This is a genomic window from Streptomyces sp. NRRL B-3229, from assembly GCF_000719505.1.
GTDB lineage: Bacteria > Actinomycetota > Actinomycetes > Streptomycetales > Streptomycetaceae > Streptomyces > Streptomyces griseorubiginosus.
Map to the genome: position 1 here is coordinate 280,815 of NZ_JOGP01000005.1, position 56,266 is coordinate 337,080.

At 71.7% G+C, this 56,266-nt stretch carries 52 protein-coding genes (2 of these 52 only partly in view); 28 read left to right on the top strand and 24 right to left on the bottom strand.

Translation table 11 applies throughout. From position 1 onward, the window contains the following. Window positions 1-552: the end of a cytochrome P450 family protein gene (locus tag IF54_RS0109850; protein WP_030316637.1), read on the top strand. Its footprint begins 621 nt before the window's first position; the window shows 552 of its 1,173 coding nt (coding positions 622-1,173); its start codon lies off the left edge, out of view; the stop codon is at window positions 550-552. Here IF54_RS0109850 and IF54_RS0109855 read toward each other — a convergent pair. Together IF54_RS0109855 and IF54_RS0109860 are read right to left on the bottom strand one after the other, a co-directional pair. Next, window positions 532-1,806: an SWF or SNF family helicase gene (locus tag IF54_RS0109855; protein ID WP_030316642.1), complete on the bottom strand. Its 1,275-nt coding sequence runs from the start codon at window positions 1,804-1,806 to the stop codon at window positions 532-534. The two genes, IF54_RS0109850 and IF54_RS0109855, sit on opposite strands and share 21 nt — an antisense overlap. Next, window positions 1,803-4,640, bottom strand: coding sequence for a DEAD/DEAH box helicase (locus IF54_RS0109860; RefSeq protein ID WP_420790358.1), 2,838 nt, complete (start codon window positions 4,638-4,640; stop codon window positions 1,803-1,805). The genes IF54_RS0109855 and IF54_RS0109860 overlap by 4 nt, the downstream gene beginning before the upstream one ends. A gap of 350 nt (window positions 4,641-4,990) precedes the next feature. Here IF54_RS0109860 and IF54_RS0109865 point away from each other — a divergent pair, with 350 nt between their 5' ends. Next, window positions 4,991-6,049 carry a fatty acid desaturase family protein gene (locus IF54_RS0109865; RefSeq protein WP_030316646.1) on the top strand — a complete coding sequence of 353 codons (1,059 nt, stop codon included), beginning with the start codon at window positions 4,991-4,993 and terminating at the stop codon, window positions 6,047-6,049. A 120-nt stretch (window positions 6,050-6,169) separates the two neighbouring features. Beyond that, window positions 6,170-6,352 (top strand): hypothetical protein, encoded by a 183-nt coding sequence (locus tag IF54_RS0109870; RefSeq protein ID WP_030316648.1) that lies wholly within the window; start codon window positions 6,170-6,172, stop codon window positions 6,350-6,352. A 53-nt stretch (window positions 6,353-6,405) separates the two neighbouring features. On the opposite strand, the gene IF54_RS0109875 is transcribed toward IF54_RS0109870, so the two are convergent. Together IF54_RS0109875 and IF54_RS0109880 are read right to left on the bottom strand one after the other, a co-directional pair. Continuing rightward, the gene (locus IF54_RS0109875) at window positions 6,406-7,398 is read right to left on the bottom strand and encodes a hypothetical protein (RefSeq protein WP_030316650.1); all 993 of its coding nucleotides are present in this window, start codon (window positions 7,396-7,398) and stop codon (window positions 6,406-6,408) included. A 135-nt stretch (window positions 7,399-7,533) separates the two neighbouring features. Continuing rightward, window positions 7,534-7,830, bottom strand: coding sequence for a hypothetical protein (locus IF54_RS0109880; RefSeq protein ID WP_030316652.1), 297 nt, complete (start codon window positions 7,828-7,830; stop codon window positions 7,534-7,536). 252 nt (window positions 7,831-8,082) lie between these two features. Between IF54_RS0109880 and IF54_RS0109885 the strand changes: the two genes are divergently transcribed. Next, the gene (locus tag IF54_RS0109885) at window positions 8,083-9,441 is read left to right on the top strand and encodes an NAD(P)/FAD-dependent oxidoreductase (RefSeq protein WP_030316654.1); all 1,359 of its coding nucleotides are present in this window, start codon (window positions 8,083-8,085) and stop codon (window positions 9,439-9,441) included. 52 nt (window positions 9,442-9,493) lie between these two features. Here IF54_RS0109885 and IF54_RS0109890 read toward each other — a convergent pair whose 3' ends face one another. Both IF54_RS0109890 and IF54_RS0109895 read right to left on the bottom strand, forming a co-directional pair. Beyond that, window positions 9,494-9,979: a VOC family protein gene (locus tag IF54_RS0109890; protein WP_030316656.1), complete on the bottom strand. Its 486-nt coding sequence runs from the start codon at window positions 9,977-9,979 to the stop codon at window positions 9,494-9,496. A 78-nt stretch (window positions 9,980-10,057) separates the two neighbouring features. Beyond that, entirely contained in the window at window positions 10,058-10,615 is a 558-nt protein-coding gene (locus IF54_RS0109895) for a PadR family transcriptional regulator (protein ID WP_030316660.1), read from the bottom strand. 107 nt (window positions 10,616-10,722) lie between these two features. On the opposite strand from IF54_RS0109895, the gene IF54_RS0109900 reads away from it, so the two are divergent. Beyond that, window positions 10,723-11,478 carry an alpha/beta fold hydrolase gene (locus IF54_RS0109900; RefSeq protein WP_030316661.1) on the top strand — a complete coding sequence of 252 codons (756 nt, stop codon included), beginning with the start codon at window positions 10,723-10,725 and terminating at the stop codon, window positions 11,476-11,478. A 46-nt stretch (window positions 11,479-11,524) separates the two neighbouring features. Here the strand turns inward: IF54_RS0109900 and IF54_RS0109905 are convergent, their stop codons facing one another. Next, window positions 11,525-12,124: a class I SAM-dependent methyltransferase gene (locus tag IF54_RS0109905; RefSeq protein ID WP_030316662.1), complete on the bottom strand. Its 600-nt coding sequence runs from the start codon at window positions 12,122-12,124 to the stop codon at window positions 11,525-11,527. Between the two features lie 152 nt (window positions 12,125-12,276). On the opposite strand from IF54_RS0109905, the gene IF54_RS0109910 reads away from it, so the two are divergent. The 5 genes from IF54_RS0109910 to IF54_RS0109930 all read left to right on the top strand — a co-directional run bounded on the left by IF54_RS0109910 (window position 12,277) and on the right by IF54_RS0109930 (window position 17,366). Continuing rightward, window positions 12,277-13,050, top strand: a complete 774-nt coding sequence (locus IF54_RS0109910; RefSeq protein WP_030316663.1) for an MHYT domain-containing protein — start codon at window positions 12,277-12,279, stop codon at window positions 13,048-13,050. 83 nt (window positions 13,051-13,133) lie between these two features. Further along, window positions 13,134-15,728 carry a nitrate- and nitrite sensing domain-containing protein gene (locus tag IF54_RS0109915; protein WP_030316665.1) on the top strand — a complete coding sequence of 865 codons (2,595 nt, stop codon included), beginning with the start codon at window positions 13,134-13,136 and terminating at the stop codon, window positions 15,726-15,728. Beyond that, window positions 15,725-16,195, top strand: coding sequence for a roadblock/LC7 domain-containing protein (locus IF54_RS0109920; protein WP_020137223.1), 471 nt, complete (start codon window positions 15,725-15,727; stop codon window positions 16,193-16,195). Before IF54_RS0109915 ends, IF54_RS0109920 begins: the two co-directional genes overlap by 4 nt. Before the next feature lie 22 nt (window positions 16,196-16,217). After that, entirely contained in the window at window positions 16,218-16,631 is a 414-nt protein-coding gene (locus IF54_RS0109925; protein ID WP_030316668.1) for a DUF742 domain-containing protein, read from the top strand. Between the two features lie 129 nt (window positions 16,632-16,760). Beyond that, window positions 16,761-17,366 carry a GTP-binding protein gene (locus tag IF54_RS0109930; RefSeq protein ID WP_020137221.1) on the top strand — a complete coding sequence of 202 codons (606 nt, stop codon included), beginning with the start codon at window positions 16,761-16,763 and terminating at the stop codon, window positions 17,364-17,366. Between the two features lie 13 nt (window positions 17,367-17,379). Here the strand turns inward: IF54_RS0109930 and IF54_RS0109935 are convergent, their stop codons facing one another. Further along, a complete protein-coding gene (locus IF54_RS0109935; protein WP_030316670.1) occupies window positions 17,380-17,808 on the bottom strand; it encodes a PPOX class F420-dependent oxidoreductase in 429 nt (142 codons plus the stop codon). A gap of 93 nt (window positions 17,809-17,901) precedes the next feature. Between IF54_RS0109935 and IF54_RS0109940 the strand changes: the two genes are divergently transcribed. Together IF54_RS0109940 and IF54_RS0109945 are read left to right on the top strand one after the other, a co-directional pair. Next, the gene (locus tag IF54_RS0109940; protein ID WP_030316671.1) at window positions 17,902-18,315 is read left to right on the top strand and encodes a roadblock/LC7 domain-containing protein; all 414 of its coding nucleotides are present in this window, start codon (window positions 17,902-17,904) and stop codon (window positions 18,313-18,315) included. Window positions 18,316-18,438: 123 nt separating this feature from the next. Continuing rightward, window positions 18,439-19,326, top strand: coding sequence for a DUF6397 family protein (locus IF54_RS0109945; protein ID WP_030316673.1), 888 nt, complete (start codon window positions 18,439-18,441; stop codon window positions 19,324-19,326). A 9-nt stretch (window positions 19,327-19,335) separates the two neighbouring features. Here IF54_RS0109945 and IF54_RS0109950 read toward each other — a convergent pair whose 3' ends face one another. After that, the gene (locus IF54_RS0109950) at window positions 19,336-20,202 is read right to left on the bottom strand and encodes an acyl-CoA thioesterase (protein WP_030316676.1); all 867 of its coding nucleotides are present in this window, start codon (window positions 20,200-20,202) and stop codon (window positions 19,336-19,338) included. Between the two features lie 73 nt (window positions 20,203-20,275). Then, window positions 20,276-22,789 carry a DEAD/DEAH box helicase gene (locus tag IF54_RS0109955; protein ID WP_030316678.1) on the bottom strand — a complete coding sequence of 838 codons (2,514 nt, stop codon included), beginning with the start codon at window positions 22,787-22,789 and terminating at the stop codon, window positions 20,276-20,278. A 145-nt stretch (window positions 22,790-22,934) separates the two neighbouring features. Here IF54_RS0109955 and IF54_RS0109960 point away from each other — a divergent pair, with 145 nt between their 5' ends. Further along, complete coding sequence (locus IF54_RS0109960; RefSeq protein ID WP_028809566.1) at window positions 22,935-23,729, top strand: metal-dependent hydrolase; 795 nt, start codon at window positions 22,935-22,937, stop codon at window positions 23,727-23,729. Between the two features lie 62 nt (window positions 23,730-23,791). Here the strand turns inward: IF54_RS0109960 and IF54_RS0109965 are convergent, their stop codons facing one another. The 4 genes from IF54_RS0109965 to IF54_RS0109980 all read right to left on the bottom strand — a co-directional run bounded on the left by IF54_RS0109965 (window position 23,792) and on the right by IF54_RS0109980 (window position 28,583). After that, window positions 23,792-24,052, bottom strand: a complete 261-nt coding sequence (locus IF54_RS0109965) for a type B 50S ribosomal protein L31 (RefSeq protein ID WP_030316680.1) — start codon at window positions 24,050-24,052, stop codon at window positions 23,792-23,794. 57 nt (window positions 24,053-24,109) lie between these two features. Then, window positions 24,110-24,580 (bottom strand): DUF5709 domain-containing protein, encoded by a 471-nt coding sequence (locus IF54_RS0109970; protein ID WP_030316682.1) that lies wholly within the window; start codon window positions 24,578-24,580, stop codon window positions 24,110-24,112. 368 nt (window positions 24,581-24,948) lie between these two features. After that, window positions 24,949-26,730 carry an ABC transporter ATP-binding protein gene (locus IF54_RS0109975; protein WP_030316685.1) on the bottom strand — a complete coding sequence of 594 codons (1,782 nt, stop codon included), beginning with the start codon at window positions 26,728-26,730 and terminating at the stop codon, window positions 24,949-24,951. Then, a complete protein-coding gene (locus IF54_RS0109980; protein ID WP_030316687.1) occupies window positions 26,727-28,583 on the bottom strand; it encodes an ABC transporter transmembrane domain-containing protein in 1,857 nt (618 codons plus the stop codon). Before IF54_RS0109980 ends, IF54_RS0109975 begins: the two co-directional genes overlap by 4 nt. Before the next feature lie 211 nt (window positions 28,584-28,794). Here IF54_RS0109980 and IF54_RS0109985 point away from each other — a divergent pair, with 211 nt between their 5' ends. From IF54_RS0109985 to IF54_RS0109995, 3 genes are all read left to right on the top strand, one after another. Beyond that, window positions 28,795-29,547, top strand: a complete 753-nt coding sequence (locus tag IF54_RS0109985; protein ID WP_030316689.1) for a hypothetical protein — start codon at window positions 28,795-28,797, stop codon at window positions 29,545-29,547. A 56-nt stretch (window positions 29,548-29,603) separates the two neighbouring features. After that, entirely contained in the window at window positions 29,604-31,256 is a 1,653-nt protein-coding gene (locus IF54_RS0109990; RefSeq protein ID WP_078851920.1) for a peptide-N4-asparagine amidase, read from the top strand. A 169-nt stretch (window positions 31,257-31,425) separates the two neighbouring features. Next, window positions 31,426-32,850 (top strand): cation:dicarboxylate symporter family transporter, encoded by a 1,425-nt coding sequence (locus tag IF54_RS0109995; RefSeq protein ID WP_051735375.1) that lies wholly within the window; start codon window positions 31,426-31,428, stop codon window positions 32,848-32,850. A gap of 66 nt (window positions 32,851-32,916) precedes the next feature. Here the strand turns inward: IF54_RS0109995 and IF54_RS0110000 are convergent, their stop codons facing one another. Next, the gene (locus tag IF54_RS0110000; RefSeq protein WP_030316695.1) at window positions 32,917-33,354 is read right to left on the bottom strand and encodes a MarR family winged helix-turn-helix transcriptional regulator; all 438 of its coding nucleotides are present in this window, start codon (window positions 33,352-33,354) and stop codon (window positions 32,917-32,919) included. A 94-nt stretch (window positions 33,355-33,448) separates the two neighbouring features. On the opposite strand from IF54_RS0110000, the gene IF54_RS0110005 reads away from it, so the two are divergent. After that, window positions 33,449-35,260, top strand: a complete 1,812-nt coding sequence (locus IF54_RS0110005) for an ABC transporter ATP-binding protein (RefSeq protein WP_030316698.1) — start codon at window positions 33,449-33,451, stop codon at window positions 35,258-35,260. Between the two features lie 43 nt (window positions 35,261-35,303). Beyond that, a complete protein-coding gene (gene mltG / locus IF54_RS0110010) occupies window positions 35,304-36,155 on the top strand; it encodes an endolytic transglycosylase MltG (RefSeq protein WP_030316701.1) in 852 nt (283 codons plus the stop codon). Between the two features lie 79 nt (window positions 36,156-36,234). On the opposite strand, the gene IF54_RS0110015 is transcribed toward mltG, so the two are convergent. The 6 genes from IF54_RS0110015 to IF54_RS44160 form a co-directional block, all read right to left on the bottom strand. Continuing rightward, window positions 36,235-37,311 carry an NAD(P)-binding domain-containing protein gene (locus IF54_RS0110015; RefSeq protein WP_030316702.1) on the bottom strand — a complete coding sequence of 359 codons (1,077 nt, stop codon included), beginning with the start codon at window positions 37,309-37,311 and terminating at the stop codon, window positions 36,235-36,237. Between the two features lie 82 nt (window positions 37,312-37,393). Beyond that, window positions 37,394-38,536 carry an LLM class flavin-dependent oxidoreductase gene (locus IF54_RS0110020; protein ID WP_030316705.1) on the bottom strand — a complete coding sequence of 381 codons (1,143 nt, stop codon included), beginning with the start codon at window positions 38,534-38,536 and terminating at the stop codon, window positions 37,394-37,396. A gap of 1 nt (window position 38,537) precedes the next feature. Continuing rightward, window positions 38,538-39,563: an ABC transporter substrate-binding protein gene (locus IF54_RS0110025; protein WP_030316707.1), complete on the bottom strand. Its 1,026-nt coding sequence runs from the start codon at window positions 39,561-39,563 to the stop codon at window positions 38,538-38,540. 42 nt (window positions 39,564-39,605) lie between these two features. Continuing rightward, window positions 39,606-40,289 carry an ABC transporter ATP-binding protein gene (locus IF54_RS0110030; RefSeq protein WP_078851925.1) on the bottom strand — a complete coding sequence of 228 codons (684 nt, stop codon included), beginning with the start codon at window positions 40,287-40,289 and terminating at the stop codon, window positions 39,606-39,608. A gap of 248 nt (window positions 40,290-40,537) precedes the next feature. Further along, the gene (locus IF54_RS0110035) at window positions 40,538-41,446 is read right to left on the bottom strand and encodes an ABC transporter permease (RefSeq protein ID WP_030316711.1); all 909 of its coding nucleotides are present in this window, start codon (window positions 41,444-41,446) and stop codon (window positions 40,538-40,540) included. A 168-nt stretch (window positions 41,447-41,614) separates the two neighbouring features. Further along, window positions 41,615-41,698: a putative leader peptide gene (locus tag IF54_RS44160; RefSeq protein WP_313884353.1), complete on the bottom strand. Its 84-nt coding sequence runs from the start codon at window positions 41,696-41,698 to the stop codon at window positions 41,615-41,617. Window positions 41,699-41,820: 122 nt separating this feature from the next. Between IF54_RS44160 and IF54_RS0110040 the strand changes: the two genes are divergently transcribed. Further along, entirely contained in the window at window positions 41,821-42,243 is a 423-nt protein-coding gene (locus tag IF54_RS0110040; protein WP_030316714.1) for a secondary thiamine-phosphate synthase enzyme YjbQ, read from the top strand. A gap of 138 nt (window positions 42,244-42,381) precedes the next feature. Beyond that, on the top strand, window positions 42,382-45,315 hold the full coding sequence (locus IF54_RS0110045; RefSeq protein ID WP_030316716.1) for an AfsR/SARP family transcriptional regulator: 2,934 nt from the start codon (window positions 42,382-42,384) through the stop codon (window positions 45,313-45,315). A 26-nt stretch (window positions 45,316-45,341) separates the two neighbouring features. On the opposite strand, the gene IF54_RS0110050 is transcribed toward IF54_RS0110045, so the two are convergent. From IF54_RS0110050 to IF54_RS0110060, 3 genes are all read right to left on the bottom strand, one after another. Further along, on the bottom strand, window positions 45,342-45,932 hold the full coding sequence (locus IF54_RS0110050) for a sigma-70 family RNA polymerase sigma factor (protein WP_030316806.1): 591 nt from the start codon (window positions 45,930-45,932) through the stop codon (window positions 45,342-45,344). A 177-nt stretch (window positions 45,933-46,109) separates the two neighbouring features. Further along, a complete protein-coding gene (locus IF54_RS40460) occupies window positions 46,110-47,087 on the bottom strand; it encodes a hypothetical protein (RefSeq protein WP_159002106.1) in 978 nt (325 codons plus the stop codon). 28 nt (window positions 47,088-47,115) lie between these two features. Then, entirely contained in the window at window positions 47,116-47,946 is an 831-nt protein-coding gene (locus IF54_RS0110060; RefSeq protein ID WP_030316725.1) for a lytic transglycosylase domain-containing protein, read from the bottom strand. Window positions 47,947-48,399: 453 nt separating this feature from the next. Here IF54_RS0110060 and IF54_RS0110065 point away from each other — a divergent pair, with 453 nt between their 5' ends. From IF54_RS0110065 to IF54_RS0110100, 8 genes are all read left to right on the top strand, one after another. Continuing rightward, window positions 48,400-49,017, top strand: a complete 618-nt coding sequence (locus IF54_RS0110065) for a hypothetical protein (RefSeq protein WP_107047814.1) — start codon at window positions 48,400-48,402, stop codon at window positions 49,015-49,017. After that, window positions 49,014-49,298 (top strand): hypothetical protein, encoded by a 285-nt coding sequence (locus tag IF54_RS0110070; protein ID WP_030316729.1) that lies wholly within the window; start codon window positions 49,014-49,016, stop codon window positions 49,296-49,298. The genes IF54_RS0110065 and IF54_RS0110070 overlap by 4 nt, the downstream gene beginning before the upstream one ends. Window positions 49,299-49,378: 80 nt before the next feature. Then, window positions 49,379-49,693: a hypothetical protein gene (locus IF54_RS0110075; RefSeq protein ID WP_030316731.1), complete on the top strand. Its 315-nt coding sequence runs from the start codon at window positions 49,379-49,381 to the stop codon at window positions 49,691-49,693. A gap of 13 nt (window positions 49,694-49,706) precedes the next feature. Then, window positions 49,707-50,462, top strand: a complete 756-nt coding sequence (locus tag IF54_RS0110080) for a hypothetical protein (protein WP_030316733.1) — start codon at window positions 49,707-49,709, stop codon at window positions 50,460-50,462. Window position 50,463: 1 nt separating this feature from the next. After that, window positions 50,464-51,699: a hypothetical protein gene (locus tag IF54_RS0110085; RefSeq protein ID WP_030316735.1), complete on the top strand. Its 1,236-nt coding sequence runs from the start codon at window positions 50,464-50,466 to the stop codon at window positions 51,697-51,699. Between the two features lie 167 nt (window positions 51,700-51,866). Continuing rightward, window positions 51,867-53,360, top strand: coding sequence for an SCO6880 family protein (locus tag IF54_RS0110090; protein ID WP_030316737.1), 1,494 nt, complete (start codon window positions 51,867-51,869; stop codon window positions 53,358-53,360). Further along, window positions 53,357-55,159, top strand: a complete 1,803-nt coding sequence (locus IF54_RS0110095; RefSeq protein WP_030316740.1) for an ATP/GTP-binding protein — start codon at window positions 53,357-53,359, stop codon at window positions 55,157-55,159. The genes IF54_RS0110090 and IF54_RS0110095 overlap by 4 nt, the downstream gene beginning before the upstream one ends. Next, window positions 55,147-56,266, top strand: partial view of a type IV secretory system conjugative DNA transfer family protein gene (locus IF54_RS0110100; protein ID WP_030316742.1) — the 5' portion only. It continues 680 nt past the right edge of the window; 1,120 of the gene's 1,800 nt are visible here — the first part of the coding sequence; its start codon is at window positions 55,147-55,149; the stop codon falls past the right edge of the window. The genes IF54_RS0110095 and IF54_RS0110100 overlap by 13 nt, the downstream gene beginning before the upstream one ends.

Genomic DNA, 56,266 nt, shown 5'->3' on the forward strand with positions numbered 1-56,266 from the left:
GCGGACCTCGAACTCAACCCCGAGGAACTCCTCGGCATGGCCTTCCTGATCCTCGTCGCGGGCCACGAGACGACGGTGGACCTGATCTCCGGAACCGTGCACGCCCTGCTCGCCCATCCGGACCAACTCGCTCTGCTGAGCGCCGAACCGGACCTGATCGACGCCGCCGTCGAGGAGTCCCTGCGCTTCAACTCACCCGTGCATTCCACGGCGTTCCGCTTCGCCGCCGAGCCGCTCGACATCGGCGGCACCCGGATCGAGGCGGGTGACTCCGTGCTGGTCTCGCTCGCCGCGGCCTCCCGCGATCCGCTCCGCTTTCCCGAGCCCGACCGCTTCGACCTACGGCGCCCCACGCGCGGGCACCTCGGATTCGGCCACGGTCTGCACCACTGCCTGGGAGCCCCGCTGGCCCGCGCGGAGACGGCGGTCGCCGTGAGCCTGCTGCTGCGTCACCGGCAGGCCCTCGCCTTCGCGACCGATCCGGGCACGCTGACCTGGCGCAGCAGCACACTCCTGCGGGGGCCGGCCGAACTACCTCTGCGATTCGGCTGAGGCGGACCCCGCCGAGGCCAGAGCCGTCGCCGGATCCGGCGCGGCCGGTCCCGCGGGCACCCAGCGTCCCTGTTCCTGCCGGTACGGCCACCAGCGTCCGTCCCGCCCCAGGCGTATCTGGACGGAGGCGTCCGCGACGGTCCATCGATTGCCGACCGCCCGCAAAGTCGGTCCCTCGTCCTCGTCCCAGGCCGAGTGCAGGGCGGCACACGCGCGTGCGTGAACCTCACCCTCCTCGTCCGGCGTCCACTCCTCCTCCAGTACGGCGAGTGCGGCCGCCCCACCGAGCTCCCACGCGCGCCTGGCGACCGCCAGGGATTGCGGATCACGCCCCGATCCCTCGGCCAGCCGCCCCGTCACCGCGTTGTCGGGCGCGTCGACCGAGAGCCGCACCGCGTCCTGAGCGGCCGTCAGCTCGGTGCCTACGGCGTGCTGGTCGGAGGGCGGCCCGAGGGCCTCGGTGAGCAGCTGATACGCCTCTACGGCGGTCCGCGCGGCCAGGTGGCGGACGGCGACCGGGTCCACTCCCGGTGCCGGCGGAAGCTCGGTGTCCAGGGCGGGCGGACGACCGGGCACGAGGGGCGGTACCGGTGGTGCGGGCAGCGGCGGCAGGATGTCGCCGGCCGCGTACGCCTCGGCGGCGTCCACCCCCTCCGGTGCGGAGGCCTTCTCCACCGGAGCGGCGGTACGGACCTGGAGGGCGTCCAGGACGCTCTGTTTGCCGCGGCCACGCATCAGCAGCAGGACGAACGGGTCCTGGTCCACCAGGCGGGCCATCTGGTAGCAGAGCGCTGCCGTGTGCCCGCAGTGGTCCCAGGCTCCGCAGTCGCACTCCGGTTCCAGGTCCCCGAGCCCCGGCAGCAGGTCGATGCCGGCGCTCGACGCGTCCTCCACCAGATGCGTGGGCATTTCGCGGTCCAGCAGCGCGGCGACGTGACCGGACCGTTCCACGGCCAGGTCGAGGAAACGGTCCCACTGTTCGGCCGACAGCTCGGCCAGCAGGACGTCGGCACGGTGGGCGGTCCGGTCACGGTCGAGGACGACGGCCGTGATGCGTCCCGCGCGCACGGACACCGCGCCCACCGCACCCGCGCGGGCGAGCCGGCGCCCTGTCTTCACCTGCCCCGAGTCCAGTGCGGCGTCCTCCAGCGCCCGCAACCACGCCTGCCCCCACCATGTCTGCGCGAACCCTCGCCCCTGGGCGGGCGGCAGTGCCGCGAACGTCCGCTCGGTGTCGGTGTCGTGGCCCGTCATCCTGCGCCCCCTCGAAGTTCGACCAGGTCCGCGAGCTCGGCGTTCGTCAGCTCGGTCAGGGCCGCCTCGCCGGCACCGAGTACCGCGTCGGCCAACTCCCGCTTGCGGTCCAGTATGTCGGCGATGCGGTCCTCGATCGTCCCCTCGGCGATCAACCGGTGCACCTGCACGGGACGGGGCTGCCCGATGCGGTACGCGCGGTCGGTGGCCTGCGCCTCGACGGCCGGGTTCCACCAGCGGTCGTAGTGCACGACGTGCTCGGCCCGGGTGAGGTTCAGTCCGGTGCCCGCGGCCTTCAACGACAGCAGGAACACGGGTACCTCGCCCTCCTGGAACCGCGCCACCATCGCCTCGCGCCCGGCGACCGGGGTCCCGCCGTGCAGGAACTGCGAGCGCAGACCGCGCGCCGCCAGATGGCGCTCTATGAGACGGGCCATGCGCACGTACTGCGTGAACACCAGCACGCTCGCCCCTTCGGCGAGGATGGTGGCCAGGAGTTCGTCCAGGAGTTCCAGCTTCCCGGAGCGCCCCGCGATCGTGGGCCGCTCCTCCTTGAGGAACTGCGCCGGGTGGTTGCAGATCTGTTTGAGGCCCGTCAGGAGCTTGACGATCAGTCCCCGCCGCGCCATGCCGTCCGCCGCGGCGATCTCCGCGAGGGTCTCCCGCACCACGGCCTCGTACAGGCCGACCTGTTCCGGGGTGAGCGGGACGGCACGGTCGGTCTCCGTCTTCGGCGGCAGCTCCGGGGCGATGCCCGGGTCCGACTTGCGGCGGCGCAGCAGGAAGGGCCGCACCAGCCGGGCCAGTCGCTCCGCGGCGGCTGGGTCCCGGCCGCTCTCGACCGCCTGCGCGTACCGGTCGCGGAACGTGCCCAGCCGGCCCAGCAGGCCCGGAGTCGTCCAGTCGAGGATCGCCCACAGCTCGGACAGGTTGTTCTCGACCGGGGTGCCGGTGAGCGCCACGCGTGCGCGTGCGTTGATCGTGCGAAGCTCACGGGCGGTCGCCGAGTACGGGTTCTTCACGTGCTGGGCCTCGTCCGCGACGACCATTCCCCATGCCACGTCGGCGAGGCGGGGCGCGTCCAGGCGCATGGTGCCGTAGGTGGTCAGCACGAACTCCCCGTCGGCGAGGCCGTCGAGGTCGCGGCGCGGTCCGTGGAAGCGACGCACGGCCGTACCGGGAGCGAACCGCTCGATCTCGCGCTGCCAGTTGCCCATCAGGGAGGTCGGGCAGACCACGAGGGTGGGGCCGGCGGACGCGCTGTCGGTCTGCCGGTGCAGATGCAGCGCGATCAAGGTGATCGTCTTGCCGAGCCCCATGTCGTCGGCGAGACAGCAGCCGAGCCCCGAGGACGTCATACGGGCCAGCCAGTTGAGGCCCCGGCGCTGGTAGTCGCGCAGGGTCGCGGAGAGCGCGGCCGGTTGCGGGACGGGCTCCTGACCCTCCGGGTCCGAGAGCCGGTCCCTGAGGGCCGCCAGCCATCCGGTGGGCAGTACGTCGACCCTGCGGCCGTCGATCTCGGCGGAGCCCGTCAGAGCGGCGCTCAGAGCGTCGACGGGCGTCACCTTGCGGTCCTGCCGGGCCTGCGCCCGGCGTACCTCGTGCGGGTCGACCAGCACCCACTGGTCGCGCAGCCGTACGACGGGGCGGTTCGACTCGGCGAGCCGGTCCAGCTCCTCGCGCGTGAGCCGCTGGTCGCCCAGCGCGAACCACCAGTCGAACGCGAGCAGGGCGTCGGCGGACAGGAACGACGGGGCGCCCGAGGTGACTCGGTCGTCCGGCGGGCCGACGGTCGCGCGCGTGGTGAGGTTTCTGGCCAGCGCCCTGGGCCAGTGCACCTCGACCCCGATGTGCGCGAGAGCCCGGGCTCCCTCGCCCAGGAGGTCGGTCACCTCCTCGTCCACGAGCTCCACGGCGTCCGGCACCGGTGCCGAGAGCAGCGGTGCGAGCGGTGGCCACGCGCGCGCGGCCCGGCGGAGTGCGAGGAGGCCGTCCATCCGCGCGCGTGAGCCGAAGGCCGCGGCTCCTGCCCACACGTCGGCGGCGTCGGCGACCACCGTCGGGTCGCTGACGCTGTGCACCTGGGGCACGGCCCGGAACGAGGGCTGTTCGTCGGCAGCCGGAAACCGGACTTCGGTATCGGCGGCCGGACCCTTGGCTTCCCGACAGGCGGCCGGACCCTTCGCTGCGCGATCGCTGATCAGCCCCTGGACCTCGGGATCGGTGACCAGACCTTCGACCTCGATCCGCAACGAGAGGCGTACGCTCGCGTCGTGGCCCGCGGCGACCTCCGCCGCCCACGCGCGCTGCTCGGGCAGGTGCTGCGGTTCCTGAGCGGCGTAGGCGGGTCCGCCGGTCACCAGGGGCGCCGCGGGGGAGCGTGGCAGGGCGTCCGCGACGGCGTCCAGGAAGGCGCGCAGCAGCTGTTCGGGGTCGGGCAGCCGCAGTGGTTCGGCGCTGCTCAGGGGTACGGCGTGCGCCTCGGGTGGCATCGCGGCGGCGAGCCGTTGGACGCGCTCGATGTCCGCCGCGCCCAAGGGGCCGACGCGCCAGGCGTCATGGTCTGCGGGGGACAGGCCGGGCAGCAGCAGCCCCCGCGCCACGCACTGGAGGGCGAGTACGGCCGCGGCACCCCAGAACTCGGTGGCGCGATGTCCTTGTGCCGAGGCACGCGCACGCGTGAGGACCGGCAGGGCGGCGCGGACCGGCAGCAGGATCGCGGGCCGGCTCACCAGCCCCGCGCCGTCGCTGCCGGGCACCACGAGAGCCGTCTCCTCGGCCCTTCCCGCCGCCACGGCGGGCGCCGGGGTGCCGTCCGGCCTCCAGAAGGCCATGACGCCCGTGCGGGCCGGGTCTCCCGGCAGGAACACGGCACAGCAAGATGCCAGTGCGGAGATCTCGGACGGTGTTGCCGCGGGGAACCTCTGGACGGTGATCGCGGTACTCCTCAAACTTGACTACCTGGTCGGAGTGGTCGAGGGTACATCACTCCCCACGGTCGTCGGAGAGCGATCCGAGCCCCCTTGGTGATCCGGGTCGCTTTGGGCGGAGGTGTTGCCAACCCCCCTCTGCCCCCGGTGCTGCCCCCCGTCGCCGCACGGGGGGTTGTCGGATGGTCGCGACAGGTCACCGCTCGTACGTTTCCTCAGGTCAGAACGTTTCCTGAGAGAGCCGGAGTCCGGACATGCCGCAGCGCACCGCAACCCTCGTACCCCACCCGCGCGGTACGTCCGGCTCACCGCCCGGCCCCAGTGAGTTCACGCCACTCCTGCGTGTGGTGAAGAACCGGGGGCTCCTGGAGCGCCGTCACGGCTGGTACGCCCGGACCATCGCCGTCAACGCACTCGCCCTCGCCGGCCTCGTCACGGCCGTGGCCCTGTCCGGCGACACCTGGCCGACCCTGCTGCTGGCCCCGCTCCTCGCCGTCTTCTCCGCCCGCACCGCCTTCATAGGCCACGATGCGGGTCACGCCCAGATCACCGGCGACAAGGCAACCGGCCGGGTCATCGGCCTCGTCCACGGCAACCTGCTCCTGGGGATGAGCTACTCCTGGTGGAACCACAAGCACAATCGCCACCACGCCAACCCCAACCACATCGACAAGGACCCCGACGTCGCCGCGGACGTCCTGGTCTTCACCGGCGAACAGGCGAAGCTGCGTACGGGCTTCCGGCGTTGGCTCACCCGTCGGCAGGCCTGGTTGTTCTTCCCCCTCACCCTGCTCGAAGGCATCGCCCTGAAGATCCAGGGCTTCCGGGACCTGCGCCGCCAGCCTCCGGGAGAGCGTGCCGTCGAGGGCGCCCTCCTGGTGACCCATGTCGTCGCCTACACCACGCTGCTGCTGACCGTCATGTCCCCCGGCAAGGCGCTGGCCTTCGCGGCGATCCACCAGGCGCTGTTCGGCCTCCACCTCGGGATGTCGTTCGCGCCCAACCACAAGGGCATGGAGATGCCCGACCCGGACGGCGAGTCCTGGGGCCACCTGCGCCGACAGGTGCTCACCTCCCGCAACATCCGCGGCGGCGCCGTCACCGACTGGTTCCTCGGAGGGCTCAACTACCAGGTGGAGCACCACCTCTTCCCCAGCATGCCCCGGCCGCATCTGCGCCTCGCACAGCCGCTCGTGCGCGCTCACTGCCGGGATCTGGGTATCCCCTACACCGAGACCGGTCTCGTCGACTCCTACCGGCAGGCGCTGAGGCACATGCACGATGTGGGCGAGCCGCTTCGGGCCGACCACTGATCCGGGACGTCTCAGGGGGTGGTCTCAGGGATGTCTCAGGGTCGTGGTGCGGAACTGCCGGCAGCGCGGACCCGTTTTTCTGGACAGAGAGCGGCAAGGGCCGCGAAGGAGGCGACACACATGTCGAAGAACGCGAAGATCGCCGCAGGGGGTGTGGCGGTCGGGCTGCTCCTGCTGATCTGGCTGCCCTGGTGGGCCGCACTCCTGATCGTCCTGGGGGTCCCAACCGCCGCCTACCTCACCCTGGATCCCTCGCAGCGCCGCAGGCTGCGCCGGGTCACCCGCAAGGAACTCGGCCGCTGACCTCCGCGCACCGGCCGGGAGCACGACAGGCCCGGCCGGTGCGGAGCGGCGGTTCAGCTGGGACGTACGGCCAACTTGTCGAGCGCGGCCAGCAGCCCCGGCAGCTCCGGGCCCCGACCCACCGGCAGAACCTCCCCGGGCTCGTCGTCCAGGAGCACGAACGCGATGTCGTCGGTCCGGGCCACCAGCGACCACCCGGGGCCGTCGGCTCGCAGCGTCCGGGAGTCGCCCGACGCGAACGAGGACCTGACACGGCCGAGGGGCGGCGGCGACTCGATGTAGGCACGGGCCTCCGCGAGGACGCGCCGCACACCGCTGTGGCCTTTGCCCGCCGCCTTCCCGGCCCCGCCCGAGGTGTCCGTGACCGAACCCGGACCGTCCGAGGAGCCACTCTCCGCGATGCCCCCGCCGGCGGCCTGGCCGTTCGAGGAGCTGCCTTCGGCGGGGCCTTGGTCCGCTGCCTTCTCGTCGGAGGGCTTCCCTGCGGAGGTCTGCTCGGCCGAGGTCTTCTCGGACGCGGCCGACGCCCCGCTCGGGCTCGAGAAGGCAGAGTCGTCGATCTGCTCGCGCCACATCGCCCACTGGAGGGCGATCTCGTCGGCGCCCAGTCGCCGCTGGGCCGATCCCCAGGTGGTGGTGTCCGGGGGCGCGAGCACGGGACCGTAGGCGACATCGGCTTCCGGGTCGTGCGGCGCCGGTACGCCGGGCGCGGCGACGGCGACCGCGAGGGGCCAGCCGGGCAGCGCGGCCACCACGGTGTGCTCCTCGGGCGACAGTTCGTACTCCATGCCGCAGTCCCAGGACGCGATCGCCACTGCCACCAGGGAGACGTCGTCGATGACGACCGTCCACCGGGCGCCGGCCCCGTCCTGGCCGATCACCAGGCCGTACCCGTCGGCCAGCGGCGCCAGACCGAGCGCCGCGCACGCCTCCGGATAGTCGTCGCCCAGCACGCTCGGGAACTTCGCCGGCGTCAGCAGCACCGCCGTCAGCACATAGAGCGCGTCCTCCGCGGCGGCGACGGCGTCCTCGTCCGTCCCGGCCATCCCAGCCTCCCCATCGGTAAGTCCAACGGCGCGCACCCTAGTGCGCGGGGAAGGCGCTTGTCACGACTGGCAAGAACACCCGGAGCTGCAGTTTTCCGGCTGGACGGGGCGAATCGACCATCCTTTGCCCGTCGATCAGGCCGCCGGCAGTCCGAGGAGCGCACGGGCCACCTCACGCGGCGACTCGTCGCGCTCCCGGGCGAGGGCGATGACGGCCCGGCACGCGAGTTCGTTGACCCCGAACGACAGGGCTTCCGGCGACACCCAGGCCGCGGCCTCCTCGAGCCGCTCCTGGTCGTCCTCGGCGCAGGCCGAGACATACGCGGCGGCAGCCTCGAACAGGTTGTGCGTGCGAGCCTCTCCCTCGGGCTGCTCCTCGATGCGCATCGCGTTCACGAACCGGGTGCCTGACTTGCGGATCCTGCCCCACATGGCGACCACCCTTCCCCCTGAGTGACGTGGTCCTGTCGAACATTCATCTTCCCCGCTCGACGTCGGTCCGAGCGTCGGCGGCAGAAGAGGGACACGGCGTTCCGTAGGCCGGAAAGCCGAACCCACTTTACGAGGCGGGATACTTGTGGCCTTCCACCACGTGACGATCAAGGGGGCGAATCGGTGAACTCCGCCGGACAGAAAGACCGTTGGGGCGAAGGAGAGCGCCGGGGCGAACGGCACGCGGTCGTCGTGGGCGGCAGCCTCGCGGGGCTTCTCGCGGCGCACGCCCTGGCCGGGCACGCCGACCGGGTGACCGTCGTCGAGCGCGACCGGTTCCCGGACGGCCCCAAGCCCCGTCCCGGCGTCCCTCAGGGCCGGCATCCGCACGTCCTGCTGAAGGGCGGGCAGCAAGCCCTGGAGGCGCTGCTGCCCGGCTTCCTGGACGAACTGCGGGAGGCGGGCGCCCCTCGGGTGGGCATGCCGTCGGACATGGTGATGTGGCAGAACGGCCGCTGGTTCCGCCGGTATCCGGCCAGCACGCACATCTACACCGGGTCCCGTGCGCAACTGGAGGAGCTGGTCCGGCGGCGGGTCCTCGCCGACCCGGTGATCAGCGTGGTGGACGGGACCGATGTCGTCGGACTCCTCGGTGACGCCGCGCGCGTCCGGGGCGTACTCCTGCGGGAGCGCTCCGGCGACGCCCACGCCGAGTCGCGGCCCCTGGAGGCCGATCTGGTCGTGGACGCCTCCGGCGGCGGAACCAAGGCCCCTCAATGGCTCACGGCGATCGGCGCCGAGGCCGCGCCGGAGGAGACCATCGACACCGGGCTCGCCTACGCCTCCCGCGCCTACCGCGGCCAGAGCGGCGTCCTCGACGGCGACACCCTCGGCTACTACGTCTACCCCGGCCCCGACCAGGTCCACGGGGGCGGCGCGCTGCCCCTGGAGGACGGCAGCCACCTGGTGATCGTCTCGGGGCTGCGCGGCGACGAACCACCCACGGGTGACGAAGAGTTCGTGACGTACACCAAGAGGCTGGCGCATCCGCTCCTGGACCGGTGGCTGGCCGACGCCGAGCCCCTCTCCCCGGCGTTCGGCTACCGGCGGACCGCCAACGTACGCCGCCGCTACGACCTGCCGGGCCGCCCGGCGGGCTTCCTCGCCACCGGCGACGCCCTGTGCACGTTCAACCCGATCTACGGCCAGGGCATGGCCGTGGCTGCGATGAGCGCGGTCGCTCTGCGCGACGCCCTGGCCGACCCGCGTCGGACACCGACGACCAGGCGCGTGCAACAGGCGCTCCTCGCCGCGTCCCGGCAGGCGTGGGACATCTCCGCGGGCGCCGACCGCAAGATGCCCGGAGCGGCCGGCAGCGCGCTCGCCGGCGGACCGGCCGACCAGGTCGCGGGCTGGTACCTGCGCCGGGTGCAGGAGCGAGCCGCCGGCGACCCCGTCGTGGGCAGTGCCTTCCGTGCCGTGCTGACCCTCTCGGCCCCCGTCGGCGCCCTGTTCGCGCCGCCTGTGGCCCGGGCCGTCCTCTTCGGTCAGGTCCCGCCGACACCCGCCGAGCCGCCGACGGTGCCGGAGGAGCCCGGTTCGCGCACGTGATGATCATCGCGCCCTCGGACCAGTGACGCCCGGCGGTGTCGGGGCGGGGAGGTCACCCGGCGGTGGTCAGACGGCGCTGGAGTTCCTCTTCCGACAGATCCTCGACGTGCGTCAGAAAGACCCACACGTGCCCTGAGGGGTCCTTGAGGATGACCGTGCGGTCACCGTGGAACGTGTCCTGCGGAGGCTGGAGGATCTCGGCGCCGGCGGCCTCCGCGCGCTTGGCCAGGCTGTCCACGTCCGGCACGAAGACATGCAGCGCGACGGAGGTGCCGCCGCCGAGCGAGGCGGGCGCGGCGAAGGCGCCGGACTCCGCCTCGTCCACGGTGGCGTCGCCCAGCATCAGGGCCGACTGCCCGATGGTGATCTCGGCGTGCAGAATCCCGCCGCCCGGGGCGTCGAGCCTGAAATCCTCGCGAGCGCCGAACGCCCGCTGGTAGAAGTCGATCGCCGCGGCGGCGTCATCGACCATGATGTGCGGGATCACCGCATAGCGGTAGCGGTCGGGGATCACGGCATGGGCTGAGCGCTCGGTCACGGCGAACCTCCACGAAAAGACGCCGCCGGTCGGTCCCGCGGCCCTGAAAGGAACGTAGAAGCTCAAGTTCGATTGAGGTCAAGCGCCGCTGTGGCCCTGCGCCGCCCCGGATCCGCCGTCGAGTGCGGCGATCGTCTCCCGCAGCCAGCCGAGTTCGGCCCGGGACGTGGCACGCGCGATGACCAGCACCCCGCGGCGGAAGGGGTCGTCCAACTCCTCCGCGCTCAACGGCCGGTCGCCCTCGTAGAAGAAGCTTGCGGGCTCCTCCAGGAACGCGAGCCGTCGTCGCAGCACGGCCGCCTGCGCACCGGCGTCGTCCAGGTGCCGGAGGAAGGCGAGGACCGTGAACCACCGGTTCTCGTCGGTGATGTCGCGCCGGACCGGTTCGGCGAGCCGGCGCCGCAGTTCTCGCCGTCCCTCGCCGGTGAGCGTCAGGACGTGGCGGGGCGCGGCCACGGCGCCGGGTTCCGTCGCGCGTGCCAGCAGTCCCGCCGTCTCCAGGCGCTTGATCGCCGGGTACAGCGTGCTCTCGGCGACCGGCCGCACGTGTCCCGCCAGCGCGGTGATGCGTTTGCGCAGCTCATAGCCGTGCAGCGGGGTGTCGTAGAGGAATCCGAGGATGGCCATCTCCAGCATGCGCGCATTCTGTCGTACCGACGCTGTACCTCTCCAGTGGTGTACATCTGGTACGCAATACATCTGTTCCGATGTATTGTCCTGGTGGGCACACGAGGGAGGGCACCATGCAGCAGGCCGAGTTCGACGGCAGGGGAAGCCGGATCCGCTGGACCGAGACGCCCGGCGCGGAACCGGCACGCGTGTACGTGCACGGGCTGGGTGCGGTCTCGGCCGTCTACCACGCGCACATCGCCGCCCGACCCGAACTCGCCGGGCGGCGAAGCCTGTTCGTCGACCTGCCCGGCCACGGGGCCAGTGACCGTCCCCAGGACTTCGGCTACACGCTGGAGGACCATGCGGACGCCCTGGCGGTCGTGCTGGACGCGGCGGGCCTGACCGGTGCCGAGCTGATCGCGCACAGCATGGGCGGGTCGGTCGCGCTCGTCCTCGCCCACCGCAGGCCCGAGCTCGTCTCCCGGCTGGTCCTGACGGAGGCCAACCTCGACCCGTCGCCCCCGTCCTCGGCGGGCAGCACCTGGATCGACGCCTACGAGGAGGACGACTTCGTCGCAGGCGCCCACGCGCGCGTGCTCGAGAAGGTGGGTCCACTGTGGGCGGCGACCATGCGGCTGGCCGACCCGCGCGCCCTGCATCGGAGCGCGGCCGGCCTCAGGCGCGGATCGGTCCCCATGATGCGTGCGATTCTCGAAGCGCTGCCCATGGAGCGCGTCTACCTCCAGGGCGAGCTCACCGGCGGACTCGAAGGACGCGAGGGCCTCGAGGCGGCGGGTGTGCGGGTCCTGACCGTGCCCGGCGCCGGCCACAACGTCATGTTCGAGAACCCCGACGCCTTCGTGGCCGCGGTCGCCGGGACGGGGTGAGCGCGGTCAGTCCCCGTGAGGACAACCAGGGCCGGGGTGCGCCCCGTCAGTCCTCACGCACAGCCAATGCCAGAAATCGGGCAGCCTCGTCGGTGTACGACGTCATGTGCCATCCCGAACCGGCCAGCAGTGGACGGAGGTTGGCCTCCGCGCGAAGGTCCTCGCGGGTGATCTGCCGGCCCTGCCGTGCGGCCAGCGCCGCTCTGCCGATCGGGTGGAACAGGGCCAGGACGCCACCGGGCCGCACGACTCGGGCCAACTCGCGCAGATTCTCGGCCGGTTCGGGCAGGTGCGAGATCAGGCCCGCGCCGAACACGGCGTCGAGCGACCCCGAGCGCAGCGGCAGCGCGGTCACATCGGCGAGCAGCAGCCGCCCGTCCCGGTCCCTGCCCGCCCCCACGGCCGCCTCCAGCATGGCCGGGGTCAGATCGGCTCCCACGACCACTCCGGTGGGCCCCACGGCCGCACGCAGGGGCGTCAGGGCCCGTCCGGTGCCGCAGCCCGCGTCGAGTACGCGGGCGCCCTCCCGCAGGCCGAGTTCGGCGACCGCGGCGGCGTAGGCGGGACCGTCGTCCGGAAACCTGCGGTCCCAGTCGGCTGCCCGGGCCGAGAAGAACTCCTGAACATGTGTGTGGTCGTCGCTCATGGTCCGCATGATCCCTCACTGACACGGATGAATCCCCGGCGCACACGTTCGAGCCTTACGCGATCGTTCCGATGCCTGTCTGCGTCATATTGCAACACCTTTCGAAATGCGCCCTCTTTGTGCGCCCCTGACCCCACTAGCGTCCCTTGGCCATGGGACACCTGGACCACGCAGCCCTGGGCTGGCTGACGCCCACACTCTCGTACGTCATGGCGTGCATCGGAGCCGCCCTCGGCCTGCGCTGCACCGTCCGCGCACTCGGAGCGACCGGCCGTTCGCGCCGCAACTGGCTCATCACCGCAGCCTCGGCCATCGGGACCGGCATCTGGACCATGCACTTCGTGGCCATGCTCGGCTTCAGCGTGAGCGGCACGGACATCCGCTACGACGTGCCCCTGACCATCGCGAGCCTCCTGGTCGCCATGGTCGTCGTCTCCGCGGGCGTCTTCGCGGTCGGCTACGGCCGTGACCGGATCCGCGCGCTCTTCCTCGGCGGACTCACCACCGGGCTGGGCGTGGCGAGCATGCACTACCTGGGCATGGCGGCCGTCCGACTGCACGGTCACATCGACTACGACCCGGCGCTCGTCGGCCTCTCGGTCCTGATCGCCGTCGTCGCGGCGACGGCAGCTCTCTGGGCGGCACTCAACATCAAGTCACCCGTCGCCGTCACCATCGCCTCGCTCATCATGGGGGCCGCGGTGAGCAGCATGCACTACACCGGGATGTTCGCGGTGAGCGTGCGGGTCGCGCCCTCCGGGGCCGTCCTGCCCGGCGCCACGGCGATGCAGTTCATCTTCCCGCTCGCCGTCGGCCTCGGCTCCTACCTCTTCCTGACCTCGGCCTTCGTCGCGCTGTCGCCCACGACAGGAGAGCGCGAGGCCACCGCCTCGGCCCAGCGCGCGGCCGAGACCGTCCCCTCATAGCCGCGGCGTCCCCTCCAGGCGGCGGATCCGAGCCCCGGACGGCCCCGACGAGACGCCCCTAATCACTCCCGAGCGAGGAGGCCATGCGTACACCGCGTAGGACCCTCACAGCCGGCGCCGAGCCGCCGCCCCAGACACCCGCGCGCGGCCGCCGCGCCCACGCCGGCCCGCCGGCCGACGAAGTGCCCGACGACACGGCGGGCCCGGTACCGGAGGACATACCCGCTCGCCCGGGACACTGGCGGATACGCCCGCGCACCGTCCGCGCCAAGATCGTCTGCCTGCTGATGGTGCCCGTGGTCTCGCTGCTCGCCCTGTGGGCGTACGCGACCGTCAGCACCGCCCAGGACGTCGCCCGGCTGCGGCAGTTGCAGCGGGTGGACGACTCCGTACGGTCACCCGTCGCCGACGCCGTCACCGCGCTCCAGGCGGAGCGGTCCGCCGCGGTCCGCTACGCCACCGACCCGTCCGCGGCGCAGAGCGACGACCTCCGCAAACTCGCCGCACGCACCGACCAGGCCGTGGCCCGGCTGCGGCTCGGCGACCACAACACCGTCGCCGACGGCGAGGAACTGCCCACCGGTGTCGCCCAGCGTCTCGAAGCCTTCGTGACAGCCGTCGAGCACCTGCGGCCCCTGCGCGCCGCCGTGCTGGACCGCAGCGCCGGATGGGACGAGACGTACGGCCGCTACACCAAAACCATCACCGGTGCCTTCGCGGTGGGCGGTGCCCTCACCGGCATCCAGGACGCCCAGCTCGGCTCCGACGCGCGCGTACTGCTCGAGTTCTCCCGCGCGGGCGAGTCACTGGCCCAGGAGGACGCCGTGCTGGCCAGCGCCCGCCTGTCGGGCGTCCTCGCCGGCGAGCGGCTGCGGCTGTTCACCGGGGCGGTCGACACCCGGCGGGCCTTCACCGACAGCGCCGTGGCCGACCTGCGCGGCTCCGACCGCGAGGCCTGGCGGAAGGTCGCAGACAGCAGGGCCTTCGCCACTGTGACCGCGGCGGAGGACCGGACACTCGCCGCAGCTCCCGGCGCGCGTGCCGTGGAGTCGACGCCGGAGACCACCTGGCAGGCGGCCCACGCGCGTGTGCAGAGCGGCATGCGGGCCGTCCAGCAGACCGCCGGGAGCGGGGTCGCCCACCGCGCCGACCCGTTCACCCGGGGCCTGCTCACCCCCGCGGGCGCAGCGGTCCTTCTCGGGCTCGTCGCCGTCGCCGCCTCCCTGGTCATCTCCGTACGCATCGGGCGCGGCCTCGTCGTCGAACTCGTGAGCCTGCGCAACAGCGCCCTGGAGATCGCCCGCCGGAAACTCCCGGACGCCATGGACAGGCTGCGGGCCGGCGACGAGATCGACGTCCGGTCGGAAGCCCCGCCCGGGCCGCCCGCCGACGACGAGACCGGCCAGGTCGCCGAGGCACTCGCCACCGTGCACCGCGCCGCCCTGCGGGCCGCGGTGGAGCGCGCCGAACTCGCCAGCGGCATCTCCGGCGTCTTCGTCAACCTCGCCCGCCGCAGCCAGATCCTCGTCCACCGCCAGCTGAGCCTGCTCGACAGCATGGAACGCCGCTCCGACGACCCCAACGAACTGAGCGACCTCTTCCGGCTCGACCACCTCACCACCCGCATGCGCCGCCACGCGGAGAGCCTGATCATCCTCTCCGGCGCCGCACCCGGCCGCGCCTGGCGCATGCCGGTGTCGCTGACCAACGTGGTGCGCGCGGCCGTGTCCGAGGTGGAGGACTACGCGCGCGTGGAGGTGCGTCAGCTGCCCGACGCGTCCGTCGTCGGCGCCGCCGTCGCCGACCTCACCCACCTGCTGGCCGAGGTCATCGAGAACGCCGCCCAGTTCTCACCGCCCCACACGCGGGTGCGCGTCACCGGCGAACCCGTCGGCAACGGCTACGCCGTCGAGGTCGAGGACCGCGGCCTCGGCATGGGCAAGGAGACCCTTGCCGAGGCCAACCGCCGGATCGAACAGTCGGAGGCGCTCGACCTGTTCGACAGCGACCGGCTGGGCCTGTTCGTGGTCAGCAGGCTCGCGGCCCGCCACGGCATCAAGGTGCACCTTCGCACCTCGCCCTACGGCGGTACGACCGCGGTAGTCCTGCTGCCGACGGCTCTGCTGTACAGCAAGGCGGCGGAACGTTCACCCGCCGAAGGCGCCGAGGCCACCAGGGCCGCCGGAGCCGTCGACCGGGAACGGCTCACGCACCGCGAGTACGCACGCGTGCCCGCCGAGCGGGACCAGGAGTCCGTCCCTGCCACCGCCGAGCGGCCCGCCCTGGTGGCCCCCCGCGCGGTCGCGGTCGACCGGGGAACGGCCGACCGGGGATCGCCCGACCGGGGATCGCCCGACCGGGGATCGCCCGACACCCCGCCTGCCGGAGTGACCGCCTTGCGCCTGCACCGACCGTCCGAGGAGCCGGAGGAGTCCGACGACCTGCCCCGCCGGGTCCGCCAGGCGAGCCTCGCCCCCCAACTGCGCGAGCAGCGCTCGCAGGAACCGGCTCCGGCGACCGGCCGCCGGGACGACGAGGGCCGTTCACCCGAGGTCGTACGGGATCGGATGGCCGCGTACCGGGACGGCTGGGTGCGCGGGGGCGGCAGGCAGCCCGGGCGCGGCGCCACCCCAGATTCCCCAGCGGGCAGAGACAGCAGCGAAGGAGACCGAGGATGATCCAGGACCCGAACATGAGGGCCGACATGGGGGTCCCCCCGCGCGAGCGGAACCGGGAGTGGGGGAGGTCCGGCGAACTGGACTGGCTGCTGGACGACCTGGTGCTGCGGGTGAGCGAGGTACGGCACGCCGTGGTGCTGTCCAACGACGGCCTTGCCGTGGGGTCCTCCACGGACCTGCGCCGCGAGGACGCGGAACACCTCGCGGCCGTCTCCTCCGGCTTCCACAGCCTCGCGAAGGGCGCCGGCCGCCACTTCGGGGCCGGGGGAGTGCGCCAGACCATGGTCGAGATGGACGACGGCTTCCTGTTCGTGGCCGCCGCGGGAGACGGCTCCTGCCTCGCCGTCCTCACCGCGGTGACCGCGGACATCGGCCTGGTCGCCTACGAGATGGCACGGCTGGTCAAACGCGTCGGTGAGCACCTCTACACGGCGCCGCGCGTGGGCGCGCGGCCGCCCGCCGGATGAGAGCGAAGGGCGGTCGGCAGGCATGACCGAGGACATGACGGGCGTCCCGCACGACCAGGGAAGCCAGTGGTACGACGGCGAGGCCGGGCCTCTCGTCCGCCCCTACGCGATGACGGGCGGACGCACCAAACCCGGCCCCAGCGGGGTGCGTTTCGACCTGATCGCCCTCGTCACCCTGGACGCGGGCGCACCCGGCCCGGGCGAGGACAGCGCGCTCGGGCCCGAACACCGGGCCCTGCTCGACCTGTGCCGCATCGAGACGCAGTCGGTGGCGGAGCTCGGCGCGGGCGCCGACCTGCCCGTCGGCGTGGTCAGGGTGCTCCTGGGGGACCTCCTGGAGCTCGGCTGTGTCACCGTCAGCCGACCGGTACCGCCCGCGCAGCTTCCTGACGAACGGATTCTGCGCGAGGTGATCGAAGGGCTTCGGGCGCTGTAGATGAACGTTCAGAACCGGGCAAAAAGCGGTCGAACCACCCGAAGATGAGCCTTAGTTGTCATGATGCTGATTTCGCGACCCCGCGCCGACGTCGCCGCCCGTTGCCGGCCCTCCCGAGAGAAGTGATCGATGGTCTCCGAGAACTCCGACGCCCAGGACGGCGAGCCGACCGCCCTCGCGTTGAAGATACTGGTCGCCGGCGGTTTCGGCGTGGGCAAGACCACCCTGGTGGGCGCGGTCAGCGAGATCAGGCCGCTGCGCACCGAGGAACTGCTCAGCGAGGCCGGCCAGCTGGTGGACGACACCGACGGCGTGGACCAGAAGGTCACCACGACCGTCGCCATGGACTTCGGCCGCATCACCATCCGCTCCGGCCTGTCCCTCTACCTCTTCGGCACCCCCGGCCAGGACCGCTTCTGGTTCCTCTGGGACGAGTTGTCCCAAGGAGCCCTGGGCGCCGTCGTCCTCGCCGACACCCGGCGCCTGGAGGACTGCTTCCCGGCCGTGGACTACTTCGAGCACCGGCACATCCCGTTCGTGGTGGCCGTCAACTGCTTCGCGGGCGCCCGGAGCTACGGCGCCCACGACGTGTCCCGCGCGCTCGACCTCGACCAGGGCACTCCCGTGGTGCTCTGCGACGCGCGGGACCGTGACTCGGGGAAGGAGGTGCTCATCCGCCTGGTCGAGTACGCCGGGCGCATGCACACCGCCCGGCTGCTCGACTCGGTGGGCTGACCGGGCGGACCCGTCAGTCGGCGACGCGCTTCTCCGCCAGCACCTTGTCGATCTTCACGCGGACGAGGAGTTCGCCCGGAACGCCGTTGCGGGTCGCGAACTCCTCGGCCCGCTCCTCGCCCATGTACCGCGCGCCGATCCGGCCGGCCCAGTGCCGGACCTCGTCGAGTTCCTCCGACAGCCGGGCCCGGCCCTGCACCACCACATAGTCGAAGGGCGGCCGGTCGTCGTCCACGCACAGGGCGACACGCCCGTCCCGCGCCAGATTGCGCCCCTTGACGGTGGCCTTCCCGGTGTTGAACACCAGATCGTCACCGTCGAGCACGAACCAGATCGGCGCCACATGCGGGCTCCCGTCGGCCCGGACGGTGGACAACTTGCCGGTACGGGTGCCGTACGAGACGAACTCCCGCCATTCCTCATCGGTCATCTTCTGTGCCATGTCCCCATTCTCCTTGCCCCGTTGACGGTCGTGGGGAAGGCTTGCGGGAGATCCTCCGGGCTGGAGGAGACGTCACACGGGGAGACGGGACACATGCCGGAGAAGCAGGGCCTCGGCTGGCTGCTGGACGATCTGACCGAGCGCGTCGACCACGTCCGGCACGCGCTGGTGCTGTCCAACGACGGACTGGTGACGGGCGCGAGCACGGGACTGCGCCGCGAGGACGCGGAGCATCTCGCCGCCGTCTCGTCCGGACTGCACAGCCTCGCCAAGGGCTCGGGCCGGCATTTCGGCGCGGGTCAGGTACGGCAGACGATGATCGAGTTCGACGATGCCGTGCTGTTCGTCACCGCGGCCGGCACCGGTAGCTGTCTGTGCGTGCTCAGCGGTTCGGACGCCGACATCGGCCAGATCGCCTACGAGATGACACTGCTCGTCAACCGGGTCGGCGAGCATCTCGACGTGGACGCCCGCCGGCCTGAGCGGAGCTCGCCGACAGACCTCTGACCTGCTAGTTCTTCGCCCCCATGGAGTTATCCACAGGCTCGCCACGCGTCTCGCCCCACCGGCTACGGTGTGTCACACGGCGAACGCACACAGCGTGAGCGACGACTCCACGGGGGAGCGATCATGTCGAGCAGCACGATCACCCAACTCCAGCGCCACTCCTGCACACCCAGCCGCGCGGCCCGCGAACTGAGCCTCAAGCGCAGCGAGTTCGACCTCGCCGTCCACCTCGGTCTGATCCGGACGGTGCCCGACGAAGGAGGCGGGGGCCGCCGCGTGACTCCTGCGGAGATCGACCGGCTGCGGGCGACGGACGGCTTCCCGGACGCACTGCGTGAGCGGGTACGGCTCGTGGGCACCGCCGAGGGCGCGGAGGTCATGGACATCCCCGTCGGCAGGTTCACCCGCCTGGCCCGCCTCGGCCTGATCTCGCCGGTGCGCTTTTATCTCAACAGGTACCGGACCGTCGTGTGGCTGTATCTGGCCACGGAACTCGAGGAGTTCACGGCGGTCGAGGAGAACAAGCCGCTGCTGACCGGGCGACGCATGCCCGAAGGTCTGCGCGACATGCTGGACGAGGGCGTCGACCTGCGCGCCCGCAACTGGCGCGGACGCCACCGGGGATTCCTTCTGCGCCTCGCCGAAGACCCCTGGGAGAGCGCCGGAGTCCTCGCCGCCTTCCTCGACCCCGCCCGGATCGCGGAGCTCGTCCCGGACCCCTACGACCGCTCCCACCTGGGCCGTTTCCGGCCCGGACCGCCCGCCCACGGGGCGCTGGGCTCACCTGCCGCACACCTCGTCGAGAAGATCATGACCGCGGACGACCCGGCGGAGATCGAATGGCTGAGGAGCGAGCTGGTCCACGTCCTGGACGACGCCCGACGCTTCCGGCCCGCACCACGCCCCGCGGCCCGGCGGACACCCGCCGCGCCGCCACCTGCGGAGCCGTCGGCGCCGCAGGAACCGTCCCGCGGCGGCCTGCTGGGCTGGCTCCGGCGCAGAAGCGCCTGAACGCACCGCCTACAACGCCCGGAACAGCCCTTCCTGGACGACGGACACCAGCAGCCGTCCCTCCAGGTCGTAGATCCGGCCGCGGGCCAACCCGCGTCCGCCCGTCGCGATCGGCGACTCCTGGTCGTACAGGAACCACTCGTCCGCGCGGAAGGGCCGGTGGAACCACATGGCGTGGTCCAGCGACGCGATGTCGAAGGTCCGCGGGCCCCAGAGGGGTTGGACCGGCAGGCGGACCGCGTCCAGCAGGGTCATGTCGCTCGCGTAGGTCAGCGCGCAGGTGTGCACGACCGGGTCGTCGCCCAGCGGCCCGACCGCGCGCATCCACACCGCACTGCGCGGCTCGGCGTCCTTGACCTCCTCGGCGCTCCAGCGCAGCCGGTCCACGTACCGGATGTCGAAGGGCTGGCGGCGCGCCATCCGCTCCAACTGCTCGGGCAGCTCGCCCAGGTGCTCCCGGATCTCGTCGCCCACCCGCGGCAGGGACTCCGGGTCAGGAACCTTGCGCGCGGGCGGCAGCTGGTGCTCGAACGGACCTTCCTCAGGCTTGTGAAAGGAGGCGGTGAGATTGAAGATCGTGCGACCCTGCTGCACCGCGGTGACCCGGCGGGTGGTGAACGACCGCCCGTCCCGCACCCGCTCGACCTGGTACACGATCGGCACGCCGGGCCGGCCCGGACGCAGGAAGTACGCGTGCAGCGAGTGCACGGGGCGGTCGCCCTCCGTGGTGCGGGCGGCGGCCACCAGCGCCTGGCCCGCGACCTGGCCGCCGAAGACCCGTTGGAGGGACTCGTGCGGGCTTCGGCCGCGGAAGATGTTGACCTCGATCTGCTCCAGGTCGAGCAGGTCGACGAGCCTCTCGGCCGGGTTCGTCATCGGTGGGGTTCTCCTTGGCTCACAACGGACCTGGGGCCCACAAAGGGCCTGGCGCTCACGGCCGGCATGCGGCTCACAACTGGCCGACGTCGGTGACCCGGACGACCGCGCGGCCCTCCGCGTCGGAGGCGGTGAGGTCGACCTCCGCACTGATGCCCCAGTCGTGGTCGCCGTTCGGGTCGGCGAAGGTCTGTCGGACGCGCCACAGCCTGTTCTCCGGCTCCTCCTCGATCCGCAGCAGCTTCGGACCACGCGCGTCGGGGCCGGTGCCGAGGTCGTCGTACTCGTCCCAGTACTTGTCCATCGCCTCGCCCCACGCGTCGGCGTCCCAGCCGGCGTCGGCGTCCATCTCGCCGAGTTCCTCGACCTGGTCCAGGGCGGCGAGTTCGACGCGGCGGAACATGGCGTTGCGGACCAGGACCCGGAAGGCGCGCGCGTTGGTGGTGACCGGCTTGACCTCGTCGGCCCGCTCCTGGGCCTCCTCGGCGGTCATCACCTCCGGGTTGGCGAGCTGCTCCCACTCGTCCAGGAGGCTGGAGTCGACCTGGCGGACCGTCTCGCCGAGCCACTCGATCAGGTCCTGGAGGTCCTCGGACTTCAGGTCGTCCGGGATGTTGTGGTCGAGCGCCTTGTACGCGCTGGCGAGGTAGCGCAGCACGATGCCCTCGGTGCGGGCCAGCTCGTAGAAGGACACCAGCTCCGTGAAGGACATGGCCCGTTCGTACATGTCACGAATGACGGACTTCGGGGAGAGCGGATGGTCGCCGACCCACGGATGGCTCTTGCGGTACGTGTTGTACGCGTGGAAGAGCAGCTCCTCCAGGGGCTTCGGGTAGCTGACGTCCTGGAGGCGCTCCATGCGCTCCTCGTACTCGACGCCGTCCGCCTTCATCGCGGCCACCGCCTCGCCCTTCGCCTTGTTCAGCTGGGCGACGAGGATCTGCCGGGGGTCGTCCAGCGTGGACTCCACGACCGACACCATGTCCAGGGCGTAGGACGGCGATTCGGGGTCGAGCAGCTCGAACGCGGCGAGCGCGAACGTGGACAGCGGTTGGTTCAGCGCGAAGTCCTGCTGGAGGTCCACGGTGAGGCGGACGATCCGGCCGGCGGCGTCGGGCTCGTCGAGCTTCTCGACGATGCCGCCGTCCAGCAGCGAACGGTAGATGGCGATCGCCCGCCGGATGTGCCGCAGCTGCTGCTTGCGCGGCTCGTGGTTGTCCTCCAGGAGGTGCCGCATGGCCTCGAAGGCGTTGCCCGGGCGGGCGATCACCGAAAGGAGCATCGTGTGGGTGACCCGGAAGCGGGACGTCAGCGGCTCCGGCTCGGAGGCGATCAGCTTCTCGAAGGTGCTGTCCGACCAGGCGACGAATCCCTCGGGCGCCTTCTTGCGGACGACCTTGCGCCGCTTCTTCGGATCGTCACCGGCCTTGGCGAGAGCCTTCTCGTTCTCCACGACGTGCTCGGGCGCCTGAGCGACGACGAAGCCCGCGGTGTCGAAGCCGGCCCGGCCCGCGCGCCCCGCGATCTGGTGGAACTCACGGGCGCGCAGGGTGCGGACACGGCTGCCGTCGTACTTGGTCAGCGCCGTGAACAGCACCGTGCGGATGGGCACGTTGACACCGACTCCCAGGGTGTCGGTGCCGCAGATGACCTTCAGCAGACCGGCCTGCGCGAGCTTCTCCACCAGCCGCCGGTACTTGGGCAGCATGCCGGCGTGGTGGACGCCGATGCCGTGGCGGACGTAGCGGGAGAGGTTGCGGCCGAACTTGGTGGTGAAGCGGAAGTTGCCGATCAGCTCGGCGATCTGGTCCTTCTCCTCGCGCGAGCACATGTTGATGCTCATCAGCGCCTGTGCCCGTTCCACGGCCTGCGCCTGCGTGAAGTGCACGATGTAGACCGGCGCCTGCTTGGTCTCCAGGAGCTCCGTCAGGGTCTCGGTGAGCGGGGTGAGCTTGTACTCGTAGGAGAGCGGCACGGGGCGGGTCGCCGAGCGGACCACCGACGTCGGCCGACCGGTGCGCCGGGTGAGGTCCTTCTCGAACATCGAGACGTCGCCGAGCGTGGCCGACATCAGGATGAACTGCGCCTGCGGAAGCTCAAGGATCGGGATCTGCCAGGCCCAGCCGCGGTCGGCCTCCGCGTAGAAGTGGAACTCGTCCATGACAACCTGGCCGACGTCCGCCTGCTTGCCGTCGCGCAGCGCGATCGACGCGAGGACCTCGGCGGTGCAGCAGATGACGGGCGCGTCGGCGTTGACGGAGGCGTCACCGGTCAGCATGCCGACGTTCTCGGTGCCGAACATCTTGCACAGCTCGAAGAACTTCTCCGAGACCAGCGCCTTGATGGGCGCGGTGTAGAACGTGACCTCGTCGCGGGCCAGGGCGGCGAAGTGGGCACCCGCAGCGATCATGCTCTTGCCGGAGCCGGTGGGCGTCGACACGATCACGTTCGCGCCGGAGACCACCTCGATCAGCGCCTCCTCCTGGTGGGGGTAGAGCGTGAGACCCCGCTCCCCGGCCCACGACTCGAAGGCTTCGTAGAGGGCGTCGGGGTCTGCGGTCTGCGGCAGCTGATCGATGAGGGTCACGGACCCATCTTGCCTGGCCTCCTCCCCTACAGGGGAATCGGTTGTCGGGAGGAAGATCATGACCAGTACGCTGTGTCGCCGACGGAGCGTCAGCGCAGCCGGTCAACTGGACGGTGGCGCACGAGGAATGGGGCGGGCAACGCCGATGATGGGACCAGCACACTCACTGTCGGGCGCCGCGGCCTGGCTGGGCGTAGGAGCGGCCGCCGCCGCCACGGGGCACACCATGCCGTGGCCCGTGCTGCTGGCCGGAGCGCTGATCTGCGCGGGCGCCGCGCTCGCTCCCGACCTCGACCACAAGGCGGCCACGATCTCGCGGGCCTTCGGTCCGGTCTCACGGGCCCTGTGCGAGATCGTCGACAAGCTCTCCTATGCCGTCTACAAGGCCACCAGGAAGCAGGGCGACCCTCGTCGTTCCGGCGGTCACCGCACGCTCACGCACACCTGGTTGTGGGCCGTCCTGATCGGTGTGGGCTGCTCGGTGGCGGCGATCACCGGCGACCGGTGGGCCGTCCTCGCGATCCTCTTCGTGCACATGGTGCTGGCCATCGAGGGCCTGCTGTGGCGGGCCACCCGGGGCTCCAGTGCCGACGTCCTGGTGTGGCTGCTGGCCGCGACCAGTGCGTGGATCATCGCCGGTGTCCTGGACAAGCCGGGCAACGGCTCGGACTGGCTGTTCACCCAGCCCGGCCAGGAGTACATGTGGCTGGGGTTGCCGGTGATCCTGGGTGCGCTCGTGCACGACATCGGGGACGCGCTGACGGTGTCGGGCTGCCCGATCCTGTGGCCGATCCCGGTTGGCCGCAAGCGCTGGTACCCGATCGGACCGCCGAAGGTGATGCGGTTCCGCGCGGGCAGCTGGGTCGAGCTGAAGGTGCTGATGCCGGCGTTCATGCTGCTCGGGGGAGTGGGCTGCGCGGCGGCGCTGAACTTCATCTGAGGCCGGGGCGCGGGGGGACTGATACGCACCCGGGCCCTGGGGCGCCGGGGGCGGCCGGTCGGTCAGCCGTCCTGGCCGGTCCCGCCGCCGTACCGCCGCTCGAAGGCGGCGACGCGTCCTTCGGAGTCCACCGTGCGCGCCTTCCCGGTGTAGAAGGGGTGGCTCTCCGAGGAGATCTCCACGTCCACCACCGGGTAGGTCTCGCCGTCGTCCCACTCGATGGTCCGGTCGCTGGTCGCGGTGGAGCGGGTCAGGAAGGCGTAACCGGCGGAGCGGTCACGGAAGACGACCTCGTGGTAGTCGGGGTGCTTGTCCTGCTGCATGGCGGCTCCTCGTGCGCTGCGGGTGTCCTGCTCTCAGCCGTGCTCCCAGCCGTGTCCTCAGCCGGACAGGGTCTCCTCGTCCACGATGTGCATCGCCGCCTCCTCGGCGGACGCCGCGGCGCCGTCGATGCCCACGTCCGTGGCGACCAGCGCGCTCTCCTCGTCCTCGTGAGCCCCTTCGTCGGGGGCCACGAGACGGCCGGAGCGCATCGCGCCGACCTCGTTGTCCAGGAGTTCGCCGTCGGTGCCGTCCACGTCACCGATGCCGTCGCCGTCGGACGGCACGAAGTCGGGGAGTTCCTCGGCGAGCCGTTGGTCCAGCGTCTCGCCCTGCCGGCGCTCCGCGGCGGTCACGCCGGTGTGCTCCACCGCCCAGGGTCTGTCCGGTGGGGACCAGCCGCGGTCGAGGGGGTCGTCGACCCCGTCGTCCTCCAGGGTGTCCTCCGCGTCGAGCAGCCCCGCGTCCTCCTGGATCTCGGAGCCGTCGGGCTGGTAGACGTCGTCTCCCCATCCGTCGGAGCTGTCCACGGGTACCTCCAGGTGAAGGGGACGGGCCCGATCCTCCGCAGCCCAGGCGGGCCACGGACCCCCGGGGCACTTGCCGCGCCCGCAGGCGGCCCGAGCCGCCCGCACGCGCTCCCTGAGCCGGTGCTGCTGTCCAGCCTTCCACCCCGGTTCGGGACAGCGCAACGCCAGGGGCGCTGCGCCGGCTGGAGCGGGGGTCGGCGGGGCCGGGGTGTGGGGTGGGGTGGTGGTCGGAGAGGGCGCGGCCGGGCGTGGGGTGAGGTGGCCGTGGGTGGGGCGTGGGGGCGGGTCGGCCCTGGACCGTTCGCCCCGGACCGCCACCACCCGACGCCCACCACCCCGCGTCCGTCACCCGGCCGTCACACCACTCCTCACCCGTGCCAGGACCGCCACAGCGCCGCGTACGCGCCGTTCGCCGTGACCAGTTCCTCGTGGCTGCCCAGCTCGCTGATGCGGCCGTTCTCGACGACGGCGATGACGTCCGCGTCGTGGGCGGTGTGGAGGCGGTGGGCGATCGCGACGACCGTGCGGCCGTCGAGGACGCGGGCCAGGGAACGTTCCAGGTGACGGGCCGCCCGGGGGTCGAGCAGCGACGTCGCCTCGTCGAGGACCAGGGTGTGCGGGTCGGCCAGCACCAGACGGGCCAGCGCCACCTGCTGTGCCTGGGCGGGAGTGACGGTCAGGCCGCCCGAGCCGACCTCGGCGTCCAGGCCGTCGTCGAGCGCGCGTGCCCACCCGTCCGCGTCGACCGCGCCCAGGGCCGCCCACAGCTCGGCGTCCGTGGCGTCGGTCCGGGCGAGCAGGAGGTTGTCGCGCAGGGAGCCCACGAAGACGTGGTGCTCCTGGTTGACGAGTGCCACGTGCTCACGGACCCGTTCGGCGGACATCCCGGACAGCTCGGCGCCGCCCAGGGTGACCCGGCCGTCCCGGGGCGCGTAGATGCCGGCCAGCAGCCTGCCCAGGGTGGACTTGCCGGCGCCCGAGGGGCCGACCAGCGCCAGCCGGGTGCCGGGCGCGACCTCCAGGGACACCTTGCGCAGGACGTCCACGCCCTCCAGGTAGCCGAAGTGCACCCGGTCCGCACGCACCTCCCGTCCGTTGGGCGCGAGCCCGGCGTCCGTGCCGGCCGGCTCGACGTCCCGGACGCCCACCAGCCGGGCCAGCGACACCTGGGCCACCTGGAGCTCGTCGTACCAGCGCAGGATCAGCCCGACCGGGTCGATCAGCATCTGCGCGATCAGCGCACCGGTCGTGAGCTGGCCGACCCCGATCCAGCCCTGGAGGACGAACACCCCGCCGACCATCAGCACCGAGGAGAGGATCATCACGTGGCTGACGTTGATGCACGGGAAGAGCACCGACCGCAGCCACAGCGTGTACCGCTCCCAGGCGGTCCACTCCTTGATCCGCCGCTCCGACAGCTCGATGCGACGGGCACCGAGCCGGTGCGCCTCGACTGTGCGCCCGGCGTCCACGGTCTCCGCGAGCGCGGCGGCCACGGCGGCGTACCCGGCGGCCTCCGAGCGGTAGGCGGACGGTGCCCGCTTGAAGTACCAGCGGCAGCCGGCGATCAGCAGCGGCAGCGCGAGCAGCACGGCAGCGGCCAGCGGCGGCGCTGTGATCACGAGTCCGCCGAGCAGCAGGGCCGCCCACACCACACCGATCGCCAGTTGCGGTACGGCCTCGCGCATGGCGTTGCCGAGCCGGTCGATGTCGGTCGTGATCCGGGACAGCAGGTCGCCGGTCCCGGCCCGTTCCAGGACGCCGGGCGGCAGGCCGACCGACCGCACGAGGAAGTCCTCGCGCAGGTCGGCCAGCATCTGCTCGCCGAGCATCGAACCGCGCAGCCGCACCTGCCGGACGAAGACGGCCTGGACGACCAGGGCGATGACGAACAGCCCCGCGGTCAGTTCGAGGTGGAGTTCGCGCGCTCCGTCCGAGACGCGCTCGACGAGGCCGCCGAGCAGCCAGGGCCCCACCATGGAGGCCACCACCGAGACCGTGTTCACGCCGACGAGAAGTGCGAAGGCGCGGCGGTGCCGGCGGAACAGTTCGGCCACGTAGGCGCGTACGGTCGCGGGGGCTCCGACGGGCAGGGTGTTCGCCGTCGTCGGTGCCGCCGGGTCGTACGCTGGTGGCGCCACGCCGATCATGCGCTCTCCTCGATCTCTTCCAGGGCGTGCAGCACGTCTTGCTCGTGCGGTACGCCGTCCTTCTCGTGCCGTACATCGATGTCGTGCCGCACATCGTTCAGTGCGGCCTCGTCGTCCGTCTCGCGGGTGACGACCGCCCGGTACCGCGGTTCCGTGTGCACCAGCTCGCGGTGCACGCCCACCGCCGCGACCTCGCCGTCGTGGACGAGCACCACGCGGTCGGCGCGGTCCAGGAGCAGGGGCGAGGAGGTGAACACCACCGTGGTGCGCCCGCTCCGCAGGTCCCGTACGCCGTCCGCGATCCGTGCCTCGGTGTGCGAGTCCACCGCGGAGGTGGGTTCGTCCAGGACGAGCACCTCCGGATCGGTGAACAGCGACCGGGCCAGGGCGAGCCGTTGGCGCTGGCCGCCCGAGAGGGAGCGCCCGCGTTCGGTGATGCGGGCGTCCATCGGGTCCTCGGCGTCCAGGGATCCCTGGACCAGGGCGGCCAGTACGTCAGCGCACTGCGCGGCGGCGAGCGCCTCCACGGCACCGACGTCACCCGAGGCGGGCACGTCGAGCAGTTCGCGCAGGCTGCCGGAGAGCAGCACCGGGTCCTTGTCCTGGACGAGCACGGCGGTGCGCGCCGAGTCGAGCGGCAGCTCGTCCAGCGGCACACCGCCCAGCAGCACGGAGATGCCCTCCTCCGAGGGGTGTCCGCCGAGCCGTTCGGCGAGCAGCCCCGCCGCGTCCGGGTCGCCGCAGACCACCGCGGTGAGCCGTCCGGAAGGGGCGAGCAGACCGGTGGCCGGGTCGTACAGGTCCCCGGAGGGCATGTCTCCCGGGACCTCCGCAGCCGCCACCCCCTCGGCCGGTGTGGCCCGTTCCAACGACAGCACCCGGGCGGCCCGGGTGGCCGAGGGACGCGAGAAGGAGTACGCCATGGCGATCTCCTCGAAGTGCCGCAGCGGGTAGGTCAGGATCATCACCGAGCTGTAGACGGCGACCAGTTCGCCGATCTCCACCCGGCCCTGGCGGGCCAGGTGGACGCCGTACCAGACGACCGCGATCAGCAGCAGACCCGGCAGCAGGACCTGGATCGCGGCGATCAGCGACCACATGCGGGCACTGCGCACGGCCGCGTGGCGGACCTCCTGGGAGGCCCTGCGGTAGCGGTCGAGGAAGAGTTCCTCACCGCCGATGCCGCGCAGTACGCGCAGCCCGGCGACGGTGTCGGAGGCCAGCTCGGTGGCGCGGCCCGCCTTCTCGCGCTGGAAGTCGGCGCGCCTGGTCGCCCGGGGCAGCAGGGGCAGCACCGAGAGGGCCAGCACCGGCAGGCCCACGGCGACCACCACGCCGAGCGCCGGCTGGTAGACGACCAGCCCGACGCAGACCACGACGATCGTGACGGCCGCCGCGGTGAACCGGGACCAGGCCTCCACGAACCAGCCGATCTTCTCGACGTCACCGGTGGAGACGGCCACGACCTCGCCGGCCGCGACCCGCCGGGTCAGTGCCGAGCCCAGGTTCGCGGCCTTTCGGGCCAGCAGCTGCTGGACGCGCGCGGCGGCCGTGATCCAGTTGGTGACGGCGGTGCGGTGCAGGAAGGTGTCGCCGACCGCGTTGCCGACGCAGCACAGCGCCAGCAGTCCGCCGGCGAGGGCCAGCCGGCGCCCGGAGTGGTCGACCACGGCCTGAACGGCCACGCCGACGCAGAAGGGCAGTGCGGAGACGGAGAGGAAGTGCAGCAATCCCCAGGCCAGCGACTTGAACTGACCGCCCAGCTGGTTCCTGAAGAGCCACCACAGGAACCGGGGGCCCGAGCGTGCGTCGGGCACTCCCGGATCGGCATACGGAAGGTCTTGGATCTGCATGAGGGGTGTGTCCCGGTTGCTCGTGTCAGGGGGGTGGGAGGAGAGCCGCGCACGGCGGCTGCAAACCGTGAAAGGTTCGCGGCAGAGCGTGTCCGGAGGCAACCGGTTTTCCGCCGCGACGCACCGAAAGCCGGCCCGTCCGCCCTACGTGACGCATGCGCCGCGCACAACCGGCTCGGCCGCCCCAGGGCTCCGGTGCGACGATGGACCGATGGGAGACGGAGGCGTACGACGGACCGCGGTGACCACGACAGCGGTGGCAGCGTCGTTGCTCCTGCTCGGAGGATGCGGCGGTCCGGGCCGCCCGGCACAGACCGGCGCCACCCCCACGTCCGCCACCCCCGTCCCCCGCACCGAGGCCGGGGACGCATCCGTGGACCGACCGACCCGTATCCCCGGTGTCGGCGACCGCCTCCAGAAGCGCATCCCCGTGAACTCCCGCCAGGTCGTCGCGGTCTACGGCGACGGCAGGAACTCCGCGGACGCCACCGTCGTGCTGTACGCCAGGCACGGCTCCGGCTGGGATCGTGTCCGCGGCTGGCCCGCCCACAACGGCAAGAAGGGCTGGACCACCGACCATCACGAGGGCGACCGGCGCAGCCCGGTCGGGGTGTTCACGCTCAGTGACGCCGGCGGCGTCCTCCCGGACCCCGGCGCGCGGCTGCCGTACACGAGGTCCGCCGCGATCGCCGCCCCGCGCTGGTGGCCCAGGTCCTACTGGCACGACTTCGACTACGTGATCGCCGTCGATTACAACCGTGTCGAGGGCACCCCGCCCAACAACCAGACGCGGCCCGAGGGTTACGCCAAGGGTGGTGGCATCTGGCTGCACATGGACCACGGCAGCGGTACGTCGGCCTGTGTCAGCGTGTCCAGGTCGGCGATGCGGTATCTGCTGCGCACGCTCGATCCGGACCGGCATCCCGTGGTGGTCATGGGGGACAGGGCGGACCTGGCGGCGTAAGCCGGCTGAGGGAGGCGTCATTGCGGGGGACGCCCGACTCGCCGTAGAACACGGCCATGAAGAGTCGGATAGTCATGTCCATGCTTACAGGGGCGACCCTCCTGGTGGGCACACTGCTCGGAGCGGCACCGGCCCAGTCGGCGGCGCGCCTCGCTCAGGCCCCTACAGTCCGGCCGGCAGTGCAGGAAGACCAACCCACCCCCGTTCCGGCCGAGTTCGGCACCGACTGGCACGACCCCGTCACGGCCGCCCAGCCCCTCGCCAAGCCCCCGGGCAGGTCCTGCCGGGTCACCGTCGCCGAAGCACGGTTCCGCGACTTCACGCCGTACACCGGCACCTACGCCCCGCCCAAGGGCTGCGGCGACCGCTGGAGCAAGGTGGTGCTGCGTCTCGAAGGCCACGTCAAGGGACGGCAGTTCGACCGGCTCGGCTATCTGCACATCGGCGGGGTCGAGGTGCTCCGCACGTCCACCCCGCAGCCCTCGCCCGACGGCATCGAATGGTCCGTGGAGAAGGACGTCACGCGCTACAGCGACACACTCCGCCGCGGCCAGGACGTCGAGATGCTGATCGGGAACGTCGTCGACGACACCTATACCGGCGTCATCGACGTGAAGGTGACGCTGACGTTCTACGCAGGCGCAGCGGCGGCCGGCAGCACTCCCGGCCGTGTGCTCACCCTCGCCGACGGGACCCTCACCACCCCGCGCAACAGCGAACGCATCGTCGCCGAGGTGTACGCCACCGGCTCCGGCGGCGGCTGCGAGGAGTACTGGTATCTGACGGTGCCGACGAACGCGCCGTACTCCTGCCAGGCGGACGGCGGCCCCTACCGCGAGGTCCAGATCCGGGTCGACGGCCAACTCGCGGGCATCGCCGCCCCGTTCCCGACCGTGTGGACCGGGGGCTGGTCCAACCCCTTTCTCTGGTACGTCGTTCCGGGCCCGCGCGCCTTCGACGTCAAGCCGATCGAATACGACCTGACCCCGTTCGCCGGGATCCTCAACGACGGGCGCCCGCATCGCCTGGAGGTCTCGGTGGTCGGTGTGCCCGCGGGGCAGTCCGGGTGGAGCGCGCCGGTGAACGTCCTCGTCTGGCAGGACGCCAAGAGCAGGCACGTCACTGGAGGGCTCACCGTGCACGACGGTGGTGACCTCGTCAACTCCTCCGTCTGGACGCCCGGTTCGGAGCAGCGCGTGGACACCGAGGGTGACCATCGGCTCACCGTCGCCGGGTACGTGGACACCTCGCACGGCCGGGTGACGACCACCGTCCGCCGCTCACTGGCGAACACGTCCACCCATCGCTGGGGTGCCGACGAGAACCCCGATGCGCTCAAGGCCACCTGGACGGACGACGAATCGGTGACCGTGGACGGCCGTGGCCCGGCCCGCACCACCCGCACCCACCGGACCTACGCGATGGACGGCACGACCACCGTCGGCACGGGTGACCGCCTCCGGACCGTGCTGACCCTCGGTGACCGCGCCGAGTCCACGGCGAGCCGAGGCGGCCGCAGCGCGACGTGGTCCCGGCTCGACGACACCTACACGGGCGACGCCACCTACACGATCAACGTCCCCCGCGATCAGCGGCACGGGGTCGGCACGACGCGCGAGCACTACCGGCTCTGGGGTTCGGCCGGATGCCGCGACCGGTCACTCGTGACCGTGCAGGGAGTGCTGACTGAAGAACGCGACGGCTGCTGAGCCGAGTTGTGTGCGGTGCGTCACAGGGCGCGTGATTTACGCGGCGGAAACACGGCGGTCTCGTAGGCGATCAACGGTCCCTCCAGAGTAGTCGTCACGGAAGCCGCTTTCCGTATCGCAGAAGTCTCCCCTGGCTTCTGTGGCTCCCCGTCCCCCCCAAGGAGTGCCCGTGCCGCCGTCCGTCCCGTCCCTGCCGCGACGCGTCGCACACAAACTGCGTACCTCTCTCTTCGTCCAGGTCGCCGTGGCGCTGGTCCTCGGCATCGTTGTCGGAAAGCTGTGGCCCGGCTTCGCCTCGGACCTCCAGCCGCTCGGCGACGGCTTCACCCGGCTCATCAAGACGATCATCTCGCCGCTCGTGTTCTGCGTGGTCGTCGTCGGCATCGCCAAGGCGGGCGACCTCAAGGCCTTCGGCCGGATCGGGCTCAAGGCGCTGATCTGGTTCGAGGTCGCGAGCACCCTCGCGCTGGTCATCGGACTGCTCGCCGCCAACGTCGTCCAGCCCGGCTCGGGGATGCACGTCGACCCGGCGACGCTCAACTCCGCGGCCGTGGACGCCAAGACGGCCGGCGGCCACCTGCCCTCGACGACCGAGTTCATCGTCAACGCGCTGCCCACCAGTTTCATCGGCGCCTTCGCCGAGAACTCCCTGCTCCAGGTGCTCATCCTGGCCTGTCTGGTGGGCGCCGCCCTGCTCCACCTCGGGCACACCAAGATCCCGCGGGTGCTGCCCGCCATCGAGCAGGCCCAGGAGATCATCTTCGCGGTCGTCGGCTTCGTGATGCGCCTCGCGCCGATCGCGGTGTTCGGTGCGATGGCCGTCCTGATCGGCCAGTACGGCCTCGGTGTCATCGAGACCTACGCCAAGCTGATCGTCCTGTGCTACGTGGCCGCCGCGCTCTTCATCGCGCTGCTCGCCGTCGCGCTCAAGGCGCTCACCGGACTCAGCCTGTGGAAGTTCCTGCGCTACATCCGCGAGGAGATGCTGCTCGCGCTCGGCACCGCGTCCACCGAGTCCGTCATGCCGCGCGTGATGCAGAAGCTGCGCAAGGCCGGTGCGCGCGACGACGCGGTCGGCCTGGTGCTGCCAACCGGCTACTCCTTCAACCTCGACGGCGCCTCGCTCTACCTCTCCATCGGCACGCTGTTCATCGCCCAGGCCGTCGGCGTCGACCTCAGCCTCGGCCAGCAGATCACCGTGGTCGCGGTGCTGATGCTGACCAGCAAGGGCATGGCGGGCATCCCCGGCTCGGCGTTCCTCGCCCTGTCCGCCACCGCCGCCTCGCTCGGCGCGATCCCCGCCGGTGCGGTCGCCCTGCTGCTCGGCGTCGACCGCATCATGGACTCGATGCGCGTGGTGACCAACCTCCTCGGCAACTGCGTCGCGGTCTTCGCGGTGTCCCGCTGGGAGGGCGCCCTGGACATCGAGAAGGCGAAGAAGGTGCTGAGCGGCGAGGTCGTACCCGAGGCGGAGGGGGAGCCCGCCCCGGCAGTCGCACCCGAGGCGGAGGGGGAGCCCGCCCCGGCTCCGGTCGTCAAGGAACCGGTCGTCAAGGAACCGGTGGTCAAGGAGCCGGTCGCCGAGGTGAGTTGACGCTCGCGGCCGTGACGCCCCGAGGCCACCGCTCCGTACGACGGGAGTGGTGGCCTCGCTCGTTCCTCAGTGCTGCCCGTCCACGAGGGTGTCCAGCAGCCCCCCGAGCGCCGCGCGTTGCTCGTCCGACAGCGGGGCGAGGATCTCCTCCGCGGCGGCCCTGCGTACGTCGTGCAACTCGCGCAGGGTCTTGACGCCGTCCCCGGTCAGCTCGATGCGGATCACCCGGCGGTTGGTCGGATCCGGCACCCGGCGCACCTTGCCGCCGTCCTCCAGCGCGTCGACGAGACTGGTCACGGCCCGCGGGACCACCTCCAGCCGCTCGGCGAGGTCGGCCATGCGTGGCGGTGCGTCGCAGTGCGCGAGCGTGCGCAGCAGCCGGGACTGCGCGGGCGTGACGCCGAGGCCGCGCTGTCCCAGGTGGCGCTTCTGGATGCGGAACACCCGGCGCGTCAGTCTGAGCAACTGCTCGGCGAGCAGGCCGTCGGAATCTGGCGTGGTCATGCGGGAACAATATCAGGACCTGGTTCATTGTGAACATAGGTAACAATGAGCTAGGCTCCGCTGACCTCGAACCTCTCACCTTCCGCAGGAGACCATGCCCCGCGATCACATCGAATGGACCCCCACGCCCGGCACCTCGACCGACCAGCCCCGGCAGGTGCGCCGCATCCTCCGGCTCTTCAAGCCCTACCGCGCCCGGCTCGCCGTCGTCGGCCTGCTGGTCGGCGCCTCCTCCCTGGTCACCGTCGCCACCCCGTTCCTGCTGAAGGAAACGCTGGACGTGGCGATCCCCCAGGGCCGCACCGGACTGCTCAGCCTGCTCGCGCTGGGCATGATCCTTAGCGCGGTCCTCACCGGCGTCTTCGGCGTCGCCCAGACCCTGATCTCCACCACGGTCGGCCAGCGCGTCATGCACGACCTGCGCACCGCGGTCTACGGCCGCCTCCAGCGCATGTCGCTGGCCTTCTTCACCCGCACCCGCACCGGCGAGGTGCAGTCCCGCATCGCCAACGACATCGGCGGCATGCAGGCCACCGTCACCTCGACCGCGACCTCGCTCGTCTCCAACCTGACCAGCGTCGTCGCCACGATCGTCGCGATGATCGCCCTCGACTGGCGCCTGACCGTCGTCTCGCTGCTGCTGCTCCCGGTGTTCGTGTGGATCAGTCGACGGGTCGGCAACGAACGCAAGAAGATCACCACCCAGCGCCAGAAGCAGATGGCCGCGATGGCTGCGACGGTCACCGAGTCGCTCTCCGTCAGCGGCATCCTGCTCGGCCGCACCATGGGCCGCTCCGACTCGCTGACCCGGTCCTTCGCCGACGAGTCCGAGGGCCTCGTCGACCTCGAAGTGCGGTCGAACATGGCAGGACGCTGGCGGATGGCCGTGATCGGGATCGTCATGTCCGCGATGCCCGCCGTCATCTACTGGACCGCGGGCATCGCCCTCCAGGCCGGCGGCCCGGACATCTCCATCGGCACCATCGTCGCCTTCGTCTCGCTCCAGCAGGGTCTGTTCCGCCCGGCCGTGAGCCTGCTGTCGACCGGCGTCCAGATCCAGACCTCGCTCGCACTCTTCCAGCGCATCTTCGAGTACCTCGACCTGCCGATCGACATCACCGAGCGGGAGGACCCGGTCCACCTCGACCGCGTGAAGGGCGAGGTCCGGCTGGAGGGTGTCGAGTTCCGGTACGACGGCGAGGACAACGGGCGCGCCCCCGTCCTCACCGGCATCGACATCGACGTCCCGGCGGGCAGCAGCCTCGCGCTCGTCGGCTCGACCGGCGCCGGCAAGTCCACCCTCGGCTATCTCGTCCCGCGGCTCTACGACGTGACGGGCGGCCGGGTCACCCTCGACGGGGTCGACGTCCGGGACCTGGACTTCGACACCCTCGCGCGGGCCATCGGGGTCGTCTCGCAGGAGACGTACCTCTTCCATGCCACGGTCGCCGACAACCTGCGCTTCGCGAAGCCGGACGCGACCGACGAGGAGATCGAGCAGGCGGCGCGGGCGGCGCAGATCCACGACCACATCGCGTCCCTGCCCGACGGCTACGACACGGTCGTGGGCGAACGCGGGCATCGCTTCTCGGGAGGCGAGAAGCAGCGCCTCGCCATCGCGCGGACCATTCTGCGGGACCCGCCCGTCCTCATCCTGGACGAGGCGACCAGCGCCCTGGACACGCGTACCGAGCACGCCGTGCAGGAGGCCATCGACGCGCTCTCGGCCAACCGCACCACGCTGACCATCGCGCACCGGCTGTCCACCATCCGCGATGCCGACCAGATCGTGGTCCTCGACTCCGGCCGGGTGGCCGAGCGGGGCACCCACGAGGAGCTTCTGGGGCAGGACGGGCGGTACGCGGCGCTCGTACGCCGAGATGCCCAACTGGAACCGACAAGCTGAAAATATGCCGGGTTTGTGGTGATATGCGGGTTACCGTGCCCGCATGTACCAGAACACTCCGCCACGGAGCACGATCCGACTGACGCGCCGGGGGCGTCTCGTCCTCATCGCCACCGGGGCCGTCGTGGCCGGCACCGCCGTGGCGGTGCCGCTGCTGATGCTCGACAGCGGCCAGGGCGCCAAGGAGCCCACCACCCTCCTCATCCCCGAGGGCTGGCGGGCCGGGCAGGTCTACGACGCCGTCGACAAGGCCCTCGGCCGGCCGCCGGGGACCGCCAAGAGGTCCCTGGCCAAGGCGCACCTCAAGCTGCCGAACGAGGCGGAGGGCAACCCGGAGGGCTACCTCTTCCCGGCGACGTACCCGCTGGAGCGGAACGGCCGGAAGACGACGCCCGAGGCGCTGCTGTCGTTCATGGTCGACACCGCCAACAAGAAGTTCAACGGCGCCCCGATCGCGGCTGGTGCCCAGCGCAACGCCATGAACGTCTACCAGGCCGTCACCATCGCGAGCATCGTCCAGGCCGAGGCGGCGACCAAGGCGGACATGGCGAAGGTTGCCCGGGTCGTCTTCAACCGCCTGGAGCGAGGAATGCCGCTCCAGATGGACTCCACCGTCAACTACGCCCTGAACCGCTCCACGTTGCGGACGACCAGCGCCGACACCCGCATCGACAGCCCGTACAACTCGTACCAGCGCATGGGCCTGCCGCCCACTCCGATCGACAACCCCGGCGAGGACGCGATGCGTGCCGCGATCGCACCGGCCGCGGGCAACTGGCTGTACTTCGTGACGGTGAAGCCGGGCGACACCCGCTTCACCGACAACTTCGAGGAACACCGGCGCAACGTGGCCGAGTTCAACAAGAACCAGAAGAACGCGGCCAAGCAGGACTGAAAGTGATGAAGCGTCACACAGAGCCCAAAGCGACGCGGCGTCACCCGAAGCCCAAAGCGGCGCGGCGTCACACGGAGCGTCAAGCGGCCACCGGCTCCTCGGCCAGCAGCCGCTTGATGTCCCGTACGGCGGCGCGGCCCGCGCGGTTGGCGCCGATGGTGCTCGCCGACGGGCCGTAGCCGACGAGATGGATTCGGGGATCGGCGACCGCGCGAGTGCCCTCGACCCGGATGCCACCGCCCGGCTCACGCAGCTTCAGCGGGGCCAGGTGCTCGATGGCGGCCCGGAAACCGGTCGCCCACAGGATGACGTCGGCGTCGACACGCCGCCCGTCCTTCCACTCCACGCCTTCCGGCGTGATCCGCTCGAACATCGGCTGCCGGTCCAGGACGCCGTCCGCGAGGGCCTGCCGCACCGCGTCGTTGAGCGGCAGCCCGGTCACCGACACCACGCTCTTCGGCGGCAGCCCCTGGCGCACCCGCTGCTCGACGAGCGCCACGGCCTCCCGGCCGACGTCCTCGGTGAAGGGGCCCTCACGGAACACCGGCTCGCTCCGGGTGACCCATGTGGTGGCCGCAGCGTAGGGGGCGAGCTCCATCAGGTGCTGGGTGCCGGACGCGCCGCCGCCCACCACGACCACCCGCAACCCGGCGAACGCCTCGGGCCCCGGGTACTGCGCGGTGTGCAACTGCCGTCCGAGGAAGGTCTCCTGGCCCGGATAGCGCGGCCAGAACGGCCGGTCCCAGGTGCCGGTCGCGTTGATCAGCGCCCGGGTCGACCAGGTGCCGTCCGAGGTCTCCACCAGCAGCCTGCCGTCGACGCCCTCGCGCACGGCACGGACGTCGACCGGGCGTCTTACCCGGAGGTCGAAGGCGCGCTCGTACGCGGCGAAGTACTCCGCGATCACCGCCGACGACGGCCGCTCCGGATCGGCGTCCGTGAGTTCCATGCCCGGCAGCGCATGCATGCCGTGCACCTTGCCGTACGTCAGCGACGGCCACCGGAACTGCCAGGCGCCGCCGGGCGCGGGGGAGTGGTCCAGGACCACGAAGTCGCGCTCCGGCTCGAAACCGGTGCGGCGCAGGTGATAGGCGCTGGACAGACCTGCCTGACCAGCACCTATGACGACGACCTCGACCTCGCGCGTACTGTTCACGCTTCTACCAACGGCTGCGGGGTCCTGGATCTTCCCCACCTGGATCATCCCCGTGCTGCCGCGGTGGCCACCGCCGGTGTGATCAGCGTCCGCCCGCCACCAGGATCGGCGCCCCGGCCCGCGCACCCCCTTCGACCAGCCCGCGGGCGGCCAGCTCCGGGATCACGCCCTCGCCGAACCAGTACGCCTCCTCCAGATGCGGATATCCGGAGAGCACGAAGTGCTCGACGCCCAGCGCGTGGTACTCCTCGATCAGATCGGCCACCTCGGCGTGACTGCCGACGAGCGCCGTGCCGGCCCCGCCCCGGACGAGTCCGACGCCTGCCCATAGGTTCGGGTGGATCTCCAACTCGGCCCGGGAGCCGCCGTGCAGGGCCAGCATCCGCTGCTGCCCCACCGACTCACTGCGCCCCAGCGCGCTCTGCGCCGTCGCGATCGTGTCGGCGTCGAGATCGTCCAGCAGCCGGTTCGCCGTCGCCCAGGCCTCCGCGGAGGAGTCCCGCGAGATCGTGTGCACCCGGATCCCGAAGCGCACCTGGCGGCCCTCCCGTTCGGCCAGCGAGCGGATCCAGTCGATCTTCTCCTTGACCTGCGCGGGCGGCTCGCCCCAGGTCAGATACACATCCGCGTGCCGCGCCGCGACCGGCCCGGCCGCCGGGGAGGACCCGCCGAAGAACACCTGCGGCCGCGGGTCCGGCGGCAGCGCGGTCAGTCCGCCCTCGACCTGGTAGTGGGTGCCTTCGAAGTCGTACGGCCGGCCCCGCCAGACCCCCCTGACCACCGACAGGAACTCGTCCGTACGGGCATAGCGCCGGTCGTGGTCGAGCCGGTCCCCGAAACGCCGCTGCTCCGCCGCGTCGCCGCCGGTGACGACGTTCAGCAACAGCCGTCCCCGGGTGAGGCGTTGGTAGGTCGACGCCATCTGCGCGGCGAGCGTCGGCGTGATCAGCCCCGGCCGGAACGCCACCAGGAACTTCAGCCGTTCGGTGTGCTGGGCGAGGGCCATGGTGGTGAGCCAGGCGTCCTCGCACCAGGTCCCGGTCGGGGTGAGCACCGCCTCGAAGCCCAGGTGCTCGGCGGCCTTGGCGATCTGGGTGAGGTACTCGAGGTCCGGCGGGCGGACCCCCGGCACCTGCCCGGTGTGGTTCGAACCGTAGGCGTGACGGTCCACGAGGGTGCGGCCGTCACCGCCGGTGGGCAGGAACCAGTGGAGTCGTACCGTCATGTCAGTTCGTCTCCGAGGGGCGCGGCGCGGTGGTGGAGGCCGGGAGGCCGCTGTTGAACCGCGGGTCCGTGAAGTCGCCGAAGTCGACCTTGCGCGGGATGAGCTTCAACTGGGTGAAGGCGTCGGCGATCTGCTGCTCCGAGGCGATCAGCTGCTGGTCGACCGCGACGGCCACCCGCGTGGTGTACGTCCGCTTCACCGCGGCGAGCGCCACGTCCTCGGGCAGGCCCGTCTCCTTCGCCCAGACCTTCGCCCACTCCGACTCGTGGGAGTAGACCCACTTGTAGGCGCGCCGCAGCCGCTCCAGGTAGTCCTTGATCGCGGCGACCTTCTTCGGGTCCTTCAGCGCGCTCGGTGAAGCCACCTGGAAGGTCAGGCCGTTGGTGATCCCGTCACCCGTGGTCAGTACCCGCCCCCGCTTGGCCTGAAGGATCTGCGAGGTGTACGGGTCCCAGACCGCCCACGCGTCGACCTTGCCGGAGGTGAACGCGGCCAGCGCGTCGGCCGGCTGGAGGTACTTGACCTTCACGTCGCTCAGGCTGAGCCCGGCCGCCTTCAGCGAGGCGACCAGCTGGTAGTGGGCGGAGGAACCCTGCGCCACGGCCACCGACCTGCCCTTGAGCTGCGCGGGGTCGGTCAGCTTCGAGCCGTTCGGGACGAGGAGGGCGTCGCCCTTGGAGGTGCCGTGCCAGGCCGCCACCACCGTGATCTTCGAGTCGGCGCCGGCCGCGAAGACCGGCGGGGTGTTGCCGACCCCGCCGATGTCGACGGCCTTGGCGTTGACGGCCTCCAGGAGCGGCGGCCCGGAGGTGAAGGTCGACCACTTGATCTTGTAGTCGAGGTTCTTGAGTTCCCCGGCGGCATGCAGGATGGCCGCCGAACCGCCCTTCTGATCACCGACGTTGAGTGTCAGCGAGCCCTTGCCGTCGGTGTCGGAGCCCGTTCCGGCGGTGGCGTTTCCGCCGCAGGCGGTGAGCAGGAGGGCGAAGGGCAGGAGCAGTGCGGCGGGGGCGAGGCGGCGTCGCATGGGGAGTCCGTTCTGTGAAACCGAGGTTGTGTGCGGGGGAGTTCAGGCTGCTTCGGCGGCGGTGTCGACGCCGAGGCGCTCCAAGAGCTGTCCGCGGATCTCCGCGAACCGGGGGTCGGCGATGTCCCGCGGCCGGTCGAGGTCGATCTCCTGCTCGTGTGCGATGACGCCCTCGTCCATCACGAGGACCCGGTCGGCGAGCAGGACGGCCTCCTCGACGTCGTGCGTCACGAGGAGCACCGCGCAGCCGCGGCGCTGCCACAACTCACCCACCAGACGCTGGGCCTTGATGCGGGTGAGGGCGTCGAGCGCGCCGAACGGCTCGTCCAGCAGCAGGAGATCGGGCTCGCGCACCAACGCCCGCGCCAGGGAGGCGCGTTGGGCTTCTCCGCCCGACAGGGTCTTGGGCCAGGCGTCACTGCGGTGACCGAGTCCGACCTCCTCCAGGGCCTGGTCGGCGACGGCACGCGCGGGCTTGCCGGGCAGGCCGAGCAGGACGTTGCGCCACACCTTCTTCCACGGCATGAGGCGGGGCGCCTGGAAGGCCACCGCCTTGCGGCGCGGGACCAGGACGGTGCCCTCGATGTCCCGGTCGAGCCCGGCGAGTATGCGCAGCAGGGTGGACTTCCCGCAGCCGCTGCGGCCGAGGAGGGCCACGAACTCGCCCGGACGGACGTCCAGTCGGAGGTCGTCGATGACCGGGCGGCCGTCGAAGGAGCGGGTCAGGCCCTCGACACGGACGGCGTGCGCGGGGCGGGGTGCCGGCGTGGCCGCGCCGGACGCAGCGGTGGTTCCGGTGACTGTGACTTCTTCGGCCGCGGTGACTTCGGTCGCCCCGTCGGCCCCTGGGGAACCGGAGGAGCCCCCTGCGGAACTGGAGGAGCCCCCTGCGGAACTGGAGGAGCCCCCTGCGGAACTGGATGCGGCCCCTGTGGAACCGGAGGATGCCTGCGCCGCCTCGGACGCCTGGGGGCTCACCGGCCGGTGAACGTGGGTCGCCATTGCAGCAGCAGCCTTTCGAGAGTGCGGACGATGAAGTCGGCCAGCAGACCGAGGAAGGCGTAGACGATCAGGCAGACCACGATGACGTCGGTGCGCAGGAAGTCCCGTGCCTGCACCATCAGGAAGCCGATGCCGGAGTCCGCGTTGACCTGCTCGGCGAAGACGAGAGCGAGCCAGGCGATGCCGAGGGAGTAGCGCAGACCCGTCATGGCGCCGGGCAGCGCGCCCGGCAGGATGACATGCCGGACCAGTCCCCAGCGGGAGAGCCCGAGGGACTCCCCGGCCTCGATCAGCTGGGAGTCCACGCCCCGGATGCCGGCGTAGACGTTGAGGTAGAGCGGGAAGGTCACGCCCAGCGTGATGATGGCGATCTTGGGCGCCTCCCCGATGCCGAACCAGATGATGAACAGCGGGATCAGACCGACGAACGGCACGGTCCGCAGCATCTGGACGGGGGCGTCCACGATGTCCTCACCGACCCTGAACAGGCCGGAGACGAGGGCGAGTCCGGTGCCGGTGATCGTGCCGAGCAGCAGCCCGCCGGCGACCCGCTGGAGCGAGGTCGTCATCGCGGAGGCCAGTGAGCCGTCGGCGATCAGATCCCCCGCGACCTGGGTGATCCGGCCGGGGGAGGCGAGCACGTCGGGGGTCAGCACGCCGGTCGCGCTCAGGAGCTGCCACAGGACCAGCAGCAGCACGGGGCCGGTCGTGCGGCGCAGCCAGCGGGGGACACGGGTGCGGCGGGAGGAGGCGGGGACGATGGGTTCGAGGTTCATGGGGATGGCGTCCGAGCCGACGGAGTCCCGTGGGCTGGTTACCTGGTGCGATATTTCGTAAATATCGGGTTCTTGAGAGTCGGGAGGGGCATGGCTGATGCTCATGGGAGCTCCACGGAGGGGAGAGCGGCCGGTGAGGGAGGGCAGCACGGGAAGGACGGCCGGGCGCTGAGTCCAGCCGCGCGTCAACGGCCGTTCAGCAGCCGGAGATCAGCGCGAACCGGACGCGTCGGCAGGGCGGAGCCCCGGCGCGGGGACAGCGGGAGAAAGGCGTCAGCGGCCGCGGCGACACGCGGCGGAGGCCACCCGCAGCAGGTCGATGTGACCGCGCGTGGTGAGCAGAGCTGAACGCAACATGCGGCAGAAAGTAGTCAGTGCGCGCGAGGACGGTCAATGGCGTCTCGCGGAGTGGACCCGCCGTATCGCAGCATGGGCCGTCGATGACGAGTGAATCCGGCCGCAGGGGTGAGGATGGGAGCATGTCTGACGCTTTCACCACCCGAGTCCTGAACGTCTCCTCCGGTTCGTCGGAGCGGATCGTCGACCTCACCGGCGACTGCGAGGCCTTCCTGAGGGAGGCCGCCGCCGGCCGTGACGGCCTCCTCAACGTCTTCGTGCCGCACGCGACCGCCGGTGTCGCCGTCATCGAGACGGGCGCCGGCAGCGACGACGACCTCCTCGCCGCCCTCCACACCCTGCTCCCCGCCGACGACCGCTGGCAGCACCGCCACGGCAGCCCCGGCCACGGCCGCGACCACGTCCTCCCGGCCCTCGTCCCGCCCCACGCGACGCTGCCGGTCCTCAACGGGCGCCTGGAGCTGGGGACGTGGCAGTCGGTGTGCCTGGTGGACACCAACGTCGACAACACCGAGCGCAAGGTGCGGCTGAGCTTCCTGGGGTGAGTCACAGGTCCGGTGCGTGGAGTCGTATTCCGGACTTCATCGAGTGCGGCCGGCCGGGGGTGTCGTCCATGCCAACGTGTGGCCGGAAACAACTATTCGTATTCGTGTTCGGCATCGTGGCCGCTACTGTGCTGGACCGTGGAGGAAAGCGCACCGCCCGGCCTCCGGTTCGCCCTGCTCGGCCCGCTGCGTGCCTGGCGGGGGCCCGTCGAACTGGCGCTTGGGTCCCCTCAGCAGCGTGCGGTGCTCGCGGCGCTGCTGCTCGGCCGGGGGCGGCCGGTCGGGGTGACCGAGCTCGTGGACGGGGTCTGGGGAGCGCGGCCGTCTCCGGGTGCCGTCGCGATGGTGCGTACCTACGTCTCACGGCTCCGCAAGCTGTTCGAGCCCGAGCGGAGGCCAGGGCGGCCGTCCGGACTGCTGGTCTCCGTCGGGGACGGATACGCCCTGCGCAACGACCGGATCTCCAGTGATCTGGCCGAGTTCGAGGAGGCGTTGACGCAGGCCGAGCGCTGCCGGGGCGTCGGTGACACGACCGGCGCGGTGCGGTTGCTGCGTGCCGTGCAGACCGCCGGGGGCGGTGCGCCGCTGGCCGGCGTGCCCGGTCCGTACGCCGAGTCCGCGCGGACCGAACTGGCCGAACGCCGTCTGGGCGCCCTGGAGCTGCGGCTGTCCATGGAGCTGGAGCTGGGCCGCCACGAGGCGGCGGTGCCGGAACTGCTGGCGCTGCGCACTGCGCATCCGCTGCGAGAGTCGGTGGTCGAGCTGCTGCTGACCGCCCTGTACCGGTGCGGTCGGCAGGCCGAGGCACTGGAGGCCTACGCGAGCACGCGCCGCCTGCTGGTCGAGGAGCTGGGCATCGAGCCCGGGCCGTCCTTGCGTGCCGTCCACGCACGGCTTCTCGCCGGAGACCCCGCGCTCGCCCGGCCGACCCTCATCGGACCGGCCGCCGAGACCCACACCCCGGACAGCCCCGGTGCCGCGCCACCTCCGGGGCCGCAAGACTCCTTACCCGGCCGCCGGGCCGGAGCCGTGAGCCCCGCCCAACTCCCCGCCGATCTGCCCTTGTTCACCGGCCGCCGCGCCGAACTCGACTCCCTTGCCGCCCTGCTGCCCGAGGGGGACGGCCCGCCCGGCACCGCGGTCATCGGCGTCATCGACGGGATGGCGGGGACCGGCAAGACCACCCTGGCCGTGCATTGGGCCCACCGGGTCGCCCACCGCTTCCCCGACGGCAGCCTCTACGTCAACCTTCGCGGCTACGACCCGCAGGCCTCCCGGATGCTTCCCGGCTCCGCGATCGAGATGTTCCTCGTGGCGCTCGGCATGGCCCCCCAGGCCGTCCCGGAGGAACTCGACGCACAGTCCGCCCTCTACCGCAGCATCCTCGCCGACCGGCGCTTCCTGATCCTGCTGGACAACGCCCGTGACGCCGAGCAGGTACGGCCCCTGCTGCCCGGCACACCCGGCAGCCTCGTCATCGTCACCAGTCGCAGGCGGCTCGGCGGTCTCGTGGCCGGGCACGGTGCCCATCCGCTCACGACAGGTCTGCTGAGCCCCGAGGAATCCCACGAGTTGCTGTGCCGGCGGCTGGGCCGCGCCCGCGTCGACGCCGAACCGGAGGCCGTCGCCGCGATCGCCGAGCTGTGCGCCCGGCTGCCGCTCGCCCTGGCCATCGTGGCGGCCCGCACGGCCCACCGCCCCGGCTTCCGGCTCGCCGACGTCGTCCAGGAACTCCGGGACCACCACGGCAGCCTCGACGCGTTCGTCGGCGACGACCCCGGCACCGACGCCCGGGCCGTGTTCTCCTGGTCGTACCACGCCCTGTCGCCCGGGGCGGCCGGACTCTTCCGCCGTCTCGCCCTGCATCCGGGCCCCGACATCACCACCGCGGCGGCCGGCGCACTGACCGGAGCACCCCTGCGTGAAGTCCGCGCCCTGCTGACCGAACTCACCGGGGCGAGCCTGCTCAACGAACACGCTCCGGGCCGTTTCGTCTTCCACGACCTGCTGCGCGCCTACGCCGCCGAACTCGCCGAGGCCGAGGACGGCGAGAGCACCCGCGGCGCGGCCCTGCTGCGGATGCACGACCACTTCCTGCGTACCGCCCACAACGCCTTCTCGGTCCTCGGTCCGTTCCGCGAGCCCATCGCCCTGCCGCCGAGCACAACGGGCAGCGAGCCGCTCCGGTTCAACGACCGGGCGCAGGCGACCAGTTGGCTGCGCACGGAGCGGTACGTCCTGAGCGCGATCGTCGAGCACGCCGAAGCCCACGGTTACGACGAACACGCCTGGCGCACCGCGGCGGCCCTGGACGTCTACTTCAACCGGCTCGGGTTCTGGCACGACCTCCTGAAGATCAACAGTGTGGCGCTGGAGGCGGCCCGGAAACTCGGCGATCCCCTCGGTCAGGCGTACTCCCTGTGCGGACTGGGCGTGTCCCACTCACAACTCGACCACGCGGAACCCGCGTCGAGGTGCCTGGCACGCGCGCTGGAGCTGTTCCGTGACGCGGGCGACCCCTTCGGTCAGGCCCGAGCCCATCGTGCCCTCGCCTACCTGGCCAACCGGACGGACCGGCGCCCGGCCGCCCTCGACCACTACGCACAGGCCCGCGCGCTCTTGCGGGCCGAGGGCGACCGCAACGGCGAGGCCGGTGTGCTCAACGAGGTCGCCTGGACCCACATCCTGATCGGCGACCATGCGAAGGCCCTCGACTGCTGCCGGGAGGGTCTGGCCCTCCACGAGGAGATGGACGACCCCTACGGAGCGGCCTCGACGCAGGACACTCTCGGCTACGCCTACCACCACCTCGGCCGGTACTCGGACGCCATCGAGCATTTCGAGCGGTCGGTGAGTCTGTTCGCCCTGATCGGCGACCGCTACCTCGAAGCCGACGTCCTGCGTCATCTCAGCGACGCCCGCAGCGCCACCGGTGACCGTGACGCGGCCCGCGAGGCGCTGCGGTCGGCCCTCGCGCTGCTGGAGGAGGTGGGTCATCCGGAGGCCGAGGAGGTGAGCTCGGCCCTGCGTGAACTGGACACCGACGGGCCGGCGGCACCGAGGGGCCGCTGACGCCCTCATGGGCTTCGGCCGCCGGCTCAGCAGGCCACGTCCGTCTCCGCCTTCTCCTGCCATGCCTCCTCCACCACGACTCCGAGCTCCCGCAGGGCGAGACGCAGGCTGCGCAGCGCGTAGTACACGCGGGACTTCACGGTGCCGCGCGGAATCCCCAGGTCCTCCGCGGCCTGCTGGGTGGTGCGGTCCGCGAAGAACGTCGCCCGGAGCACCTCACGGTGCGCGGGCGTGAGCGTCTCCAGGGCCTTGTGCAGCACTATCGACGACAGCATCCGTTCTATGTCGTCCACCTCGGCGTGCATGTCGCCCAGCCAGGTGGTGCCGCTGATCTCCAACGGGCGGGCCATCCGGGTCCGGTGCGCGTCGATGACGAGGTTGCGGGCGACCCGGAACATCCAGGGGCGGACGGCCATGCCCTCGGCGTCCGCCAGGTTCCCGTTGCTCCAGCAGCGCAGCAGCGTCTCCTGGAGGATGTCCTCCGCACGGTGGGTGTCCCAGTCCAGCATGCGCAGCACGTACGAGTACAGGGCCGGACCGTGTTCCAGATAGAGGTCGCGCAGTGCCCGTTCCTCGGGCGAGACGGCGCTGGCCGAACCGATGGCCGTCACGTTCATGGAAGTGCTCCTGTTCCTCGGGTCGACCGCCCCGGCCGACTGCGGGCCAGGGCGGTGCTCTTGGGGAACGGAGTGTTCCGAGGGGCGGTCCACGTCTGTTTGACGCCTGGTGTACGGGTCGATTGACGAGCCGGTCAGAGGGAGTGCGCCGGAGTGCGCGTGGTCGCGTACGAGGGGTCAGACGTACGCCCCCTCCAGCGTCTCCACGTGTCCGCGGACCATGTCGGCGATCTCGGTGTGGCCGGGCGGCAGCGCGCCCTGACGGCTCAACATGTCCCACATGTGCAGCAGTTCGCGTCCATGGGTGACGGCGGCCCGGGAGTCGTCGAGCTGCTGCCAGGCCGCCGCCGCCCGCGCCACGTCCATCGGGGCCCGCTCGTCGCGGTCCCGGCACCGGATCCGGGCCACGGCCAGTGCCAGGACGACGGCCTCGCGGTGGTCGCCGCGCAGGTGGGCGAGGTATGCCTCCAGGGCGCGCGCCTCCAGCGCGTGCGGATGCTCGGCGCCCACCGAACCGGTCAGGCGCTCGCGCAACGCGGTCGCCCTGACGAACGCCTCGTCCAGCCGGCCGGCGACCCCCAACTCGTTGATGCGGCCGACCTGTTCGGACAGCGCGGCGGGGGGCACGTCGATGCCGGGTTCCGGCAGGGGCGAGGCGGGGGCGGGTGCCCGCACGGTCGTACCGGTCACGGCGGTGGCGCGGGCGCGGGCGATCGCGCCGGCGATGGCCGACGTGGAGGCGGAGGTGGAGGTGGAGGCGGAGCCGGAGGTGGAGCCGGAGTCGAGGGTGACGGGCGCCGCGGTGACGGAGGGCGAGGCGGCGGCGTCGGCGGACGGCTCGGAGGCCGGTCCGGGTTCCGGCTCGGCGGCCTCCCGCGGTTCGGTTTCCGGTGCTTCCCCCGATCCGGACGCGAGGACATGGCTGGAGCCGTCCGGCAGCACCCGGAGGACGAAGTGGGCCGTACCGGGGCCGTCACCGACCGTGGCGTCCACGGCCGCGCCGGACTCCTCGGCGTACCGGTGCAACGCGTCGAGCACGGCCTCGTGCACGGACTGACCGGGGGCGGGGACGAGCGGGTCGCCGTTGATCTCGGCGAGGCCTTCGTCGGTGACGTACACCTTGAAGTGGTCCAGGTCCATGGCTGTCTTCCTCATGCGGTGGGTCCGGTCAGGTGGGGGAGTGTCAGTTCGTGCCGGTCGGCGTCGAGGTCGGGGTGACCCCGGGGGTGGCGCCCGAGGGCGGGGCGGCGATGCCCTGGTACTTGGCGAACTGGGCGCGGATGGCGAGGACGTAGCTCAGGGCGTCGTTCGACTGCGGGACGCCCTTGGCCGCCTTCACGGCGTCCATTCCGACGGCGTGGCCGGCCAGGGCGAGGTCCAGGACGCTGTTGGTGGTGTTGCCGTCCTTGTCGGTGGTCTTCACGACCGTGCCGTTGTCGAGCAACGTCTGTCCCTGGCTCGCCAGATCGCACATGTAGCGGCCCAGGGCCATGATCGAATCCTTGTTGTCCGTCGCCTGCGTCTTGCCGTTGTCGTCGTCGTCCTTGCCGTACTTGCTGAAGGTGTCCGGCGTCAGCTGTGCGATGCCCGTCTCGCCGTGCGGGCCGACCAGGGTCGAGTTGAAGCCGGACGCCTTCTCCAGCTGGGAGGCGATGACGATCGGGCCGATCGCGTCGCACTCCTCGCCGGCCTTCTTGATGGGGTCCACGAGGTCCGAGGGGACGGTGGCGGTGTCCAGCTCGCCCTTCCCGTCGCCCCGGAGGACGGCCACCATCTGGTTGGCGGTGTCGTTGTCGCTGCTGTAGTCGTCGGCGCTGCCGCCGCCTCCTCCGAAGAGCAGGATCAGCGCGATGAGCGGGGCGAGCAGGACCCCGAGCCCGCCGAAGATGATGATCAGGGGAACGGCGCCCGCCACGGCGAGCGGGATCATCACACAGCCGCCCACGCCGGCACTGGCCACGCCGTACACGACGGCGCTCGACCCTGCGCCGTTCTCGCTCTCTCCGGCACCCATCCGCGTCCTCCGCCTTCTTCGACTCGTCTTGAACCGCTGTGGCCACATGGCCCGTTGTGCTGTCCGACGGACCCGCCAGACCGAAACGGGGCCCGTGGCAAAAAGGTTCAGAACAGCGGAAACCGGATGAGTCAGAGCAGCGGAAGCACGAGCCAGGAGGGGGGCGGGAAGAACATCGTGGGCACTCCTTCGGCACCACAACCGATCCCGCAGTCATGGGTACGGGGCCCAAAGCCGACACAGTCCACGCCGCCGGCACACCCGGAGACGGACGGCGGCACGGCCGCCCCCGTGCGGCAGGAAGCACCGGCACCGCGGACGCGGAGCGCCGTACCGCCCGCCCCGCGCCGGCTCGCCCCGGCCGTCTCCCGGCCCCCGGCGCCGGCCGCAGGGCAGAGCTCCGCCACCGGGCCCCCCGCCGCCCGGCAGCCCACCACCACCGGAGCACCCGCCGTGCGGCAGACCACTGCCCCCGGGGCGCCCGCCGTGCGCCAGACCACCGCCCCCGGGGCGCCCGCCGCGCAGCAGGCCGCATCCCCGTTCAACTCCTCGGTGCGCAAGGCCTCTTCGGGCCGTCCGGCGGAGCAGGGCCGGGGCCGGTCGAAACGAGCCGGGAGGGCGGCGGGCGGCCGGTCGCGCGAGGAGGTCGGGTGGGTGAAGGCCCATGGCGGCTCCGGCGCGACCTCGCTGGTCGAGGCCCTCGGCGGCGTGGACGTGGGCGACCGCTGGCCCGAGCCCGCGCGGGGCGAGCCGTACCGGATCGTCCTGGTCGGCCGGACCAGCGCGAGCGGACTGCGGTCCGTGTCCCGGGCACTCGGCGCGCTCAAGGAAGGCAACGCCCCGCAGGGGCTCGAACTGCTGGCCGTGGTGCTCGTCGCCGACGCCCCCGGGCGGCTGCCGATCGGTCTGCTGCGCCGCATCCGGGTCCTGCGCTCCGTCGCCCACGTGCACCGTGTGCCGTGGATCCCGGCGTGGCGTACGGACAGCCCGATGAAGTACGTCCCGAGGCAACTCGTCACGCTCTCCCGGCTGGTGGGCAGCGACGTCTACGGCGAGGGAGCCGGCTCGTGATCCAACTGCCCTCCGCCGCCCAGTACTTGGCCGACGGGTACGACCCGGGCGACGACGGTCACCTGATCCTCAACACCCTCGCCTGGTGCGCCTCGGCCTGCGGTGTCGCCGGACTGATCATCGTCGGTATGCAGATGTCGCTCCAGCTGCGCCGGGGCGACCCGGGCGAGGGCGGTGAGCACTTCCGGGGTGTCTTCTTCGTCGTCCTGGGCTGCGTCATCGCCACCACGGCCGGTCCGCTCGTCACGTTCCTCGGCGACCTGACCCTTCAGGGCCCCTGAGCCCGACAAGCCTTCCAGCACTGCCAGTTCACCGCCCCGCCCCCCACTCGGGCCGGGCGCCGACTCCTCGGAGAATCCTCATGTCCGCAATGCTCCAAGAAGCCTCCCACTACCTCGCCGCCGTCGTCCCCGCACCGTCGGGCGGCGCCAACGTCCCGCAGCCGACCAGCGGCGCCCCCGACGCACTGACCAAAAAAGTCAATGTCGTCCTCGGCATCCTGGCCTGGGCCGGCACCGCGGCCGGTGTCTGCGGCGTGCTGGTCACCGGCGCGATGATGGCCATCTCCGTCAAGCGGGGTGAGAGCTCGGAGCACATGAGCCGCCTCGGCATGGTGCTCGGCGGCTGTGTCCTGGTGGCCACGGCCGGCCCGCTCGTCCAGTTCGTCTTCAACTAGAGGGCGCGGGACAGTGGGCATCTTCAAGCGCCAAGGACAGCGGCCCGAGGAGTCCGGGCCGTACTGGAAGCAGCGCAGTTGGCAGGCATCGGCGGGGTTCCTCGCGCTGGTCGTCGTCCTGGGTGTGATCACCACGCTGACCTCGGGCTCGGGCTCCGGCGGCCACGCACAGGCTCCGGTGTCCAAAGGCCCGCTGTCCGGCACCGCCACCACGAAGGACGGCCGCCCCGGGGGCTGCCGTACCGACGACAGCGCGGGCGACGCGATTCCCACGGCCGTGCCGAAGGACATCAGCTGGCACCCGGTCAGCATCGGGCGGGTGCCGGTCTCGGCCTCGGCGGGGCCGACCAGGATCGAGGGCGCCGTGTGGTGGTGCTTCGCGCACACCCCCATGGGCGCCGCGCTGGCCGCCACCGGCATCCCCACCCAGATGAGCGGAACGCAGTGGCGCACCGTCACCGACCAGCAGGTGGTCGCCGGGCAGGGACGCGAACTGTTCGTGTTCCAGCGCACCGCGGTGCCCGACACGGACGCCTCGAACAGCGCACCGGCCACCTCGTCCTACGCCGGGTTCAAGGTGACCTCGTACACCAGGGAGGCGGCGACCGTCAGGCTGCTGATCAGGAACGCGCAGGGCTATGCCGCGACCAGTGTCTCCGTGCGCTGGAGCGGCGGCGACTGGAAGATCCAGCCCGACGGAAGCGGAGGCCTGTACTCGCAGTTGGCCACCGAGCAGAGCGCCGTCGGCTACACACTCTGGGGGGCCTGACGTGGCGGCGTGCAGCAACGGGAATCCGCTCGCGGACGCGGTCACCGGGTTCTTCAGCTTTCTCGGCGACCCGGTCGGGACGGTCATCGGTCTGATCGCGAAGTCGATCCTCGCCGCCGCGATCGCGGTGTTCGCGGGACTGGCCGACAGCGTCCCGACCCTGGACGACACGACCACCTCGAACGACCTCAGCGACAAGACGTCGTGGATCGTGGTCTATCTGGCCGTCGGCTCCCTGCTGTTCGCGGCCGGCAAGATGGCGCTCGAGCGCAGGGGCACTGCCGGTGTCACCGCGCTGAAGGGCATCCTGCGCGTCGTCCTCGTCGCGGGGGCGGCCACCACCGTCTGCCTGGCCGCGGCAAGGATCGCGGACAGCTACTCCACCTACCTGTTCAACGACTCCGTGCAGAACGCGCTGGACAACATCGGCGCCTGCGGGGACAACAGCGACATCCAGTCCTTCCTGCTGCTGATCCTCGCCTTCCTGCTGCTGCTCGCGGGCATCCTGCACACGATCCTGATGTACATCAGGCTCGGCGTCATGATGATCATGCTCGGTACCCTTCCGATCGCCGCCGCGGCCTCGATGACGGACTGGGGCGCGGGCTGGTGGCGCAAGCACATCGGCTGGATGATCTCCTGGCTGCTCTACAAGCCCGCGGTCGCGCTCGTGCTGAACGCCGGCATGACGATGATCAGCCAGGGCAAGGCCGGTTCGAACCCCAACGTCAACACCCGTATCGCAGGCATCGGCGTGATGCTGCTCTCCGCCATCGCGCTTCCCGCGCTGCTGAAGCTCGTCGTACCCGCCACCGCCGCCATGGGCACCGGCGACCCGATGGCCGCCATGGGCCAGGCGGGCAACCAGCTGGCGACCGGTGCCGTGCAGGTGGGCGCCATGAGCGGCGGGTCCGGCGGGGCCGGCGGAGAGAGCGGCCAGAAGGGCCCGAGCGGAGCGAGCGGCACCGGTGGGTCGGCCGGTGGCTCCGGTGCGGACGGGGCGTCCGGGGGCAGCGGTGCGGGCGGCGCGTCCGGCCCGGGCGGTCCGAGCGGGGCGAGCAAGGGCGGTGGCGGTGCGGGCAAGGCCGCCGGCGGTGCGGGCAAGGAGGCCGGCGCGGCGCTGGGCGGTCCCGCCGGTATCGCGGTCCTCGCGGCCGTGGCCGCGGCCCAGACCGCGGGTGCGACCGTCTCCGGTGCCGTCGAGGGCGGCGACGGGGACCTCGGCAACAACAAGTAGTTCAGGGGGAGTTCACGACACGCGGGCGGTACGCCCCTACCTCGTCGCGGCGTCGCCTCCCCTGACGAGCGGCCGCCGGACGCCCTCCCCCCAGGGCGCCCGGCGGTCTCCCATCGGCCCTCGACTCACGCCGTACCCCCATCACTTCACGAAAGGAAACCGGTCACATGTCCACGGAAGCCGTCTCCCATCCGACCTACGGGAACTGGCGCAGGCCGAGGCGGGCGGGGCTCGGTCCGCTCGGACTCGTCGGCACCTTCGTGATCTTCGGCGGCCTCGTCGCCACCCTGCTGGCGTCCCTGATCTCGCTGTACGCGGCGATCATCGTGTTCGTCCCGGTCGTGCTGTTCCTCATCCCGCTCGCCATCCGCACCCAGGACGGCCGCAACGTCTACCAGCTCTTCGCCCTGCGCGTCGGCTGGTGGCGCCGCAAGGCCGCGGGCGCGCACCTCTACGTCTCCGGCCCGCTGTCCGCGCGGCCCGGCGGCCGGTTCCGTCCGCCGGGACTGCTCAACAAGGTCACCGCGAGCGAGGGCCGTGACGCCTACGACCGCCCCTTCGGGATCCTGCACCACCCGCAGCGCGACCTGTACACGATCGTCCTGGGCTGCGACCCCGACGGCGGTTCGCTGATCGATCCCGACCAGGTCGATGTCTGGGTCGCGCTGTGGGGCGAGTGGCTGGCCCGGCTCTCCCACGAACCCGGGCTGAAGGGCGCCACCGTGATCGTGGAGACCGCCCCCGACCCCGGCACCCGGCTCGCCCACGAGGTGCTGCCCCGCATCCACCCCGACGCCCCTGCCGCGGCCCGCGCCGTGATGGAGGAGGTCGTCGACCGCTACCCGAGCGCCTCCTCCGAGATGCACACCTACGTCACCCTCACCTACGGCAACCCGGCGGGCCAGAAACGCAGGAAGGAGGACGTGATGACCGAACTGGCCATCCGCATCCCCGGCCTGCTCAGCGGACTCGTCGCGGCCGGCGGCGGCGCCGCCTACCCGCTGTCGGCCGAGCGGATCGCCGAGGTCGTCCGGGTCGCCTACGACCCCGCCGTCGCCGCCGACGTCCTCAACGCCCGTGCCATGGACGGCGGAACGGGCCTGGAGTGGGACGACGCCGGTCCCGCCGCCGCCGTGGAGACGGTGAACGCCTACCAGCACGACTCGGGTGTCTCCCGTACCTGGATGCTGACCCTGGCACCCCGCGGCACCGTCCGCTCCTCGGTGCTGCGCGGCATGCTGGAGGCCGCCCCCGGCACCCGGCGCAAGCGGGTCGCCCTGGTCTACCGGGCCATCGACCCGGCCACCTCGGCCCGAATCGTCGAGGCCGACCGGCGCAGCGCCCAGTTCATGGCCACGTCCGGCAAGGGCATGGTCCAGGCGCGCGCGGCCTCCGAGGTGCGGGCGGCCGAACAGACCGCCGCCGAGGAGGCGTCCGGCGCCGGACTCGTGGAGTTCTCCCTGATGCTGACGGTCACCGTCGACACCATGGAGGAACTCGCCGACGCCAGTGTCACCGTGCGCAACCTGACCGCGGCCTCCCGGGTGCTGATGCGCCCCGCCGACCGGATGCAGGCCGCCGCGTTCAGCTGCACCCTGCCCGCCGGAATCCTCCCGTGGGAACAGACCCTCGTCCCGCACGAACTCCAGGAGGCGCTGTGAGCCGCCGAAGCGAAGAGAAGCTGGCCGAGCGCGCGGACCGGCTGGCCGAGGAGGAGGCGCTCCGGGACCTGGCCGCGGGCGGGTCGGGGCTGGTCGGCCTGGACGGTTTCGGCGGCCAGTCCGCCGGGCGGAAACCCGCGAAGAAGTCCGCGAAGGCGCAGACCGCCAGGTCCGACGCCAAGCGCGGCGGCAAGCAAAAAGCCCCCGCCAAGCCCCGCGAGCTCTATGTACCTGCCCGCGGCTGGCAGGGGGCCGGTGGTGGCCGCGTCGGTTACATGGATCCGCCCACCATGTGGCGCGCCACCACGGTGCAGGCCTGCGGCATGTGGCCGTTCGCCGCCGGCTCTGGCTCTCCCATGACCGGAGTGCCGCTCGGACAGCATCTGTCCACCGGCGCCACGGTCTGCGGCGACCCGCTGAACTGGTTCACCCGGGCCCGCTACATCTCCAACCCCTCCCTGTTCATGCTCGGCATGCCGGGCCTGGGCAAGTCGACCCTCATCAACCGGATGCTGATCGGACTCGCCGCGACCGGTGTCGTCCCGCTGGTCCTCGGCGACCTCAAACCCGACTACGCCGACACCGTCCGCGCGCTCGGCGGCCAGGTCATCTCCATCGGGCGCGGCCGGGGCGGCATCAACGTCCTGGACCCGGGCGCCATGGGTGAGGCCGCCGCGAAGATCGGCGGCGAGGCCGGCGAGGTGCTGAAGGCGGAGGCCCACGGCCGGGTGCTGAACATGGTCGCCGCCCTCATCACCATCGTGCGCGGCCGGCCCATGGACGACCACGAGCAGTCCGTGCTCTCCGCCGTCCTGCACCACCTGCGCGAACGCACCCCGGCCGGCCGCACGGTGCTGCTGCCCGACGTGCTGCGGGTCCTCACCGAGGGCCCCGACCGGGTCCGCGCGGTCACCCTCGACCGCGGCGACGACGCCCGCTACCGGGATGCCGTGGACCCGCTGCACCGCTCCCTGCTCGGCATCCTCGACGGCCCGCTCGGCGACACCTTCGCCTCCGAGACGTCCACCCGGATCGACGCGAACGCACCCGCCGTGTGCATCGACATCTCCGGCATCGGCGAGGCCGACACCCAGCTGACCGCCGCCGCGATGCTCGCCGCCTGGTCCGACGGCCTCGGCACGGTCGCCGCCTCGCACGCCCTCGCGGACGCCGGACTGGCGCCCCGGCGCTGGTTCTTCACCGTCCTCGACGAACTGTGGCGTCCACTGCGCGCCGCCACCGGCATCGTCGACCGCATCGACGCACTCACCCGCCTCAACCGCTCGCTCGGCCTCGGCGACGCCAAGATCACCCACACCCTGAAGGACGCCGAGGCCCTCGGCACCGACGCCGACCGCGCCAAGGCGCGCGGCTTCGTCGAACGCGCCGGCATGGTCGTCTGCGCCGGACTGCCGAAGACCGAGATGGAGGACCTCGGCAAGGTCGTCGGACTCTCCCGCCGCGAGATCGAACTCGTCTCGTCCTGGTCCTCGCCGCCCGGCTGGGGTGTGCGGGGCGAGGACGAGGAACCCCCGGGCCGTGGCCGCTTCCTCATCAAGGTCGGTGGCCGCCCCGGCATCCCGATCAAGGTCGCCATCACCGACGCCGAACGCGAGCTGCACAACACCAACACCCGCTGGACGACCAACGAGGCGGCCATCGAGCAGGCCGCCGCCCGCGCCGCCCGGGAGGTCGCACGACTCTCCCAGGACGGGCCGCTGCCCCTGGCCTTCCCGGGCGACCCGGCCCCCCTCGAACTCCCCGCCGGAGACGCGTCGGTCAGGGGGTGGACGGCGTGAGCGGACCTCGCAGCACCGACATCGCCGACCAGACGCAGTGGGCCGTCGCCGCGCTGGCCGCCTTCGGCATCCTCGCGTTCACCATCGTCTGGGCCGGGGGCACCTTCGGCGCAGGCCTCTCCGGCTACGGCTGGGACGCCCCGCCGTTCGCCCTGTCCACCGTCTCCACCCTGACCACCCACGGACCGACCGCCCTGTGGCCGGGCGCCCCGGCCGCCGTGCTCTACGCGGGCATGTTCGGCATGCTGGCGCTCATCGCCGTGCCCGCCGCCCTCGCCGTCAACTTCTTCCTGGACCGCGGCAAGGCACCCAAGGGCCTCGCCGGGAAGCGCGAGCTCGCCGCCATGTGCCCGGAGGGCATCGAGGCCCGCGCCCGCGAACTGCGCCCCACCCTCAAGGGCCGCGAGGAGCTCCACCCCGACGAGACCGGCAACCTCCTCGGCGACCTCGACCCCAAGGGCCCGGAACTGCGCAGCAGTTACGAGGACGTGGAACTCGACCTGATGGCGCCCCGTGCCGGCAAGTCCACCGGCATCGCCGTGCCCCGGGTGCTACGCGCCCAGGGCGCGGTCCTGCTGACCTCCAACAAGTCCGACGTGTACGCCGTCACCCGCGCCCAGCGCGAAAAGGCGGGCACGGTATGGACGTTCGACCCGCAGGGCATCGCCCACGCCCCGCGCGCCATGTGGTGGAACATCCTCGGCGAGTGCCACACCATCGAGGGCGCCCGCCGGATGGCCGGTCACTTCGTGGCATCCGTCAACGACGACACCGCCAAGAAGGACTTCTGGATCTCGGCCGCCCAGAACACCCTGACCGCGCTCTTCCTGGCCGCCGCCCGCGGCCGGGCGCCGCTGACCGAGCTGCTGGCCTGGCTCGCCGACCCCGCCGACCGCACCCCGGTCGACCTGCTCCGCGAGGTCGGACTGGTCGCGATGGCCGAGCAGTTGCAGGGCACGGTGCGTGGCGCGGTGGAGACCCGGGACGGCATCTACGAGACGGCCCGCCAGACCGCGTCCTGCCTCCTCGACCCCGAGATCCTCGCCTGGGTCACCCCCGATCCCGAACTCCCGGAGTTCCGCCCGAACGAGCATGTTCTGAGCACCG

What these genes read in the sequence shown, in the direction of transcription:
- IF54_RS0109860 (WP_420790358.1), bottom strand. Translation starts at nt 4,640, where the DNA reads ATGGCCTTCTGGAGGCCGGACGGCACCCCGGCGCCCGCCGTGGCGGCG.
- IF54_RS0109985 (WP_030316689.1), top strand. Translation starts at nt 28,795, where the DNA reads ATGGGAGACGGAGGCGTACGACGGACCGCGGTGACCACGACAGCGGTG.
- IF54_RS0110000 (WP_030316695.1), bottom strand. Translation starts at nt 33,354, where the DNA reads ATGACCACGCCAGATTCCGACGGCCTGCTCGCCGAGCAGTTGCTCAGA.
- IF54_RS0109930 (WP_020137221.1), top strand. Translation starts at nt 16,761, where the DNA reads ATGGTCTCCGAGAACTCCGACGCCCAGGACGGCGAGCCGACCGCCCTC.
- IF54_RS0110090 (WP_030316737.1), top strand. Translation starts at nt 51,867, where the DNA reads ATGTCCACGGAAGCCGTCTCCCATCCGACCTACGGGAACTGGCGCAGG.
- IF54_RS0109880 (WP_030316652.1), bottom strand. Translation starts at nt 7,830, where the DNA reads ATGTGGGGCAGGATCCGCAAGTCAGGCACCCGGTTCGTGAACGCGATG.
- IF54_RS0109965 (WP_030316680.1), bottom strand. Translation starts at nt 24,052, where the DNA reads ATGCAGCAGGACAAGCACCCCGACTACCACGAGGTCGTCTTCCGTGAC.
- IF54_RS0109940 (WP_030316671.1), top strand. Translation starts at nt 17,902, where the DNA reads ATGCCGGAGAAGCAGGGCCTCGGCTGGCTGCTGGACGATCTGACCGAG.
- IF54_RS0109855 (WP_030316642.1), bottom strand. Translation starts at nt 1,806, where the DNA reads ATGACGGGCCACGACACCGACACCGAGCGGACGTTCGCGGCACTGCCG.
- IF54_RS40460 (WP_159002106.1), bottom strand. Translation starts at nt 47,087, where the DNA reads ATGAGGAAGACAGCCATGGACCTGGACCACTTCAAGGTGTACGTCACC.
- mltG (WP_030316701.1), top strand. Translation starts at nt 35,304, where the DNA reads ATGTACCAGAACACTCCGCCACGGAGCACGATCCGACTGACGCGCCGG.
- IF54_RS0109990 (WP_078851920.1), top strand. Translation starts at nt 29,604, where the DNA reads ATGAAGAGTCGGATAGTCATGTCCATGCTTACAGGGGCGACCCTCCTG.
- IF54_RS0109910 (WP_030316663.1), top strand. Translation starts at nt 12,277, where the DNA reads ATGGGACACCTGGACCACGCAGCCCTGGGCTGGCTGACGCCCACACTC.
- IF54_RS0110025 (WP_030316707.1), bottom strand. Translation starts at nt 39,563, where the DNA reads ATGCGACGCCGCCTCGCCCCCGCCGCACTGCTCCTGCCCTTCGCCCTC.
- IF54_RS0109945 (WP_030316673.1), top strand. Translation starts at nt 18,439, where the DNA reads ATGTCGAGCAGCACGATCACCCAACTCCAGCGCCACTCCTGCACACCC.
- IF54_RS0109920 (WP_020137223.1), top strand. Translation starts at nt 15,725, where the DNA reads ATGATCCAGGACCCGAACATGAGGGCCGACATGGGGGTCCCCCCGCGC.
- IF54_RS0109915 (WP_030316665.1), top strand. Translation starts at nt 13,134, where the DNA reads ATGCGTACACCGCGTAGGACCCTCACAGCCGGCGCCGAGCCGCCGCCC.
- IF54_RS0109975 (WP_030316685.1), bottom strand. Translation starts at nt 26,730, where the DNA reads ATGATCGGCGTGGCGCCACCAGCGTACGACCCGGCGGCACCGACGACG.
- IF54_RS0109980 (WP_030316687.1), bottom strand. Translation starts at nt 28,583, where the DNA reads ATGCAGATCCAAGACCTTCCGTATGCCGATCCGGGAGTGCCCGACGCA.
- IF54_RS0109905 (WP_030316662.1), bottom strand. Translation starts at nt 12,124, where the DNA reads ATGAGCGACGACCACACACATGTTCAGGAGTTCTTCTCGGCCCGGGCA.
- IF54_RS0110005 (WP_030316698.1), top strand. Translation starts at nt 33,449, where the DNA reads ATGCCCCGCGATCACATCGAATGGACCCCCACGCCCGGCACCTCGACC.
- IF54_RS0109895 (WP_030316660.1), bottom strand. Translation starts at nt 10,615, where the DNA reads ATGCTGGAGATGGCCATCCTCGGATTCCTCTACGACACCCCGCTGCAC.
- IF54_RS44160 (WP_313884353.1), bottom strand. Translation starts at nt 41,698, where the DNA reads ATGTTGCGTTCAGCTCTGCTCACCACGCGCGGTCACATCGACCTGCTG.
- IF54_RS0109900 (WP_030316661.1), top strand. Translation starts at nt 10,723, where the DNA reads ATGCAGCAGGCCGAGTTCGACGGCAGGGGAAGCCGGATCCGCTGGACC.
- IF54_RS0109875 (WP_030316650.1), bottom strand. Translation starts at nt 7,398, where the DNA reads ATGGCCGGGACGGACGAGGACGCCGTCGCCGCCGCGGAGGACGCGCTC.
- IF54_RS0109925 (WP_030316668.1), top strand. Translation starts at nt 16,218, where the DNA reads ATGACCGAGGACATGACGGGCGTCCCGCACGACCAGGGAAGCCAGTGG.
- IF54_RS0110075 (WP_030316731.1), top strand. Translation starts at nt 49,379, where the DNA reads ATGTCCGCAATGCTCCAAGAAGCCTCCCACTACCTCGCCGCCGTCGTC.
- IF54_RS0109865 (WP_030316646.1), top strand. Translation starts at nt 4,991, where the DNA reads ATGCCGCAGCGCACCGCAACCCTCGTACCCCACCCGCGCGGTACGTCC.
- IF54_RS0109950 (WP_030316676.1), bottom strand. Translation starts at nt 20,202, where the DNA reads ATGACGAACCCGGCCGAGAGGCTCGTCGACCTGCTCGACCTGGAGCAG.
- IF54_RS0110060 (WP_030316725.1), bottom strand. Translation starts at nt 47,946, where the DNA reads ATGGGTGCCGGAGAGAGCGAGAACGGCGCAGGGTCGAGCGCCGTCGTG.
- IF54_RS0110035 (WP_030316711.1), bottom strand. Translation starts at nt 41,446, where the DNA reads ATGAGCATCAGCCATGCCCCTCCCGACTCTCAAGAACCCGATATTTAC.
- IF54_RS0110020 (WP_030316705.1), bottom strand. Translation starts at nt 38,536, where the DNA reads ATGACGGTACGACTCCACTGGTTCCTGCCCACCGGCGGTGACGGCCGC.
- IF54_RS0109935 (WP_030316670.1), bottom strand. Translation starts at nt 17,808, where the DNA reads ATGGCACAGAAGATGACCGATGAGGAATGGCGGGAGTTCGTCTCGTAC.
- IF54_RS0109870 (WP_030316648.1), top strand. Translation starts at nt 6,170, where the DNA reads ATGTCGAAGAACGCGAAGATCGCCGCAGGGGGTGTGGCGGTCGGGCTG.
- IF54_RS0110040 (WP_030316714.1), top strand. Translation starts at nt 41,821, where the DNA reads ATGTCTGACGCTTTCACCACCCGAGTCCTGAACGTCTCCTCCGGTTCG.
- IF54_RS0110050 (WP_030316806.1), bottom strand. Translation starts at nt 45,932, where the DNA reads ATGAACGTGACGGCCATCGGTTCGGCCAGCGCCGTCTCGCCCGAGGAA.
- IF54_RS0109960 (WP_028809566.1), top strand. Translation starts at nt 22,935, where the DNA reads ATGATGGGACCAGCACACTCACTGTCGGGCGCCGCGGCCTGGCTGGGC.